We start from the raw sequence: 57,671 nt of genomic DNA on the forward strand, positions 1-57,671 counted from the left end.
AGCCCCCCAACAAACCAAGCCCCCCAATTCCCGCCGCCCCCAACAACACAATTCGGCGTTGGAATGCCCGTTGATCGTTTTTGGGTTTCTTGGGCTTTTTATTCTGTTGGTTTTGATTATTATTCTGATTATTGTTTTGAGTATTGCCTGAATTGCCTGAATTATTAGGCTGATTATTTTGATTATTCTGGCTATTGGAATTATTACTATCGGAATTATTATTTGAACCGTTGTTGGAATTGCCTTGATTGCCCGAATTGTTTTGCCCAGAGTTTTGCCCAGAATTTTGCCCAGCATCCGCCGGTTGAGATTCATTGGGAGCCGCCTGGGCAACGGGCATCGATGCGGAGGATGGCGAAGACGGGCTAGATCTGCGGTTGGGGCCGCTGATGGCCGGTTGAACTTGGAGCAAGGCTTGGGCCACCGTTTCCGCGGCCGCCAGTCCACCGCCGGGGGTGGCCAAACTGCCCAACATCACGATCGCCATGGCCCGGGCTGCGCGATCGCGGGTGCGGGATTTGGCTCCTGTCCAACTAGCTCGCTTCATAAACAACCGATCGAAAGGGGGGCGCGAAATTTGCAGAAAACTTGCGGAAAACGCCTGGAACAGACGCTTGCAAGAGCCTAAAGGCCAAGGCTCCTATTCATCATTCCCTGAGATGCCACAAGCAAGACAATCGTAGGCCAGGAGTTTCAGATTCTTTGCTGATTTCCTGAATGCACCCATCCAAACAGGTTTGCATCTTCTAGACCAATGGGAGCGGATCCGTTTGCCGATCCGTTGGCTGACGTTGGCTTGCGGCCGCGATCGATACGTCTAGCAATACATCTCCTGTCGAGACTTCCGTTGATATCTCCATTGTGGCATTGGTGCTTGTGGCATTGGTGCTCGCTCTCCATCCCCCTAGGGTCGCGGTGTGCCGGTGGGGCTGGGATTGCTTTGGGCGGGCGCTGCATTAGGTTTACGTGGCTCCGTGGGCGACATCAGTTGAATTGAGTCAAAAAAAGCCTGCACCTGGGGAACCTTGAGTTTGCCGTCTTCGGCCGCCACAATGGCCCGATACCAAATTCCGTTGGCATAGAAAATTCGCACCCGGGCCGCGAAACCGCCCGATCGCGACAATTCCAGATCGCGCCCTTGAAAACCACTTTGTTGCAAGGGTTTTTCGGAAACCACCTTGGCGGAAATGCCCTTGGCGATGCTGTCGCGACTGGCATCCAGAGCCTTGGCCACATCCACCCCCGTGCCCGCCGGAACCGGAAAGCGATTGTGAGCAAACAGATAAAACCGCTTGGCCGGTCGGTCTTGGTAACGGAGCATAATCACTTCCGCCGGGCCCACTTCGGTGGGGACGCGGCTGGTTTCTTCCTGGGGCTTGGCGGGAAACGCCACGGAAAAGCCGGCCTGGGGTGATTGGTAGCGTGGCCAGGTTTTCAGTAATCCGGCGATCGTGTTGGGGGTGGCGGAAGGGCTGGGCAACAGGGCCGCCGGGGCCATGTCTGGCAGTGCGATGCCTCCCGGTTGGGCGGCGGGCTGGGAGGTGGTGACTTGGTTGGTGCAGCCGATCGAGAGGCTACCCAGACCCAAACTGAGCAGGATCGGCCCGATCGGGCGAAACCAGTGAACGGACAACGGAAGAATGCGATCGAGCATGGAACGCCGACAGTGAAACAGCAAAAAGGCTTGGGCCCGAAACGCCCTCCATTATGCGTTGCTGATTGCCCTGCTGCTAATTGGATCGGTTTAGATCGGCTTAGATCGGTCTGATCGCCAACGAATTAGGGACTGCAAGGCTTCGTGATCACCGAATAAGCTCGATCGCCCTGGATTGGCCGGCTTTGAATTGACTGGCTCCGGGTTGGCTGGCCCATTTCGCCCATCCCGCAGCAGCACCACAAAGGAACCGGCCCCCAAGCCTTCCTGGGGAAACATCCGATAGCAGGGAAAAGCCCCGTGGGTCGATCGCCAAGGCTCCAGGGCCGGGACGGGTTGCGGTTCCAGGTGGGAAAAGCGATCGAGCAGCCATTGGGTGGCCCCTTCGTTTTCCTCGATCGCGTAGGTGCAGGTCATGTAAGCCAGCCAACCGCCGGGAGCCACCAGGGCCGCCGCGTTGGCCAAAATCCGTTTTTGGCGATTGGCATTTTTCCCGATCGTCAGGGGATGGAAACAGCCGGGATTTTTCTCCCCCTTCGCCAGCAGGGATTGGCCCGAGCAGGGCGCATCCACAATCACCAAATCCGCCCAGCCGGGAATTGCCTGGGCCAAGGTTTCCGGGTCGGCGCAGGTGGCGATCGCCGGGCTGAGGCCACAGCGCTTCAGGTTGCTGACCAACATGCCGATCCGTTTGCCGATCGCCTCATTGGCCACCAGCAGCGACGGTTGCAGCGCCCGCCAAGCAAAGACACTCTTGCCCCCCGGCGCGGCACAGAGATCCACCAGCCGATCGACCCGATCGGGAATCGCCAGCAGGGCCGAAGCCGCAAACACCGAGGAAAAATCCAGACAATAGAACGCCCCCGCCTCATGCAGGGGATGCTTGCCGGGTCGCCGATTGGCCGGTTGGTCGGCGGTCAAATCGAGCCGATCGACCCAGGCCGGTTGCATCGCCAAGGGGGGCAGAGCCGCGAAGGGAAACGGATCGGGGCGATCGGCCAGCCACAACAAACAGGGCGCAAACCGCTGGGCCTGGCCGAGGCTGTGGACAAAGGCCGCGCGATCGGCCGTCTCCCCAAACAGGCGATCGGCTAGCTTCAGCAACAGACGCGACGGCTCCAGTGCGATCGCTTCCGAGTCCGCTGGTTTAGCCGATCGTTTCTTCGATTTGCCCATCTCCACTCGCCCCCAAAGATGAGTAGACAAGGGACTTAAGCCCCTTGCCCCCAGGATCACAGCCCGGATCAGCGCTCCAATGGTTCCTTAAACCGCCGCGCGATTCAGATCCAACACCGCTTGCAGGCGATCGAGCACCAGTTGCCGATCCAAATAGGACAGCAGCGGCCCCGCCTTCGGGCCCCGTTCCTTGTTCAAAAACGCCAGATAAATCGCCGAAAAGGCCACCGGCATTTTCAAATCCAGCTCCCGCGTTGTGGCAAACAGCGCCGTTTGCAGGGATTCGCCGTCCCAGCTTTCCACCGTTGCCAGCGTTTTCAGCAAAGCTTCCACATAGCCGATTTGTTCCGGCGAAAGTTGATTCGCCCGCTCCGGAATTGTATCCAGATAAAGCACCAACTTTTCTTCTTCATCGGCGTAGTCATTCAGCCACTTTTGGGCGGCCGAAATCCGTTCGCGAGCAATTTGCCAATCGTAATCGCTCAAAGGTTCAGCCGATCGCGCTGCCACTTCCTTTTCCACATCCAAATGGGGCACTTGCAACAGGGAAATGGCCGTGCTCAATTCAAAGGGTTGGTAGGGCTGAATTTCCCCATCCAACTGGGCATAAAACAGCGCCATCCAGTCTTCATTCAGTTCTGGCGGGTTGCCCCCATTGGCGATCGTTTCCCGGCGATATTTGTCGATTAAATTGTCGTAATCCCGGAACACGCGCGTAATGCTTTCGTAGTTGGGCGCAAAGTTAATCGCCGTTCGGGGCGGCGTGCGCAACATCAAAAAGCGCAACAACTGTGGCGGCAATAGATCAGCAATTTCGCGGGCACTGGAGCCGATCCCCTTGGAAGAACTCATTTTCGTGCCATTGACCAAAATGAATTCGTAGGGCGAGTGGAAGGGCGGTTGTTGACCCAAAACCTTGCGAGAAATGGCGTTGGCCACGTCGCGGGAGCCGCCCTTTTGGGAGTGGTCTTTACCGGCTAGCTCGATCGTCACGCCCAGCAATTCCCACTTGGCCACCCACTCGACTTTCCAGGGCAGTTTGCCGTTGCCATCGAAGGGCGAAACCCAACCGGAATGGCCACAACCTTGGGTGTAGTCCGTGGCGTTGGGATCGCAGGTGTAGAACACCTTGCCATCTTGATAATCGGTGACTTGGGTGGTGGCGATTTTGCCGCAATGTTCGCAAATCACCTGGAAGGGATACCAGTTGCTGGGGCGATCGGCCTTGCTAACTTCTTTGTAGGCTTCGCGCACCAACTGGGCGTTTTTCAAGAAGCGATCGATTGCGGGATTCAGCTTGCCCGATCGATACAAATCGCGCAGGTAATAAATCTCGGGCCGCACCCCCAAATACTCAAACACATCCAGAAATTCACCCATGAAATACTTGGCGTAATCACTGGCGCGATCGCCCGGTGCGGTGTCATCGGGCGAGGGCACATTGCAGAGGGGCCAGCCCAAATAGCGCTCAAATTTTTCCCGATCCAAATAGCGCGGCACGGTGTCCAGCGCGTCGTAATCATCCACGCCGTAGATGAATTTCACGGGCTTGCCGGCCTGTTTCAGAGCGCGATAGATCGTGTCGTGAATCACGACTCCCCGCAAGGAGCCAACGTGAACACGCCCCGATGGCGTTTTGGAATCGTTAACGATCTGTGAACCCTGTGCGTCGGCGGCGATTTTATCTGCCCAGAAACTCATGGCGGTGGGGCGGTGATGACGAGGTAATGGTTACAGAAAAAGATGGGTGCAGAATGCCAAGGTTGCAAAATGCCTATTCATTTTAGGGACTTGGGGCCTTTTACGCGCGATCGCCCCGAAAGGATGCTGAAAAAGCTTCATTTAGAAATTGATCAGATTGAACCAGTTAACCCCGCCCCTTCAATACCCCCAGTCCAAACCAGCCGATCGGCCATTGGCATAATGAGACCAATCGCAATCTTGAGGAAAAACCGATGGTTGCTCAAATTCCCCCCAGTGAGCCGGGAAAAGTCCAGCCCAAGCCGATCGAATATCCCGACAGTGACGGCCAGCCGATGGCAGACAACACAAAGCAATTTCACTGGATCCAAACTATTCAAAGCAACCTCGCCACCATTTTCAGTGACGATCCGCAGGTGTTTGTGGCCGGTGATTTGCTTTGGTATCCCCTGGAAGGCAGCAACACCATTCGCCAAGCGCCCGATGTGATGGTTGTTTTTGGGGTTCCCAAGGGCGATCGGGGTTCCTATATGCAGTGGCGCGAACACAACATCGCCCCTCAAGTGGTGTTTGAAATTTGGTCGCCGGGCAATCGCTTTGGGGAAATGCTGAAAAAGCAGATGTTCTATAACCGCTATGGCGTTGAGGAATATTACATCTATGACCCCGATCGCAATGAATTGAACATTTTGACGCGGGGAGACAGGGGCGATCTGGAACCCGTTGAGAATCCCCAAAACTGGGTCAGTCCTCGGCTGGGCATTCGCTGCCAACTGGATGAAGAAACTCTCACCCTGTTTGGGCCCGATGGCCGGCCCTTTTCCACCTTGCTGGAAGAGCGGCAACGGGCCGATCAGGAACGGGAGCGGGCCGATCGGCTGGCGGCCCGGTTGCGGGAACTGGGTTTGGATCCCGATGCGATCGCTCCCTAGGGCCTTGAGTGACCGCCCGAGTAACCACCATCAGCGATCGCAGCCATCGGGATTGTGGCCAATATCACCCCTACAGCATCACCCCTACAGCAGCCCAGAAACCTCGTAGAGCTGGCGCGTGCGGGACAAAATCTTATCACCATAGTTCAGATCCGCCTCCCAACGCCCACTCAGCAGCGCCACCGTGGGAGCCACGCCGCGCGGCACAAAGCTAAACCGAGGATCCACCACCGCATTCGCCAAGGGTTCTGTGCTGGCGTAGGCCTTGAGGTGTTGGATGTGGGCCCGCACCCCCAGCCGCGCACTGGCAAAGGAAGCTCCCTCGGGATTGCCCCCCAAGGCCCCCAGCCCCCCAAAGTTGTTTTGGCTGGATTTGGTGGGGCCCGGAAATTGCAGAAAGTCCGTTTCCACACACATTTGGGCAAAGGCTAGATCAAAATTGACCCCCTCGGCGATCGCCTCTTCGCGGTAAAGACGCGGTAAATCGGGAAATTGGCTACCCGCATTGGGATTAAAGGCCCTCAGAAAGGTCAGCATTTGGGCATCAACGGTGCTGCCCAGTCCCATAATTTGCCCCTTCAGGGTGTTGGAAACCAAGAGGTTGGTGCGGAGGGTGACGGCGCGGGTTTGGCTGTTCCAACCCACAGAGATGTTGTATTGCCGCAGGTCGATCGCCTTGAAGTAAACGATGTTTTGGTAGCGCACCCGGACGATTTGCGGGTTGGTGGCCACTTTGATGCCCAGACGATCGGCCAGGTCGATCGGGATGTAGGAATTGCCATTGATCAGCACGCCCCGCTCGGGATAGCGCTGATTATTCACCTCGATTTGAATGCTGCTGTAGGGCTGGGCGGGGAATTCCAGCAAAATTTGTTGCAGGCCATCGCTGAGGCCGGTGGCAATGCCCCAACCTTGATCTTTGAGAATCGCGCGATCGGTCTCGTTGGTTAAAAAGCCCACTTCCACCAACAGCGAAGGAACCGTGAGTTGACGACAAAACAGCCGATTCCCCAACCCCGTGGCCGTGTCGGGCAATGCCCCCCGCGAAAGGAGTTGGGGAACCCGCGCCAGGGTCGATCGCAACAGAATTTCTGCCTGGGTTTGGCGCACCTGATTATTCGCAATGAAATAGACCGTCGTGCCTCGGGTGGCGGGGTTGCTGGAACCATCCAGGTGAATTTCCAAGGCCACATCCCCGGCGCGTCCTCGGGCATTGATCCAAGCGATCGTCTGTTGCAGGCTCAAGTCATCGGGAACCGTCAGCACTTCAATGCCCTGTCGTTGCAGGGTTTGGGCCGTGGCTTCCCGCAGCCAAATCATTTCCCGGGCTTCGGTGGTTCCTGCCGCCATAATGCCAGGATCCAAAACCCCGTTTTCATAGCCCCCATGGCCCGCTGAAAGGAGAACCCGCCCCATGAATTACTCTCGATCGAACTTCGACCAATGCTAGATCACCCGATTCCAAAAAATCACTAGGATGCGGTGCTGTTCAGAATCATCCCGAGGGCGATCGCGCGGCTGATTCGCGCAAGAGGTCTATGGGGTGACCGACTTGGGATTTGGGTTGCGATTTGAGTTGTGATTTGAGTTGGAATTTGGGATTGTCCGCCCCGTGCTCGAAATTTGCCGTTTTGGAGCCGCAAGCAACGGAGCCGGCGGCCGTCCGGTACACTGCATAGATCCGTTGTCGGGTCGATCGCCCGGTTTGCTGATCATGGTTGAAGCTGCTGCATTTTCTGAGCACCCACATCCTGAAGAATTAGAGAATTTAGAAAGTTTAGAGAATTTAGAAAGTTTAGAAACCCTTGCAGAAGAAAACCTGGAAGCCTTAGAAGATTTGCCAGAGCCGGAGGAATTACCCGATCGGCCGGTGGCCCACGGCGATGACTTGCCCGATGATTTGGTGTCGGCCTTGGCGATGCCCTTGCGGGGAGCCAAATTGCCCTCCACATCCGCAACCACCCAGCAGCCGGCCGAACAGCCTTCAACTGCGCCTGACCCGGCTGAATCGCCCACCGAACCCAGCTCGGAAACCGGCAGCGAAGTTCCCGTGGCCGAGTTGCCGCCCCTGTCGCCGGAAGCGGCCAAGCTGGCGCGGGAATTGCTGACGGGAGCCGATCGCCCCGTGGCGGATCTGACCGGGGAACGGGGGCCCCAAGTGCGCCTTTGGATTCCGGGCTGGGCTGAATTGACTGGATCTACTGGATCTATTGGATCTCTCGAATCTGCTGAATCTGCGGAGACAGAACCCGCGACGGGTCGGGAATCATCGCCAGAATCCCCAGTCGAATCCCAGCCAGAAGCGGCGGCTCCTGAGGCTGTCGAACCTATCCCGGCTGCCGAGATCAATCCTTCTGCCCAAAAGCCCTCCGAGGTCAAACCCTCCGAGATTAAAACCAGCAACACCAAAGACAGCAAAGAAAGCGCCGATCAAACCCAACCGGTGCGCCTGGTGCTGCCGCCGGACTTTGTGGCCGACCAGCCTGATCGGGGCTTGGCCTGGACTGATTTGTGGCAACAACTGATGCATCGGCTGTATGGGGGGGAGCGGGGCTGGACACCCGACGGGCCCGTCACGCTGCAAGCGATCGATCGCACCTTGGAAGCCAGGCAACTGAAGGCGATCGCCGATGCCCTTCAGGAGGTGCAATTGCGGCTGACCCGGGTGGAAACCAACCATCCCGCCACCGCAGCCCTGGCGATCGAAATGGGCTATGCCCTTCAGTTCACACCGCCCGAACCCACCCAGGAACCGATCGCGGCCGATCCTGACCTCGACCTTGCGCCCGATTGCTTGTATTTAGACAAAACCTTGCGATCGGGGGTGGAAATTCGTTATCCGGGCACGGTGGTGATTCGCGGCGATGCCAACCCCGGCAGCGCGATCGTGGCCGGGGGCGACATTCTCGTTTGGGGGCGGCTCTGTGGCGTGGCCCACGCGGGCATTAATGGCAACGAAAACGCCATCATCATGGCCCTGAACCTGGCGACCAATCAGGTGCGCATTGCCAGCCGCACGGCCCGGGTTCCCGAGTCCAAGCTCGATGTGCCCTGTCCGGAAGTGGCTTACATTTCCGGAAAAGGGATCCGAATCTCACCGGCCGCCGACTTTGCCAAAAATGAAGTGCGATCGCGCCTGGGTGAACCACCCGCCTAAACGCTTACCTTCACCCCCGACAGATAGTCAAATCGCCCTTCGATCGCCATGCTAAATTGAGGTGTCTTTTCGGGTTCCGCCCGATCGCACCGTCCTTGGCCGTTCTGAATCCACCCTTCTCGATCGACCCTTCAGCCGTTGTCAACTATCAGGCAATCCCATGAGCCGCATCATCGTAATCACCTCCGGCAAAGGTGGCGTAGGCAAAACCACCTGCACCGCCAACTTGGGCATGGCCCTGGCGCAACTGGGGCGAAAAGTGGCGCTAGTGGATGCCGACTTTGGCCTGCGTAACCTAGACCTGTTGTTGGGTCTGGAAAATCGCGTGGTCTACACCGCCGTGGAATACCTGGCCGGTGAGTGCCGCCTGGAGCAGGCCCTCGTGCGCGACAAACGACAGCCCCGATTGGTGCTGATGCCCGCCGCCCAAAACCGCACCAAAGAATCGGTCACCCCCGACCAAATGAAAGCGTTGGTTTTGACCCTGGCCAAAAGTTTTGACTATGTGTTGGTGGACTGTCCAGCGGGCATTGAAATGGGCTTCCGCAACGCGATCGCCGCCGCCCGTGAAGCCATCATCGTCACCACTCCCGAAATTGCCGCCGTGCGCGATGCCGATCGGGTGGTGGGTCTGCTGGAGGCCGAGGGCATCAAAAACGTTCGGTTGGTGGTGAACCGACTGCGGCCGCAAATGGTGCAAGCCAACGACATGATGTCCGTGGACGATGTGCGCGAAATTTTAGCGATTCCGTTGGTGGGAATTTTGCCCGACGATGAACGGGTAATCACCTCCACCAACCGAGGGGAACCGCTGGTGCTGTCGGAGCAAGTCTCCGTGCCCAAGATGGCGTTTAGTAACATTGCGCGCCGTCTGGAGGGTCAAAACGTGGAATTTTTAGATCTCACCGCCAGCCACGATTCCTTGCTGAAGCGGCTGAAGCGCTGGCTGAAGGGTAGCCCTCGCGGTTAGCCTGGATGGGCGAGCCGCTCCCGATCGGCTGCTGGAAGCTCCCTGACCGCTGGCTCAACCTTGGCCAAGCTGGTCTCATCCCTTGGGTGGTGTGTCTTGACTGCAAGGGCTGTTGCGATCGCCCGGGGCCCATGACCGGCACAAAACCAAGCAACCGGGCGGTTTTGGCTCCGTTGGCAACCAGCCCTCAACCCACAACTCGTTTTTTCCCTCAGATCGCCCTTCGATCCAGCGCGCTGCGTTATCTGCGTCATGTTAAGCGAACTTCTCGATAAACTTTTTGCCCGCGATCCCGACAGCCGCAGCGTGGTGAAACAGCGGTTGCAATTGCTGTTAGCCCATGACCGAACTGATCTTTCGCCGCAGTCGCTCGATCGAATGCGCCAAGAGATTTTGGATGTGATTTCTCGCTATGTGGAAATTGATAGCGAGGGATTGCAATTCATGCTGGAAAACGACCTGCGCACCACGGCGTTGATTGCCAATGTGCCCATTCGGCGGGTGCGCCCGGACAACGAACCCTCGGAGGAAGCGGCCGCAGCCATGGAAACCCCGATCGAGAGTGTGATCTCGGAAGCCCCTTCCGAAACGGACGAAATCATCGATTTGGAATCCTTGCCCCTTGATGGGCCCACGGAAATTACCCCCTAGCAAGGTGGATCAGTCAGTGTTGGGTAGTGGCGATGCGGCAGACCCCCTGAAACCGCAGGAGGGCAGTCAGTTCCAATCGGGGGAGCCATTGGACAAGGGGGAAACAACGACCTTGGCAACGGTGCGATCGCGCTGGGTGCAGCGGCTGCGGCACGATCGCGCGATCGCCGTGATTCGATCGCACAACTGGCTTCAGGGGCTGGCCATGGCCCAGGCGGCCGCCGAAGGGGGCCTGCGACTCATTGAAATTACTTGGAACAGTGTTCGGCCGGCGGAATTGGTGGCCGAACTGCGCGATCGCCTGCCCCACTGTCAAATTGGGGCAGGCACGCTGCTGGATGCGGCCATGGTGCGGGAAGCGGTGGCGGCGGGGGCCCAATTTGGTTTTGCGCCCTTTGGCGACTCGGGGGCGATCGCGGCGGCGGTGGCGGCCGGCATCCCGATCGTGCCGGGAGCCTTGACCCCCACGGAAATTGCCCAGGCTTGGCGGGCCGGAGCCAGCAGCGTCAAGGTGTTTCCCATTTCGGCGGTCGGCGGAGCAGCCTACGTGCGATCGCTCGTGCCCGTGTTGCCCATGCCGCTGATTCCTACCGGGGGGGTCACTTTGGCCAATGCGGCGGAATTTTTGGCGGCCGGGGCGATCGCGATCGGCCTGTCGGGGGAACTGTTTCCAGCGGAAGCTGTGGCCGCTGGTCGTTGGGATCAAGTGCGCGATCGGGCCCGTCGCTTGGCTGAACAAGTGGCCCCCCACTGTCTTCCAGAGACAACCCCGCCGCTCGAAGATCTCCGCCCCTAGACCAACCGCCCGGCAACATTCTGGCCAATCAACCGGATACAGCAGAAAATCAACTGGGAAACCGATCATCTTTCAAGCACTTCGTGGCCCCAATCATTGGCCCCACGAAAATTGCCCGGTTAAAATGCGAAACAATCTGCCTGCTCGATCGCTGTGCTGCGAACTTGGCAGATTTTTTTGCAGACTTGGCAGATTTTGCAAATTTTTTTTAGGAACCTCCATGACAGGGCTGCTGGCAAAACTCGATGACACCCGCGATCGAGTGGTCGATCGCACCCGAGAACTCAGACAACGGCCGCCCCAGTGGTTGCGTCGGCCCAAGTTTTTGATTGCGGGGGCACTGGTGACCTTTGCCGCCTCCTGGGCCGGGGCCCAATCCAGTGCCGCTCACTACTACTTCGATCAGTGGGAGCGGGCGCAACTGACCAAAACCCTGGCCGTTTTGAACCAGCCCACGCCCGACCAACAACCCCGCTGGGCCGCCATCACCGATCAACGCTGGAGCTTTTTGGAGCGATCGACCCGGGCCATGGCCCAAGCCGCCAGCACCGGCCTGGTGAACTTCAAGGAACTGCCCTTCAATCCCAAGGCATCGATGGCGATTCTGAAGCGGCTGGATCATGTTCGTTGGCTCCAAGTCGATATTGGCAACCAACGCTTAACCGCCTGGGAAGGAAATCGCCAAGTCCGCACGGATGCGGTTTCCACCGGCAAAGCCCGCACACCCACCCTGCCCGGCACTTGGACGATTTACACCAAGCTGCGATCAACCCGGATGCGTGGCCCCGGCTATGACGTGCCCAATGTGCCCTACACGATGTATTACGACGGGGGCTATGGCATCCATGGAGCCTACTGGCACAACAACTTCGGCACACCCATGAGCCACGGTTGCACCAATCTCCCGGTGTCCACCTCCCGCTGGTATTTCAACTGGGCAGAGGTGGGCACGCCCGTGGTGGCCCATCGCTAGGGCCGATCGGGGCTGGTTGGCTCTGGATCCCGCACCCACAGGGCCAAGCCACCACTGCGCCCCCGAGCCGCCAGCCCCGACTCACCGGCCCAGCAGAACGCAAAAAAGGGCAAATAGCCGATCGCCCGGCGGTTAAATGGCTCCTGGGTTAGGGCCTTTGTGGCCGGCCGCTCGCCCCGAACCGGGCCGCGATAAACCACCCGATCGCCAATCCCGATCGCCAGTTCCAAAAAATCAAAAGCCAGCAAATTCCGCTGGCCCACCCACCGGGCCGGGCCCGAAAACTCCATAAAAATTGGCCCCACCTGCACTCGGTTCTTGATCCGGGCGATCGCCCCCGTGGCTTCGTTGGCCAAAAAGGTCAGATAGGCCGGGGCAAAAGCCGGAAAATAAAACCCCCGATCGCGCTGGGCCGACTTTTTGGGCGACACCACCCCCAAACGCCAGCGACCCACCAGCGACCCTTCCGAGAGCTGCACCCGATCGCGGCGGGTTTGGGTTTCCACGGTTTTCAGCGCGGTCACCACGGCGGCCGGCCGCGGACGCTCAGGCTCGGTCTGGGGATTTTGGATCGATCGCGCCGTCTGTTCCAGCAGTTGCGCAGCGGCCGGTTGCATTGCGATTTCGGTTGCCATGATGGAGGCAGTCATAGTCAATAGCCATAGTCAATAATAGTTCTGCTCTTCGGGATTCCAACGGCTCCCGGCCACCCCTCCTCGATCGGCTATTCCTTCTCGATCCGCCATGCATATCTCGCCATGAATATTTTGATTAGCAACGATGACGGGATTTTTGCCCTGGGCATTCGCGCCCTTGCCAATGCCTGCGCTGAAGCGGGTCACCAAGTGACGATCGTTTGTCCCGATCGGGAACGTTCCGCCACGGGGCACGGCCTGACGCTTCAGGATCCAATTCGCACCGAACTGGTTCCTAACCTGTTTCACCCCAGCGTCACCGCTTGGGCCTGCTCCGGAACGCCCGCCGATTGCGTCAAGCTGGCCCTGGGGGCCCTGCTCGATCGCAAGCCCGATGTGGTGCTGTCGGGCATTAACCACGGCCCCAACCTGGGAACCGATGTGCTCTACTCGGGAACTGTTTCGGCGGCCATGGAAGGCCTGCTGGAGGATATTCCCAGCTTTGCCTTCAGCCTGGCCAAGTTTGGTCATCTTGACTTCAGCGCCGCCGCCGAGTTTGCCGTGCAAGCGGTGGCCCAACTCATTGCCCAGCCGCCCGCCCGGCCAATGCTGCTGAATGTGAATATCCCAGCGCCCGACGGACCGATCGCGGGTGTGCAGCTCACCAAACTCGGCTTCCGGCGCTATCACGACCTGTTTGAAAAGCGGGTGGATCCCCGTGGCCGCACCTACTATTGGCTGTCGGGAGAAGTGCTTGAAGAAATTGACCCGGAAACCATGCCCGGAGGCCAAACTTCGCCCCTGATCACCGATGTGCAAGGAATTCGGCAAAACTACATCACCCTCACTCCTTTGCATTTCAACTTGACCGATTGGGCGGAGATGACCCCCTGGCAACCTTGGATCGATCGACTGGCCGAGAGCTATGGGCCAGCCCCCAATCCCGCAGCCTAAGCCAATGTCAGTTCGGAATAGGGGAAGCAGCAGAAAGACGGGACTGGTTAAGCTGAGGTGTTAATCCAAACCAGCCTTAGCCTAACCCCGTCGTGCTCAGGTTAGAAGCTCTGTTCTGCAAAATCGACGACTTCTGCCAAGGTTTTGAAACGTGATGGATGCGACGCTTGCTCAAGGATGGTTTCAAGCAACACCAGCGTGAGCACTCCATGAGTTTCAGTCTCAAGAACCGTTACCAGATTGAACACTCTCGTCACTGCAGTCCGGTCAATTGTTGTGTGTATCTGCCCAGTGAACTGATTGCCTACTGTCATCAACCCCAGAAACCGTCCCTCGATTTGGCTGTGTTGGGAATTGAGCTACACGATTAACCCGCACTGACGTGTACTGAATTCGGCAAGGCAAAAGCTGTAGATTTTCCTTGAATTTGCGCGATCGCCTCCCCTCATAACTCAGCCGTATGCGATGATCGCCACACCAGCTCATTTGCTCAAACAGATTTCGTTTGAGCAACAACTTATGCTCTTAAAAGTATTGCTAGCAGGTTGACCGAGAGCTTAGTAGGTCTAATCCCATCACTCAGAATTAGATTCTTCTCGTCAGTGTCTTTAACCAGTTCAGTAACAAATTCTAAAGTCTCTAGCTGAGCCTTTGCCCCGTCAGTGTAGTCGCGCAACAATTTCTGGACTGACTTGATGTTCTTCCAGGTGTTTAACTTTCTGAGCGTGTCTTTCACCGTTTTGCGATCGAGTCCATCGGGAAGGCTATCTAACGTACTAATTCTCTGCTGAATTTTATTGAGCCGCTCTGATGTGACGGTGACATTCTCAATCGTCTCCATCTGGCTTAGTTCCTTTGCTCGCAGGTTCTTTAATGCAACTAATTGGGTATAGGCTGTTTGAGCCATTGAACGAAGATAGCGAGCAGAAAAGACATCGCCCGCCTCCGGTGTTTTGAAGGCAGTTGAGATGGCGATACCATAGGCATCCCGCTCAACCGTCTGATCATTCCAGAAAACTAGCTCTTGACGGTCTGGAATGGGTTCGCCGTTGGGGCCAAAATACTGAATTGACAGAGCAGCTAACCCGATCGGCTCGTCTTTTTCGCCTGTTCGCCTGCCTAGAGCAATCGGATTTGCCTGATAGTCATCTCCTAAAGCCTTGAGCCGTTGGCTAATATCCTCAGAGAAGAGAATTTCTTGCTGGGTGTAGAGGTCTCGCGAGGTTTCCTGCTGACGGTACTGTTTTTCCTGAAAATTCTCCTGGGTTTGCCGCCTAGTCACAACCAGGTCACGAATAAAGTCTACATACCCTGGCAAAATTGTGTCGTCAAAGAGAGTGTCACCATAGATTGAAGCACCCAAATCATTAATGTTTGGAACATCTTGCAGGGTTCCATCTTGATTAACGACATCTGCTCCAATTAGCTTTTTGTTGAGGTTGGAAAGACGGCTGGCCTGACGCAGCAACTGACTTTCACTGTTGGCATAATAGATATAAATATTTTCAGCCTTGTGCTGCTTGGGTCGGTCAATTCGTCCAATACGCTGCTCTAGCGTCATTGGGTTCCAGGGCAAATCGATATTGATTAAATAGTCGGCATCTTGGAGATTTTGACCCACAGATAAGGTTTCTGAACCAATCAGCACTTTAACTTCGTCCTCTGCGCTGGGGCGATCTCCTGGATTACGACAGCTTGCAATCGGGGCAAACAACCGAAAAAGCTCTAAACGCTTAATACCTGTACGTTGCCGCCCTGCTTTCACGGCATTATGAGGAGCAAATTGAATAGCATGACTGTCAGAATCAGGGAAGTAGCGTTTAGCTCCACCGATCGCCATGCCAATACCCTGACCCACAATGGTTGAGTCTTGAGCCATGTAGCGGTAATAGTCGAGAACCGTATCTGAAAAGGTGGAAATGAGCAGCACCTTACGCCCCTGGCTCACCAGTTCTCGCACCTTAGCTGTTACCTGTTCCCGTTTGTGGTCTCTGATGAATTCATCTGCCAACAGATCTTGAATGTCTTGCAATTGCATCAAGTCGTTGTCACAGGCTGACCATAGCAATGCATAGATGCGGCGGGCTTCGTTTGGATCAGACTGCAAACGCTCAATGGCAAGATCAATGGTGCGACGAAGCTGCTGCCGTTTTTCTTGCTGCTCGGCGACCGTATCTTCATCATCGTCGTCTTCCTCTTCATAGTCCTCATCGTAGGCTTCTCGATCGTCCAGAAAATCGAAGTCTAATTGTTCCGGCTGCCCTGACTCAAACCCGTAGTGGAGCAAGAGAAACTGCTTTAATCCGCCGGCATCCGCTGTCACTTCGCCCAATCGTGACTGCATCTGCTCAATCCGGCCCCGAAAGTTAACGATCGTGCGTTTCAGGGCATACATACTGGATTCTGCCCGTTGCAGGAAGAATCGGCGCTGGTTTTGCAGCAGGGCGCGTTGTTCCACACTGCCTGTCAGATAACGAATGGGGTCAGCAAAGGGGATGTAGAGTTGGGTTTCAAACTGGGTGAAGATCTGCTCTAGCGCCTGCTCAGTACTATTTTCAAACTGCACAGGGAGCCATTCTGCCTGCCGTTTGGCATAAACGTTGAGGTCGGGCATGGCATCGCGGAGCATCTGGCGGGTGCGTTGCAAAAACAGTTCCCGGTAGGTACGACGAAATAAGGCTGAATCGTCAGTGAATTGCTCCACTCCCGTTTCTCGGTTTTGGAACCACTGAGCAAGTTCCGGTGGAAAACCAGAATCAGTGAAGCCTTCTGGTCGAGTCAGAAATGGCTGAAGGATGTTGTAGATGTCCTCACGACGGTTGTTCCAGGGCGTTGCCGTCAGCAAGAGGAAGTTACGCTGTCGTCCAGAGGCGCGATCGCGGTCTCGAATTTGCAAACAGAGCTTGTGAACCCGGTTCTTATAGTTGCGGATACCTTCGTGGGCCTCGTCAATAATCACCAGGTCGGGGCCGCCATAGCGGTTGAAGTCATCAATAAAGCCTGTTCCCTTTCGGCTCATCAGGTTTTTGTTGTATAGCTCGTAGTCACTATCCCGAAAACCGAGTTCACCCATCTCGCGCTTCCAGTTGTCGTGCAGTTTTTTGGCAGCGATGATCGCAACTTTGGCTTGCCCGCCCTGTTCAATTTCAAAGCGTTGGCGGGAAAGCCGAGCAACAGCAGCCGCAAGGCGAGTTTTACCCAAACCCACAGCATCGGCACAGACTGCCACTCCAAAATCTTGCATGACCCGTAGGCAGTGTTGCGCTCCTGATTTCTGGTGTTCAAACAGCGTTCCTTGGTTTACGAGTTCATCCAGTAGATCGCTTTGCTCAACCCGAAATTGCCGAGGGCGTTGTTGGGCCAGCCAGTAGAGGAAGTCATTGGGGGTTCCATTTTTTCCAGCCAGAATGAGTTCTACTGCTTGCTGGAAGCCTTCAATTTCATCAAAATTGGGTAGTTCTTCAACTTGGGGAACTTTGGGAGGATTCTGCGGCTGAACGTTATATTCGCTTCCCGCGCTGTCCTTGACCCGAAAATTAGGAATCCGTTGGGGTGGGTGATCGGGCGATACGGTGACATTCGCTGCGATTTCCTCTGGGGTCTGTGCGGTGATGTTGACTTCAACCAGTGGGTTATCGGGGATGGTAATCGTATCAACTTGATCCAGGTTGTCGCCTGTAATTTTGACTTCGGTTGTCTCGCCGGGAGGAAGTTCGTCAGGAGTAATTTGCTCGATTCGAGGTTGCCGTTGCTGGCTCCGGCGATCGCACTCTTGCAACACCTGCTGGAGAAATTCTTGAGTTAGGTTGCAGGCAAGGTCTTGCCGATGCCACTCGCTATCAAATTCCTGGATGCTTTGCTCAATCGTTTCTTGATCTTCTTGCGAACCCCATGACCAGAGGAAGGTAACACTTTCAGCGTTGCGTGAGTGGGCAGCAAGGGTGAAGTTGTCGGAGCCTTCGTGCAGGATGTGGTTATTGAGGCGATCGCTATAAATGCCTGTCTTTTTGTGGTAGAGCGATCTGTCCTGGCTCATCTTGATTAGCTTGATTTCCAAGAAACCAAGCCGCACCAGCTCCGCCATGATTTGAGTGCCATTGAACGCACTCTCTTCAAGTCCTTCAAGAAATTCCCGCAATGTGCGCTGGATGAATTGGGCGCGGTAGTCAGAATTGTGCAGCCTTTCCAGTTCTGCCACGTCAGCGCGTTTAGTGAACCCTTGCCAATCCATGAGCAGCCGGATTTGCCCTTCGGTCTGGACAATGGTTTGCAGGGGTTCTTCGTAGAGTTTGAGAACGCCACTATCAAAATAAGCAGTGGAGCGGCGATAAATACTGCTCCGTTCCAGCATTTGAGCCGTTACCTTGTTGTAGGTATCAAGTTGGATAGGTAGGTTGTAGCGGCGCTTGATACCTTTGATTTCTCGGAAACTGCCACTGAGCAGCGCGGGTTCTTTGGTGGTTCGCTCTAGAACAAAGAACTGCTCAATAATTTTGAGATTGCCTGTGCGGAGCAGTGCAGGAGAAGGGAGATCGCCAGGGGTGCGGGGATTGTAGGTGTAAACTTTGGCGGCACTGGGATCAATCCGAATTACCTTATGGGAAACTGCTTTATCTTTAAAACCTAGTAAGGAAACGATGTTTTTTAGGAAGTTTCCCCCGCTCGCCAAATGTTGTTCAGCGTCTCGATGCCGAAAAACCAGCCAGTATTGACCACCAACTCCTTTAACCGAATTGCCTTGAAGTAGGTAATAGGGGCGTTGTTGGCGGATCTGATCTTGGATGACGGCTTCAAGCATAGAGGTTAGGGTTCAAGAATTCTGACAAGAATTCGCAGCAGGTCTTCCAAATCGGCAGGAACACGGTAGAGATTCAGGTCTTGGGTCACTCCACGAGTTTGGCGATCAAATTGCCCAAACTGCCAAATATTTCCGGTTGAAATTGCCCCTTGCAGGACGGTCTGCTCTGACTCGATCCATTGATCCAGTGCAATCAGTTCGATCGCCAGTTGCACGAAGCCTCGTTCCAAGTCTTCGTTTTTGGCTTCGATCACCAAAAAGGCTTGACCATTTTGCAGCAGATAATCGAGAGAGCCTTTGAGTTGATTGCTGACGGCAACGGGATACTCAACATTGAGGGTGGCTTGGGTGTAGTGCAACACGTCTGTTAGCACTGGGGCGATCAAAAATTCGCGGCGTGCCATTTCGCTGGTGAGGCTGAGGCGGGGCAGGCTTTCTTCAATGCGAGTTTTGAGATCGGTGAGGCGATCGAGGCTACCGGAATAGCGAGGCAGGTTTAAGGAGCGGCGTTGGAGGGAAACGTTGAAGTACGTCAGAATGTCTTGCGGGGCAAAGTTGAGTTTGAAGTAGTCGGCAAAGGTGTAGGACTGATCGGGCTGAATAATGGCGGCTCTGGGCATTGTATGAATCCTCTCTGTTGGGGTTACTCAAGGGGAAAAGCAGGGATGGCTTCGTCAATTTTCTGCATCAACTGGATAGTTTCTTGCAGGGCTACGATGATGCGCTGGTAATGGGTAATGTCTTCTGGGCTGAGAGTGCGACCTTTGCGGTCTTTGAGCCATTTTTGACAGACTTGGTAGCCACCTACATAAAAACTCCAGACTTCTTCAGGTACGGCCGTAAAGCCATCACCTTTTTTGTTAATCACAACTTTTCCCTTTACATACTTGGGATGTCCGGCATCAACAACAGGGTTGAGATTACCCTCAAATTCAGTGACAAATGCATCAAGTTTGGGCGACTGCATCAGGTGCAGGGATACCAACTCTTCACCGTAGGCCGCGAGTTTCTGGAAAAGATTAAGGTTGCGGGTGAGGGGGACACGGGGGAAATCGATTTTCAGAAATTCGGCGTAGCGGTGGCGATAGGTGGGAGAGTGAAAAACGGCGTATATGTAGTAAAAGATGGCTTCGGGGGCGGGGGTGGTATCGAGTTTAGCTGTGAGGTCTTTGAGAAATTCAGGGGAAAAGTTGACGCGACGGTCTTGAGTGATTTCAGTGCGATCGGGATAGAGATAGAGGGGAGCGCAATTAGCATTATCAGCAGAAGATAAGATTGTTTTATCTATTAATTGGTTGGCCACCCAGAAATTAGAAAAAATATTTTCTCGGCTTCTGCGAATAAAGCATAAAGCCGGATTATTAAAATACAACAGGTGTCTCATTACTTCTGATCGTGGCATGCAGATTAAACCACGGGAGTTGCCAGTATAAAAAGTAAAACGCTTATCAAAAGGTCGATATGATATCTCCTTGAAGTTTGACTGTTCTAAACCTGTTTTTTGAATGTCTTTCTGAGCAAGGTTCACGTGCCAATCACGTGAATCTTTACCTAGATGAAACTGATCTCGTGCTTCTTCTATCGGTAGAGAAATAAATTCAGCCAATATTTTCTCTAACTCCTTCTCACTCCATTGAATAGCTAAGTGATCTCTTGCCGTGTACAAACCCACTGAATTTACAGGCATGACATCCGTAATCTTCCAGCCCTGCTCATACTCACCCAGCAAGTCCGTATTTTGAGGAACCAATAAATAAAACGGTGCTTGGGGTTTCAGTTCTTGCCAATTCGTTGACAGCACATCATGGTTTTGCAACCAGTCATACTTACTGTCACGAGTGCCGTAGAGATGGGCGTGGTAGATTTGCGTCATGGTTCAAGACAAGGTTTGAATTGCTGGATAACCAATGATTTTCAGATCTACTGTGACCAAGGGACAGTTATAGACCTGCGCGGTTGCCACAATCATTTGGTCAGCAGGATCGCGATGAAACCCAGTTAACTGAGTTGAAGTAACCACAATTTCAGGAGTTAGTTCTAATAATATTATGCCGGGATAAGCCAGGGCTTGATTCAGCCAGTCCAACACCCCACAGGGTAGCTTGAGTCGTTGATATTCAACCAGTTTTGCCACTTCCCAACAGGAAATTACACTAATACCCAAACCGGTAGATTCATGGGATTGAATAATTTGATTGGCTGATTGGCTAAGTTTTGGATCTCCATGTACCCACCATATCCAAATATGCGTGTCTAAAATAATCATGACAAAATATCCCAATCGTCAGTGGCAACAGGATCAGTGGGATTAATATATTCCACTGGCAAGCCTCGTAGGGGATAGGAAGAATCAATCTTGCGAGAAAAGCGCGTTTTCCTATGGTTAATAAACATTAGGAAATCCAAGAACTCTTGGAGTAAATCATCTGGAGTTTCTTGGATTTTTTGAATCAACTGTGCTCGTAGATAATTCATCGTGGTTATTCTTCTGCTTCCTGTGTCTTTAAGAATAAACAAACTGAAACGCCCTGTTGAATATCAAATACATTTTGATCTTTAGATCCATCTGGTGACACCTCTTTTTTCTTTGTATTACCGTGTAAATCCATCACATAAATTTGCTCAAAGCTTTTCTCTAGGCTGCGGCGCATTCCCCGAAAGGTGGGATTGTCTAAATAGCCATGATTAGTAATAAATGACAGAATCCCCTGCTTTGTTTGGTCGATCCGCCACTGTCCAAACCGGATAAATTTCACGTAATCATCAAGTAACATTTTAGGATTTTGCTCTTTCATTTCATCTTTAGGATAATACGCATCACGAACTAGCGTTGTCACCCATTCACTTTTATTGGCAGAGTTGACTGAATAGGGGGGATTACCTACCACCACCATCACAGGTTTATATCGCTTAATTTCTGCTGCCTGATCCGATTCTTCCGCAATAAATTCTTCAAACAAAGATTCTGATTTTTGTAACGCTTCATCCAAGGTATTTGTCAAATAAACTCCCAGCCGCTTACCGCTGTTGAACTCATAGCCTGCTTCCTCCAAAAATAATCCTAATTTGAGATGGGCGATCGCATAGGGAGCCATCAGCAACTCAAACCCAAAAACTCGGGGCAACAACCGATCTTTCACATAGCCTGACCACGATCGATCCTCTAGCCCCTCAGTCAAAGCATCAGGATTCTCCTGAAACCGTTGGTGGATGAGTTGGAAAATCCACAGCAAAAAGGTTCCAGTCCCACAAGCTGGATCAAGAATCATCACCTCTGGATCCGCCAAACCCAACGGCTTGTTGAACTTTTCCTTCAGCAAAATATCGACAGAGCGCACCATGTAAGACACCACTGGCTCTGGCGTATAGTAAACCCCTCGCCTCTCCCGCATCTTGGGCTTATACGCAGCCAAAAAGTCTTCATAGAACCGAATCACGATGTCCTCGCGGTTCATCTTGGCTCGGAAATCCTCCAAGATGGCATCCATCTTCGCCGCCCGCAGAATACTAACCACCTCGGAAATTGCATCAATCAACTCATCGGCAATCACAGGTGATTCATCTGATTTTTCTGACCGTAGGGCAGTAGCCGCTTCCCTGTCATATTCACCCACCGCCTTTGACACATCCCGAAACAACCGACGCAAAAACGGGTTCGTCTCTGGCAGCAGTTCCCAAGCATCTTCTCGGTTAAAGTCAGTTTCCTTGCGGGCTGGATCTACCTCGTCTCGTCTCCGCCGCTCGTCAATCGTGTAGCTGAACACCCTGGCGGTAAATAGCCCATAGGCGATCGTCTGGGCATAAATATCCGCAAAGCTGTAGTCCTTCTCGTTTTCAGGCTCTAGCTTCAGGGTTGGCAGCAACTCCTTCTGAAAACTCCGCAGCAACCCTTTTAAATAACCATCGTTTGGCTCCGCTCTGTAGACATCAGGAATCACCCGCTCGATCCGGCGGGACACCTCAGCCAACTTCTGAGCCAGTTCCTTTGCAGTGGTGATCGGCTTGTAAAACACCCACTCCACAAGCGGGATGACAGACAAAGCCGTATCCTTCACCCGGTTCGTTCGAGCCAGCGTGTCTTGTCTGAGTCGATTCAACCGTGCCTGTAAATCCTGATCTGACCAAGAAAAAGTCTGAATCTGCCGTTGCCGTAGCTTTCCATCCGTGGGGAGAATCATTGCCACTCGCCCGCCCTCACCCCCAGCCCTTCTCTCAAGCTGGGAAAGGGGAGATTCCGGCAACAGCAGGTACATCACAGGCTGATTCGGAATAATGCGCCCGGTATAGTGCCCGTAGATCTCGCGCTGCTGCTCCTCTGCCGTTAAGAACTTCTTGATCCCAGCATCTGTCTGTTCGCTCAGTTCAGCATAGAAGCCAACGGCGATCGGGCAGGTCTCTTCTGCTTCGCCTTCATCCGCACCAGGACGCAAAAACCAGAATCGGGAGCCGCCTGGGTCACGCTGCTTCAGTGGGTAGCCAAGAATTTGCCGCAATGCCTCAACTCGGCTTGCTTGAGTTCCAGCAATAACGGCTTGTAAATCCACAGAGGACATAAAGGACTGGCCCAGGTAACGAGCTCCCTATCAGGATAGATTATGATCTGGCTTTTAGACCAAATCAACAATGGATAGAGATGGAACCATGGGCACTATCCTTACCTCATGAATCCTGAAGACCCAGGCTAAATGTCCAGATCGGTGAGGTTCAGCTTGGCCCCGTAGGTTTCGATAAATTCCCGGCGGGGAGCCACCCGATCGCCCATCAAGATTGTGAAAATGCGATCGGCCTCGGCCGCATCATCAATTTCCACCCGTTTCATGGTGCGGGTTTCCGGGTTCATGGTGGTGTCCCAAAGCTGATCGGGCATCATTTCACCCAAACCTTTGAACCGCTGAATGTTGTAGTTGGCATTGGCCGGGAAGCCCGCCAAAATCTGCTGCAATTCCCGATCGCTGTAGCAATATTGATGATTCCGGCCGCGCTCTACTTTGTATAGGGGCGGGCAGGCAATATAGATGTGACCTTGCTCCACCAATTCCCGTTGATAGCGATAGAAAAAGGTGAGCAGCAGGGTGCGAATGTGGGCCCCGTCCACGTCCGCATCGGTCATTAACACCACCCGGTGATAGCGCAGTTGAGAAACATCAAATTCCTCGCCTTTGATGCCTAGTCCCAGGGCAGAAATTAGCGACTGAATTTCGGTGTTTTTATAGATCTTGGCATCGTCGGTTTTTTCGATGTTTAGGATCTTCCCACGCAGGGGCAAAATGGCTTGGAATCGACGGTTTCTTCCTTGCTTGGCGGAACCGCCTGCCGAGTCTCCTTCCACAATAAAAATTTCTGATTCGGACGGATCCTTCGAGCTGCAATCGGCTAATTTACCCGGCAAGGGCGACGATTCCAACACCGATTTGCGGCGCACCAATTCCCGGGCCCGGCGGGCCGCTTCGGCCGCATTAAAAGCCTGAATCGCCTTTTCCAAAATGGAGTCCGCCACGCCGGGCCGGAACTCCAAATATTCCGTGAAGACTTCCCCCACCAGGGAATCCACAATGCCGCGTACCTCGGGGTTGCCGAGTTTGGTTTTGGTTTGTCCTTCAAATTCTGGATCGGGCACTTTCACGGAAATAATCGCCGTCAAGCCTTCCCGAATATGTTCGCCGCCCAGGTTGGCATCGCCATCTTTGAGTTTGTTGCGCTTGCGGGCGATCGCGTTCATGGTGCGGGTCAAAACGGCCTTCAACCCTTCCAGGTGGGTTCCGCCATCCACGGTACGAATGTTGTTGGCAAACCCGAATAGGTTGTCCGTGTAGGCATCGATCGACCATTGCATGGCCACTTCCACATGCACCCCGTCGCGCTCCCCTTGCACGTAGAGAATTTCCTCGTGGAGGGGCAGGCGATCGCGGTTGATATAGGCTACATATTCCCGAATGCCGCCTTCATAGCAGTAGGTTTCAACCTTGGGTTGCTCGGTGCGCAACAGCTCCAGCCGGTGATCGCTGAAGGTGATTTTCACGCCCGCATTCAGATAGGCCAGCTCCCGCAGCCGACTGGCGAGGGTGGCGTAGTCAAATTCTGTGCCGGTGATGAAAATTTCGCGATCGGGCAAAAAGGTGACCCGCGTGCCCGTTTGGGAATCGTCGCTGGGTTCGCTGGTCAGGGGCCCTTGGGGGATGCCTCGGCTGTAGCGTTGAACGTGCCGTTGGCTCAGGCGCTTGACTTCAACAATCACTTCTTCCGAGAGGGCATTCACCACGGACACGCCCACGCCATGGAGACCGCCGGATACTTTGTAGCCACCGCCGCCGAATTTGCCGCCCGCGTGCAGCACGGTCATCACGGTTTCGAGGGCGGATTTGCCGGTTTGGGGGTGAATGTCCACGGGGATGCCGCGGCCGTCGTCGGTGACGGTGACGGAGCCGTTGGCATTCAGATCCACTTCAATGTGGGTGCAATAACCAGCAAGGGCTTCATCGATCGAGTTGTCCACCACCTCGTAAACTAGATGATGGAGACCGCGCGGCCCAGTGGAGCCGATGTACATTCCCGGTCGCTTGCGGACAGGTTCAAGCCCTTCAAGAACCTGAATTTGATCTGCCCCATAGTTGCTGGTCATGCTCACTCCGCTCCAGATTGGACATCTTAGGCAGGTTAAATTTGCCTAAAGCCCTATAACTTCAAAACATTCCAAGATTTTAGCACAAACGGGTTCTAGGAGTTGCCAGGGTACGCTTGTTATGAATTTGGGCTTGGGATTGATTGACCTTGAAAAATGCCTGGAAAGGTCACTAACAGCCCTAGAAATTTGCCTTCCTAAGGTTGCAGCGGGGAGCCATTTCCCCCTTAGGCTCCTGGGGGAATGGCCGATCGCAGGGCGGCCATGAGTTGAGCTAAATGTTCGGGCTGGTGGGTGGCCATCAGGGTCAGGCGCAGGCGGCTGGTGGGCACGGTGGGCGGTCGAATGGCTCCGACCCACAGGCCGGCTTCCGTGAGCGATCGCCCCAATTGGCTGACGGTGGCTGGGTTGGGCACTTGCAAACAGAGAATAGGCGATTCGCTGGGCAGTAGGCGATAGGCGCGATCGCCCTGGGTGAGTTCGGTGGGCTGGGTGGCTAACCAATCCTGAAGGGCTTGACGGAGCGATCGGGTGTTGTGCCAAAGGGCGGCCCGTCGATCGGGTTCTTGGTTCACAACCCGAATGGCAGCCAGGGCGGCGGCCGTGTCAGCGGGTGACAGGCCCGTGGTGTAAATCCAACTGGCGGCGCGGTTGCGCAAAAAATCGACGAGGGTGGCCGAGCCGGCCACATAGCCCCCCAAGCTGCCCAGGGCCTTGCTGAGGGTTCCCATCTGAATCAGCGATCGCCCGCTGCACCCCAGGGCCTCCACGCAGCCGGCCCCCGTGGCCCCGAAAACCCCCGTCCCGTGGGCCTCATCCACCAACACCATGGCGGAAAAGGCCTCCGCCAAGTCCAGAATTTCCGGCAGGGGAGCCAAGTCCCCATCCATACTAAACACCGTGTCCGTGAGGATCAGGCAGCGGCGATAGTGGGAGCGGTGGCTTTGGAGCCGATCGCCCAAATCCTGCAAGTCGCCATGCCGATAGTCCACCACCGTGGCTCCACTGAGTTTGGCTCCGGCTAGCAGGCTGGAATGGTTATAGGCATCGTTCAAAATCAAATCTCGCGGGCCCACCAAGGCGGCGATCGTGCCCAGATTGGCTAAATACCCGGAACTGAAGACGATCGCGTCTTCGGTCTGTTTTAGTTGGGCGATCGCCTGTTCTAACTCTCGGTGCAACGCTCGCTGGCCAGTAATCAGCCGTGAGCCAGTGCTGCCGGTTCCATTGGTTTGAATCGCCTCGATCGCGGCGGCCATTAACCGGTCATCGCCCGCCAACCCCAAGTAGTCATTACTGGCGAAGTTAATCAGGGTGCGGCCGTCGCGCTCCACCACGGCCCCCGGCCGACCGCTCAGGATCTGGGGCGATCGATGCCAATGGGCCCGGTGAATCGTCTGGAGGGACTGGGCCATCCAGTCGTAGGGGGATTCGGTTGAGGAAGGACTGGGAGCGGTCTTAGGAATGGGCATCGGTGGCGCGATCGACGGCATGGCCAGCCCCAGAACGGGCCGGATGGGTAGGGGTCTGCCCATTATGATCGATCGAATTCAAATCCTTGGGATCATCCTCTGAATCAGAATTCCCGCGTGGACTGTCCCCAGTTTGCTGATCACCGGTATGACCATCGCCCTCATCCGAGCGATCGGGGTCAGCATGACCCGGATTCGAGGTACTCAAATTATTCAAATCACTCAAATTGTTCAGAGCATACAGACTACTGATTCTTGGGTCACCAGTGCTTTCACCAGCTCGTTGGGCAAAATCGGGATCCGGCGCTGGCGGTCGCTCGCCCACCAGCCAATAGGTGAGCATTTCCCCGCGTCCTCGCACTTGCCAGGGGCCACGCGGCTCTAGAACAAATTGATCGCCCAACAGGGCCGCCGTGGAAGCCGTCACCTGAATTTTGGCCGCTTCCCCCTGGGACTCCATCCGGCTAGCAATATTCACCGTGTCGCCCCAGAGATCATAGATAAACTTGCGAATGCCAATGACCCCCGCCACCAAGGGGCCCGTATTCAGCCCAATTCGCAACTGAAAGGTTTGCCCATTTTTGCGTTGAAACTGCCCGATCGCCTGCTGCATTTCTAACGCCATCCGCGCCGTGTTGATGGCATGGTTAGGATGCGCCGAAGGCACGCCCCCCACGGCCATGTAGGCATCCCCGATCGTCTTGATTTTTTCAACCCCATAGCGTTCAGCAATGCGATCGAACTCCGAAAAAATGTCATTCAAACAGGACACCAACTCTGCCGCTTGAATTTGGGAAGCCCATTCCGTAAACCCCACAATGTCCGCAAACAGCACCGTTGCCGACTCGAAGCGATCGGCCATGGCCGTCTGTTGCATTTTCAGGCGCTGGGCAATTTTCTGGGGCAAAATATTCAGCAATAATTGCTCCGATTGTTGCCGTTGTTGTCGCAATTCCAGCTCTGTTTTGCGACGTTCGGTAATCTCTTGCACCATGCCTTCAAAGTAAAGAAACTTGCCCCCAGCGTCATAAACACTGCGAACGGTTTCAGAAATCCAAATTCGCCGGCCATCTTTCCGGTAAACTTCCGACTCAAAATTGGATACTTCTCCGTATTGAGCCATGTAGGCCAAAAACTCTTCGCGCCGGTGCGATCGCACGTAAAGCTGCTGACCCACATTGGTGATTAATTCCATCATTTCCTGAGGAGATTCATAGCCACAAATGCGGGCCAAGGTCGGATTCACACTCATAAATCGCCCTTCCCAAGTGGCTTGAAAGATCCCTTCTAGGGCATTTTCAAAAATACTGCGATAGTTTTCCTCCGCCTGTTGCAGGGCATCGGCCGCCAACTTGCGATCAGTGATGTCATCCAAAACCCCTAAAACCCCAATCACTTGCCCCGCTTCGTCGTGAATCGGTACGCGGTAGCAATCTAGCCAGATGGGCTGCCCCCCTTCAGCGTGACGATATTTGCGTAATAGTTGATGGGAAATGGGTTGATTAGTTTCAATCACGCGGCGATCTTGGGCCCGAAATTGTTCGGCAATGGCTGGATCTTCAATTAAGTCCTGATCGGTTTTGCCAATCACACTTTCGGGATCCCCTAAACCGGATGCTTCTGCCCAACTTCGATTGCAGCCCAAGAAAACCAAGTCAGCGTTTTTCCAAAAAATTTGCTGAGGAATGTTGTCTAAAATAATGCGTAAATATTGCTTTTGTTCTTGCAGAATGGCGGCGGTTTTTTCATGTTCCGCCACTTCCGCGATTAGCCGCTGGTTTTGTTCGGCAACCAGCTTGGCAGCTCGCTGAATTTTCAGGTGTGTATTGACTCGAACCAAAACTTCTTCAAGGGCAAAGGGCTTGATTAAATAGTCAACGCCACCCACCTTGAAGGCTTGAATTTTATCTAAGCTGCCATTGGAGCCGCCATCAGAGCTGCCAGTAAAAATAATCGGAATATCGGCAGTTTTTGGGTTGGCTTTCAGCTCCTCGCAAAGGGCAAAGCCACTGCGATCGGGCAGATACACATCCAACAGGATGAGGTCAAAGGTATGGTGCTTCAGTTGCTGCCAAGCCTGATGGGCATTATCCGCCAGCAGGATGTGATAGCCCTCATGCGCTAGAAGTCGATGCAAAAGAGTGCGATCGTCCGTTCGATCGTCCACGATCAACAGACTGGAGCGGGCCACCGACCAATCAGGACGCAGAACGGGTCTCTCTGCACCGTCGGGCAAACTCTCGGCAGACGGGTCGATCGAGAAAGTCACAAGGCTCTCCTCAAAAGCTGAGGCGCAAACGAAGCCGCATCACGGCAAACTACCAATATCTTATCGCTGACCCAGCTTCTGGCGAGGAAGCATTCTTGGATCATTTTCCGCATAATCACGGTTATGGTTTGGCTGATTATGCTTGCCCCTAGTCGCTATTCTTGCGAAGAATAGATATTTTCGGGTCTAATATGACCAAATTGCAACGCAAAGAGCGCTCCACAGCATCTTCAGACCCCAAAGTCAGCCAGGTAGCAATTAATACGGTGCTTTGAAAATACTCGATCGACTGTGAGCGAAGCGTGAACATTGGCCCTGGTCTGGGTAGCAGTTTTGGGCGGGTTCGGGGTGGCTTGCCGGTCCTTGCTGGCTGATTTTCGGGGGCTGACAAATTTCAGGGGTTGGTTTATGGCAGGAGTTTGTTTTAGGTTGCCCATTTGTTTTAGGTTGTTGGTCTTGGTTGGTTTGATTTGGTTGACTGATTCTGTTTGTCTTTAACGCGGCGGTGAATGGGCATGACTCAAAATTCCCCAATTCCAGTAGTGGTGGTTGGTGCGGCTGGCAAGATGGGCCGTGAGGTGGTGAAGGCGGTGGCGGCTGCGCCCGATATGACCCTCATTGGGGCGGTCGATCGCGCGCCGGAGCTAGTGGGCCAGGATGTGGGCGAAGTGGTCGGTTGCGGCCCCTTGGAAGTGCCGATTTTGGATCAGCTAGAGGCGACTTTGGCCATGGCGGCCCAAGAGCGACAGTTAGGCGTGATGGTGGATTTCACGCACCCCAGTTCGGTCTATGAAAATGCGCGATCGGCGATCGCCTATGGCATTCGACCCGCGATCGGCACAACGGGGCTGAGTGAGCAACAGGTGCGCGAGTTGGCGGAATTTGCCGACAAGGCCAGCACCGGTTGCGCTATCATTCCCAACTTCTCGATCGGGATGGTGTTGCTTCAGCAGGCTGCGGTTCAAGCCTCCCAATATTTCGATCATGTGGAAATCATTGAGCTGCACCACAACCAAAAGGCCGACGCACCCAGCGGCACGGCCCTGCAAACGGTGCAACTAATGTCTGGATTGGGCAAAACCTTCAATCCGGCACAAGTGGAGGAAAAGGAATTGATTCCCGGTGCGCGGGGCAGCTTGGCCGGCGACAATATCAATGTTCACAGCATTCGCTTGCCGGGTCTCATTGCTCACCAGGAGGTGATCTTTGGTGCGCCGGGCCAAATCTACACGCTGCGCCACGACACGAGCGATCGGGCCTGTTATATGCCCGGTGTGTTGCTGACAATTCGGAAGCTGATTGACCTGAAGTGCTTGGTTTATGGTCTTGAAAAACTGCTGTAGCAGCGCGACAACCTGATGTCGATCGGTCAAGGCCAATGGCCGTTGCCGTTACCCGATCACTAGGCAGCAAGGGGCTTCAGCCCCTTGTGAGGGCGACTGGTGTTGCCCTCCGATGGCTTAACCTTGTCCACTCGCCTCAGTGACTTCCTCAGAAACTTCCTCAGAACCGCCTCCGAACAACCTATGCTGGTTCCGCTGACCCGTGACGCTTTCGATCGACTGATTCCCTCGATCGCCACCTATCCGCAATACCAATTCTATTGGGGGCGGCCGGCGGACTTCATTCGCCGCCTGGCCATTTCCGTGGTGGGCATGGTGGTGACCTGGTTGGGCAGCCTAGCCACGGGCGATGCGACGGGGCCCATTTGGTTTGTGCTGGGCTTTGCGGCAGCGCTCTATTGGTTTTGGGCCCCCATCTATTGGGCCAGCCTCCGCAATGGCAAGGTGCGCAAATTCGGCTATTGCGGTTTTTGGGAAGGTGAAATTCTGGATGTTTATGTGACCGAAGAACTGGTGGGTCAAGAGGAAACGGTGAACCGCCAGGGCGAGTTGGTGATTGTGGAAAACCGGGAGCGTTGCCTCAACTTGGAAGTGGGCGATGAGACGGGATTTGAAACCCGTTTGCAAGCTCCGCTGCGTCGTGAACACAAGGGTATTAAGCCGGGAATGCGAGCCCAAACCCTGATTTTGTCCGATCGCCCCGATTTGGGACGAGTGGCCCAAGTGGCTGATTTTTATATCCCCGATCGCCAAGTTTGGATCAGTGACTATCCCCTGTTGCAACGGGAAGCCTTTGAGGAGGTGAGCCGGGAGCTGAGCGACCCACCGCCAAATCGTCGATCGCGTCGGCCCAGCCGTCCGGCCCCAAGCCAGGAGACCGGCTTAGCCCGCCGCCCGGATCCGCGCGATCGGGCCCTGGCCCGTTATGATCGGCGTGATGCCTCCGAGGGGCGCGGGCGGTTTGATGATCTTGAAGATGACTTTGAGAACAGCGATTTCGAGAACTTTGAGGACGATCGCCGCGATCGCCCCCGTCGCCGCCGCTAGAACCTGAAAACGGCCCCAACAACACAAAAAAGCCCCAACCGTCGATCAAAGTCGATCAAAACAGACCCTACTGCCCAGAATGCTCGCTAAATCCCAGGAACTGCTGACAGTTGGGTCAATTTGTCGGCTAGGGAATTGACGGAATGGGTTGAGCTTGGTATTCCTGATGTCAACATGAGCGTGCTTGACTGACCCTAACGATCCCCGATCGCCCCTTGTCACCCGAAACCGCTCGATCGCCTAACCTCGCTGAATTCCGTCTTTTGGATCCCTATCGCGCGTTAGCTCGTCGATCAGCCTGTGGAACCCCTATCCTTTTCCGATCCGTTTAATGGTGCATCGTCGCCCGGGGTGACCCTATTTGGGCCGCCACATCTTGCGCCCGGGGCAATTGGGGGAGCGGATTGGTTGCCCCCAGTGCCCCCAGAGGAGATGGTTAGCGAAGTAACCGTCATGCCCGAGCATTCTGCGGACTGGTTGTTGCAGCAGTGGTTGGATCTGGGGCTTCAGCAGCTCGAAGCCAGCAATTATCCTGGGGCGATCGAAGCCTTTGAACGGGCCCTCGATATCCAATCTGACTTAACCGTTGCTCGCCACGGCCGGGCGATCGCCCTTGTGGGGGCCCAGGCCTATGCCGAAGCTCTCCCGGAACTGGAGGCACTCCTGCAACGAATTCCGCACCAAATGGATCTTTGGGGGAACTATGGCCATGCCCTCGCTGCCATGGAGCGCCACGAGGAAGCCCTCGCCGCCTATCGCCACATCCTGGCCATTGATCCCAACGTTGTCAATGCCTGGCTCGATTGTGGACGGTTGCTGCAAACCCTAGACCGCTGGGGCGAGGCTGCCGCCGCCTATGAACGGGCTTTGGAGTTGCAACCCACCGCCAGCACGGCCTGGTTCGCCCGGGGAATGCTTCAGAAAAAGCTCGGTCAACGGGCCCAAGCCCTGGAGTCCTTTGAACGCACCCTGTCGATCGATCCCCATTGCAAGGAAGCCTGGAACTATCGTGGCAACTTGCTCGAAGATTTGGGCCGCACCCAGGAAGCCCGCGAGGCCTATCAACGGGCGATCGACCTGGATCCTCAATATGCCGAAGCTTGGAATAACCTAGGCATTGCCCTCGATAGCCAACAGGCCCACCAGGAAGCCCTGGAAGCCTTTCACCAGTCTTTGGCCAGCGATCCGAATAATCCCGATGTGTGGAATAACTGTGGCCTCACCTTGGACAGTCTGGGGCAATTAGGCGAGGCGGTGACCGCGTTCGATCGCGCCTTGGCACTCACCCAAAACAGTCACTGGAAATCTTGGGCAAATCGGGGCTGTGTCCTTTGGCGGCTCCACGGCTATGCGGCCGCCCTCAAAAACTGGAATCAGGGCATCGACTCCCTCGATCGTCAAGCCCCAGACTATGCCCTCGGTTGCGGCATTTTGCACTATCACAAGGGTCGGGCCCATGTGGATGAAGGCCAGCGCCACTCCGATGCCTTCCCCTACTTGCAAGAGGCGCGGCTCTGTTTTGAGCAAGCCCTCAATTTCCTCACGCCCGATCGCCATCCAGATTGGTATTTAGAAGCGGCCCAAGGGGCGATCGACACGTATCGGGCCCTGGGTAATGCAGACCAAGCTCAAGCCCTGATGTATAGCGCCACGGAACTGCTGCGCCGCCGAATGCGCGAAACGGACTGCACCAGCCAAAAAATGGCCCTCGCGAACAAGCTGGCTAGCTTCTACCAAAACGGGCGATCGTAGCGATTGGTCGTTGGAATGATGAATCCCTTAGTCAATAATTATTATTTGTAGTTACAGCCTTTACCTAGAACGATTGGTACGTCATATTACAGATGCCATAAAGCAATTATGAGGTGGGCACTGCCCACCCTACTAGCTGTTGCTGTTACCAGATCGTTAGACAGCAAGGGGCTTAATCCCCTTATTACTGTGACTGAGGTTTTCAACAAAAAAACTGCGATCGCCCGATCGCAGTTCGTCAAAAAGGTGAGGATAAAAGAACGAAAAAATCATTCAAAAATTGGGCAACGATGATTCCATGAATGATTGGGAATTTGGACAAAATCACGGGTCGTGAGTCGATCGAGCCACTGGATATTTAGCAACCGCCATTGATCCGGCTTCAGCCGATTTCAGCAGTTTCCACAACACCAATCACCTCAATCGCTTCTCTCCCGTAATTTGGGTCATCATCCGGTTTGTGCTCAAGTTTTGTGCTCAAGTTTAACGATCGAACCATTCGCCCTAATTGATCGTTCAAACCCTGATTTTGGGTCAGGAGCACCAGGAACCTAGAAACTGAACTCGGTGCGCACCACGCCCAAGATGGCCGTGTTGTTGTCGTTGCCCGTGTCCGCATTGAACACCGCAATCACCCCCGGAGTGATCGAAATGAAGTCGTTCACGGCCCAGCGGTAGAGCGCTTCCACGTGGATCGGCGTTTCATCGTCCTCTTCCACGCCATCCGCACTGATCACCGTCGGCGGCTGACCCACCAACAAGGATCCCAGGTTGCCTTCTTTGCCCAAGTCGGGGAAGACCAAACCCACAGCCCAGTTCAGCACGTCGATGCTGTCGTCGCTTTGGGCATCTTCCGCCTTGGTGTAACCAACCCAACCGTTCAAGCCCACCTTGGGCGAGAACAGATAGTTAGCTTGCAGGCCAACACTGTTGCTGATCGCGGAATGGTCGCCAAAGGGGTTGATTGTGCGGCGCGTGCCGGTGCGACCCAACAGGCCCAAGTCTTCGTCGGCGTATTGGTAATCGTCGTTGGAGTAGTAGCTGTGGGCAAAGAACAGGCCGGCGCTGAAGCGGCTGTCACTGCTCTTGTAGTTCAAGCTGGCGCTGGCGCTGTAGCTACCGCCAAAAAGACCGCTGCCATCGCTGGGGCTGGCGGCGTTGCCGGCCATGTAGGCGGCCCCGATCGACCATTGATCGCTGGGACTCCAAACAAAGCCCACCCCAGCATCGGCCGGTTGACGCAACACGGGCGGCCGATCGCCAAATCGCGACAGGGCCCCGGAACCATCGCCATAGAGGAAGGGGTTGTGGGTGTCGTGGATGTCATCCAAATCCAACCCGGTAGTTCCCACCAGGGCTTCCACTTTTTCCCCGATCGGGAAGCGATAGCCCAAATAGGTCAGGCTGATTTGGTTGCTGTTGCCGTCGCCGTAGCTCAGGGAACCCAAGCCCGTCACATCGTTCAGCGGATTCTGAACATTGTTGGTTTCCAAACGGGTGGTCAGGGTGTCTTGGCCCGTGAAGCTGGTGTTGAACACCAGTCGCACCCGATTGCTGAAGGTGACGTTTTCGGCGTTGCTGTCGTCGTCATCGCCCGTGAGGGTTCCCCCTTGCAAACCAAGGATGGCGTTCCCGGTCAACTTGGTGGTGGTGGAGAATTGGGTTTTCTCCAGGTAAGAGATCCGACCTTCCAGGGTGTCTACGCGACCCCGCAGGGCGGCCAGCTCGGTCTTGAACATGTCCTGCAATTTCTTCAGGACTTCTAGATCGGCCTTGGTGGCGTAGTCGGCCACGTTGGTCACGAGCAATTCTTGGATTCGATCGAGGCAAGCATTCAAACCGGCCGCGAACTCGTAGCGGGTCATGGCCCGGTTGCCCTTGTAGGTTCCGTCGGGATAACCGGCAATGCAACCGTAGCGCTCAACCAGCGATTGCAGGGCTTGGAAGGCCCAATCGGTGGGTTGCACGTCCGACAGTTGCGAGACGGAGGTGACCTGATCGGCGCTGCTGGCGCGGCGGTTGCGTCCCTCTTGGCCGTATTGGTTGAGGTCGTTGATCAGCTCGCTGGTGTCGGCCACGGCCCCGATCGAGTCGGGATTGGCCAAGTCAGGGCTAGTGGAATTAACGGATTGGGCTAAGGCCGGTGCAGCGGGAGCCGCCGCCAACAGGGCCAGGGCAGCGATCGGGGTTAAGCGCGATCGCCAATGGAACCGAGACATATGCAAACCTCACACGAAAAATCTGAGTCCATTGCAAACTGAATTCATCCCCAGCCTTTAACCATCAAAAGCTGGCAGCAATTTCTCAAAATCACTGCCCTTCCAGGGTCACCAGCCCACAGCCAAATCCCTTCGCATCCATCAAAAAGATAATGATTCTCAATCTGATTTATGAAAAGATAATTAAGCGGCGATGAATCAGTTTTGATCGTCATTCTAGCGAATTCTAGATCGATCTAAGGCAGAACAAAGACAAAATATTATTGATTTTAGATCTCAATAGGGTGATGTAAATTCTACGTGAAATTACTGGGATCAAACGTTCAAAATTACAAAACAACCCCCGCAACAGCCAGTCCCCAGCCGACAGGTGCAGTAGGTTCAAGGGCATGAATTTTGATTGGATATGGAGCCGATCGAGCCGTTTCAAGCGATCGACTCCTTCGCGCCGCTCAACCCGATCCAGCCCATCAGCGATTTTGGCCCCAGGGCAACGGCGCGATTGGCCCTAAGAATTCTCGAGATTGTGGGCAGCAGCGCGATCGAACCAACGGAGCAGCACGCGGGCTAACTTGCCCGAGTGGTGGCGAATCAGGCCCGTGTGGGGATCTTCGTCAATGACGTTGGCAATCACGATCCGGCGACCCAGACGCGCCACCGCTTCCCGATCGAGCTGAATGGGGTGGCTATGTTCGCGGGCATAGCGATCGAGGGTTTTGGGGGATGGGGGATTTTTTTGCACCAACACCGCATCAAACAATTTGTGACCACAGGCCTGGTCGATCGCCCGGATGTGATCCGAAACGGTGTAGCCCTCCGTTTCTCCCGGTTGGCTCATCACGTTGCACACATAGATTCGAGGAGCCGGACAACGGGCGATCGCCTCAGTAATTTCTGGAACCAACAGATTGGGGATCACGCTGGTGTAGAGGCTGCCGGGGCCAATGATGATGTAGTCCGCCGACTCGATCGCCTCGATCGCCCGGGGCACGGCCCGGGGATTAGACGGCGTGCAACCAATGCGGGCAATTTGCCCATGGGCCTCGCTGATGTTCGACTCGCCCTCCACGTAACGGCCATCGGTTAGCTCAGCCCAGAGCACCACATCCTCCAGCGTGGCCGGCAACACCCGCCCCTGCACCGCCAGGACTTGGGAACTGGCATCGATCGCCTGTTCCAAGTCTCCCGTGATGTCGCTCATGGCCGTCAAAAACAAGTTGCCAAAGCTGTGGCCCGCCAGCCCGCTGCCGGTGGTGAAGCGATATTGAAACAAAGCCGTCATCAGCCGCTCTTCCGCCGATAGGGCCGCCAAGCAATTGCGAATATCTCCCGGTGGCAGCACCCCAAAATCGCGCCGCAGCCGTCCTGAAGATCCGCCATCATCCGCCACCGTCACAATGGCCGTGATGTTGGCGCTGTATTGCTTGAGGCCTCGCAACAGGGTTGAGAGACCCGTGCCACCCCCGATCGCCACAATGCGCGGCCCCCGATTCAGCCGCCGATGGGTCAAGAGGCGATCGATCAACTCCTCATCCCCATCGGGCATCAGCACTTCCGCGATCGTTCCCAGGGTGCGTGTTTGTCCCCACAACACCAACCCCAACCCCCCCGCCAACACCAGCGGCCCAGAAACATTATTGGGAATTAGAGTGGCCAAGCGCCCCACAAACTCTTGCAAGAACTGAGTGGTGTAAAACACCGGGGTTTGCTTTGTCCAAATGGCCGCCCCAAACCACACCAATACCGCCCCGCTCGCACTGGTCAACAGCCAGCGCTTGACCAACAAACCCGGCGCAAGCCACTTCACCCATTGGTTAACCCGTTTGGGAGCGCGGCGCTGCAAAATGGCTCGCGGTAGGCTGCTGAGCCAGTGAACGGTTGAGTAGGACAGTCGATTCTTCAAGGGAAAGGTGGGGAAAAACGGACAAACGAAGCCAAGGCAAGCAGAATCAACAACAAGCACTGGGGCCACAACGGCGGCAACGGCAGCAGTTACCGGGATGCAGGGGAATTAAACCATTGGTGGGGGATCGGGTTCTGGCCAATGGCTACCGTCTCCTTCAAGCACGTATTCAAGAACATCTTTAAGGACGTAGGCTTAACACCCATGGATCCCCGTTGTTGGCGGTGATTGAGCCGGTGATTAATCCGCTAATCCTGAATCCCGATCGACCCAGCCTGGATCCGCAAACGGGCGGGCTAAAATGGCGAGCAACGGAATTAACCGTTTCCAACCGTCGTAATTTCCATGAGGATAGCGCGTTGCGGATTGGATCCCGGGATGAGTAGCCCGCTCGGTGGGCTGGCATGGCTGGGAATGCTGGCTGCTGGTCAGTCGGTCTGGTTCGTGCGGCGAGACCAGTTCAACCCATCGATCGCAACCCATTGGCCGTCAAATTTGCCGCGAGAGGTTCCCGCAATTCCACAGGGGCTTCCAGTAATTGCAGCGTGGCCCGCTCGGCATCGATCGCGACCGGAATCCCGATCGGGAGGGTGAGCTTGTCGGGCACATGGCCCAGGGCCAACCCCTGCCAACTGGGAATTCCCAAGGGGCGAATCCAATCATCCAGCACGCGGTTGAGGGAAAGGGCCGGCTCCCGATCGCCCGGACTCTCGCAGCGCGTGCATTGGGCAAACACGAACCCCGCCAACTGATCCAGCAAACCCGCCAGCTTCAGTTGCGACAACAGGCGATCGACCCGATAGACCGGCTCGCCCACCTCTTCCACCACCAAAATTTTGCCCGCCCACTGGGGAAGATAGGTGGATCCCACCATGGCCGCCAACACCGACAGATTCGCCACCACCAAGGGGCCCTGGGCTTGGCCGGGGTGAATCACTCGGTGGGTTTGCTGGGGCGGATTTTGGAGGGTGGCCGCTGTCCCTGCCATCAAAACCTGTTGCCAAGCGGCTGTGGAAAACGCATTCCAGCGAGAAGCGATCACGGGGCCATGGAACGTGACCAAGCCCGATCGCTCGTAATAGGCCAACAACAGGGCGCTGATGTCGCTGAAGCCCAGGAGAATTTTGGGGTGTGATCGCGCCAACTCCCAATCCAGCAAGGGCAAAATCCGCGCACAGCCCCACCCACCGCGCGCACAAATAATTGCTGCCACTTGCGGATCGGCAAAGGCCCGGTTTAAATCCGCCGCCCGGTCCCGATCGCGCCCGGCCAAGTAACCATCTCGATCGAATAAATGTCGCCCCGGAACCAGCCGAAATCCTTGCTGAGTCAACCACTGCCAGCCCTGCTGTAGGTCGGCTGCCGCAACGCGCCCCGCCGGAGCCACAATCGCGATCGTGTCGCCGGGCCGGAGCGATCGCGGCCGCAGCAGAGGCCGCACCGGGTTAGCCGTTGGCAATGGCGACAAGGGAGAATCTGCCGCCCTGGCCAGCGATCGGCCGTCGATTTGCGTAGCCAGGGCCAGAGCACCCAAACCCCTCAGCCAAAACCGGCGCGATCGCCCATGGTTGATCATCATTAATCGCTTTTTGAAAAAAGTTATGAATAGAAATGAGAACGGCTCCGCAGCCTGATTAGTAATTCATTTCATAATTCCATGATCATCCATTACCCAGTCCTGGCTTCAGACAATCTTTTGTTAAGCTAGACTGAGAATTAATTGCAATAATGCTAGGCTCATATTTCAATTAAAACGCCGATTATCCGGCCGAGGTGCGATCGCCAGCAGTCATCAGCAATCCTCGATCGACCCACCATCCCAGGCGCTCAGTGCCCTCGGGGCAGGCCCGGGAATGGGGTCACGAAAACAGCCGATCTCCCTGCGCAGACTGACAACCACCCCGAACCGGATTTTCATCAACCCGACATTGCCAGCTTCCATGAGACGTTTGACCCGCCGCGCCTTTTTGGCGACCAGCTCAATGGCCACCGCCGCCGTTGCGATCGCCCAGGGTTGCACCCCATCTTCATCCACTTCCAACAACGCCAACGGCAGTTCCAGCAATGGATCCAGCCAAAAAGTGTTGCGGCTCTATTCCGGCCGTCACTACGACAGCGACAAGGCTGTTTATGAAGGATTTGAACGCAAAACCGGCATCAAAATCGAATATATCTCCGATGATGCCGACAAGCTCATTGAGCGGATCCAAGCAGAGGGCAGCCATAGCGCAGCGGACTTGCTGTTAACGGTGGATGCGGGGCGATTATGGCGGGCTTCGGCAGAAGGCCTGTTGCAACCGGTGACTGCTACCCAGTCCCCCAGCCTTTACAGCGCGGTTCCAGAAAATTTGCGCCACCCGGAAGGCCAGTGGTTTGCCCTGTCGAAGCGGGCCCGCGTGATTATGTACAACAAGGAAAAGGTGCAACCCTCGGAACTCAGCACCTATGAAGCGCTGGCCGATGCCCGGTGGCGCAGCCAAATTTTGGTGCGCACCTCCAGCAACATCTACAACCTGTCCTGGGTGGGGGAAATGATTGCTGTCCATGGCGAGGCCAAGACGGAACAATGGGCCCGCAGCATGGTGGCGAATTTTGCGCGGCCACCGGAAGGCAATGACACGGCACAAATCATGTCCTGTGCAGCGGGCATTGGTTCGATCGCCATTTCCAACACTTACTATTTGGTGCGTTTGGCCAAGTCCACCAAACCGGAAGAGCGCACCGCCTTCCAACGAATTGGAGTCTGTTTCCCAAACCAGGGCGATCGGGGAACCCACATCAACATCAGCGGCGTGGGCTTGGTGAAAAATGCCCACAACCCCGAAGGGGCGATTCAGTTCATGGAATATCTGCTGAGTCCCGAAGCCCAAGAACTCTTTGCCCAGGGCAACAATGAATATCCCGTGCTGAAGGGCGTGGCTTTAGATCCGGAGTTGGCCAAGCTGGGAACCTTCAAGGAATCCACCGTGAGCGCCACCACCTTTGGCCGCAACAACGAGGTGGCGCTCAAACTGCTCGATCGCGCCGGTTGGAAGTAACGTTGCCATGGGCCAGGAACCCGCTCCCCGATCGCTTCCTCTGGTTTTGAGCGCCTTCGAGCCTCAGACCCTGCGGGGGTGGTCATGGGTTCATGGCCATTGCCGCTCGATCACTCAATCAAATTGACTAATTAACTTAACTTATTAAATTGATCCATGAGATCCAGTCATCGGATCAAAAATCCAGCGTCCCTTGTGCAAACTGCCACGAAATCGTTTCAGCAGGTCTTTCAGTAAGTCACTGAATTTTGCTAACTAGTGAGCTATTGTCGATCGCTCAGTTGCAGCTTGCGTTTGCCAAGCCAATTCGTGCTATCTCCGCAGGCGCAATGTAGCTTTTTTAGCCAGGTTGCTGAGGCGGAAACTCATAATCCCTGAAAATTGATTCAAAATTTAAATTTTCAATGTCAAAAAAGTTACAGACTGGTCTCAATTCATGGTTAATCTGTTGATCTCGTCAGGGCAAAATCTTTAGAAAATATTGAAGAAATATTACAATTATCTGAGAAAGCATCTGAAATTCATTCAGAATCATTTCGTTCAATAATGACAGTCATCTCACTTTCTTGATCAAAATCTGAAACGAGACAATGAAGGTTTTTGTTTACAGTCTCGGTCTCTCAAAATGGCAAAAATCTGATCAAGCTAAATGAGAATTGGTTTAGTCAACCCTCATTTTAAAAGCCAGTTTGGTCAGGAGTGAGGGATGGCAAATCAAAATTTTTCTTTATACTAAAGCAGTAACTAGGACAGTGACCTAAACTCAAGTTTCGGGCTTCTGATGAAATTCCCGTAACACTACTTCCCCTGAGTCTGAACCCATGACGAGTGCGCCCGGTTCCACCAACCCAGCGATCGCCCATCTTCCGGCATACCAGATTCTTGAGCTGATGTATGAAGGCACAAGAACACTGGTCTATCGCGCAGTGGAAAAGGCAACCCAGCGGTCGGTCATCATTAAAGTTCTGTCTCAGGAATATCCAAGTTTTGCAGAATTAGTCCAGTTTCGCAATCAATATACGGTCACCAAAAACTTACCCATTGATGGTATTGTTCACCCCCTTAGCCTCATTCCCTACGGCAATGGATATGGGTTGGTGATGGAAGATTTTGGAGCAATTTCCCTTGCTCAATATCTTCAAGACAATACAGTCACTCTCGTTGAAATTCTAGGAATTGCAGTTCGTTTGGTTGAAATTCTCCATGAATTGCATCAATATCGAGTTATTCATAAAGATATTAAACCAACCAATATTCTCATTGACCCCACATCCAAGCAAGTCAAGTTAATTGACTTTGGAATTGCTTCTCTGCTGCCGAAGGAAACGCAATCCCTCCAAAGTCCTAAAAGCCTGGAGGGAACCCTCGCCTATTTGGCTCCAGAACAAACGGGGCGCATGAACCGGGCGATCGATTATCGAGCTGATTTTTACGCCCTAGGAGTCACGCTCTATCAAATGTTGACGGGGGAATTACCGTTTAAGGGTCAAGATCCGCTGGAGCTAATTCATTGCCACATGACGCAAATTCCGCCAGCGGTGGATGTGTTGAACCCTCAGGTTCCTGGCATGGTGGCGGCAATTGTCAACAAGTTGATGGCCAAAAATGCGGAAGATCGCTACCAAAGTGCCTTGGGGTTGAAGCATGACCTGGAGCATTGTCTCAACCAATATGCCCTTCAAGGGCGGGTGGCGGTTTTTTCTTTGGGCGATCGGGACTTAAACGATCGATTCCTGATTCCCGAAAAACTTTATGGTCGCCACACAGAAGTTCAAGCCCTTTTAGATGCGTTCGATCGCGTGGCCCAGGGAGCCTCGGAATTAATGTTAGTGGCGGGATTTTCCGGCATTGGCAAAACTGCCGTAGTTAGTGAAGTCCATAAGCCGATCGTGCGGCAACGGGGCTACTTCATTAAGGGAAAGTTTGATCAATTTAATCGCAATATTCCTTTTTCGGCCTTTGTTCAAGCGTTTCGAGATTTGATGGGGCAGCTTCTCTCGGAATCTGACCAACAACTTGCCCAATGGCGCACGAAAATTTTGACGGCCCTGGGAACCAACGGGCAGGTACTGATTGACGTGATTCCTGAGCTAGAGCGGATTATTGGTTCGCAACCACCGGCTCCGGAGTTATCCGGCGCGGCGGCGCAAAATCGATTTAATTTGCTCTTTCAGAATTTCCTCCAAATCTTTACCCAAGCGACCCATCCCCTGGTTTTATTTTTGGATGATTTGCAGTGGGCTGATTCGGCCTCTTTGCAACTGATTAAGATTTTGATGGATGGTCATCCCTATCTTTTGCTATTGGGAACCTATCGAGACAATGAAGTCTCGTCTGCCCATCCGTTAATGCTGACCATTGAGGAACTGAAAAAAGCAGAGGTCACGCTGCAAACAATCACCCTTGCTCCCCTAGGGTTTCGCGATACTAACCAGTTGGTGGCGGAAACTTTGCATTGCGGCTTGGATCGATCGCGCCTGCTGACGGAGCTAATTTATCTTCGCACTCAAGGAAATCCTTTCTTTACGGCCCAATTTTTGAAGGCTCTCAAAGAAGATGGCTATATTTTGTTTGACCGAGAGCAAGGCGTTTGGGAATGCGATTTAGCACCCATCAGCACCCTGTCTTTAACGGACAATGTGGTGGAATTTATGGCCTTGCAGCTTCAGAAGTTGCCTACGGTTACCCAAGGAGTTTTGAAGCTAGCCGCTTGTATTGGCAACCAGTTTGATTTGAGCACCTTGGCCATTGTTTCTGAACAGTCAGAAACGGAGACCGCCGCAGCCCTCTGGAAAGCGCTGCAAGAGGGATTAATTTTGCCCCAGAGCGAGGTTTATAAATTCTATTTAGGTCAAGAAACCCCAGAGGCAACGGAAACAGAAACCACAGTGAGCGATCGGGCTGTTTATCGCTTTTTGCACGATCGTGTTCAACAGGCAGCCTATGCCTTGATTGATGACGACCAAAAACAGGCAACCCATCTTTGTGTGGGTCGGTTACTGTTGGAGCAACTTTCAGAGCGCGATCGGGAAGAGCGGATCTTTGAAATTGTTAACCACCTCAACGTGGGTCAAGCGCTCATTGCAGCACCCAACCAACAGCGAGAATTAGCCCAATTAAATTTCTTAGCCGGTTGCAAGGCCAAAGCCGCCACCGCCTATGCCGCCGCATTAACCTATATTCGCACGGCGATCGAGTTGTTACCAGAGGCGATCGCCCAAAAGGACTATGACCTCAGTTTTAGGCTCGATAAAGAACGGGCAGAAGTTGAATATTTGAATGGCAACCTGGAAGCAGCAGAAATCTGGATTCAAAGAGCCTTGGGCAAGGCGAAAACTTCCTTAGAAAAAGCCGATGTTTACAATATGTCGATCTTGCAATATACCTTGCAAGCCAAATATCCCGAAGCGATTCAAGCGGGCCGTCAAGGCTTAGCCCTCCTAGATATTGATCTGCCTGTTGATCACTTGGAAGCGGCCCTAGCCCAGGAATTAGGCCAAGCAAAAACATTGGCCAATCATAATTCCTTTGAGGTGCTGACTCAGTTGCCGATCATGACTGAGCCGGAGCAAAAAATGGCGATCAAGCTGTTAATTAGCATGGGGCCGCCCACCTATCGCTCCCATCAACGGCTGTGGTCGGTCATTTGTGCCAAGGCAGTGAATCTTTGTTTGCAGTATGGCAATACACCGGAAATTGGCTATATCTACCCGGCTTTTGGTGGGCTGCGGGGCTATGCCTTGAATAACTATCAAGGCACTGATCAATTACTGGATATTACCCTTCAGCTAATTCAGGCTTTTAATAATAAGTCCGCTGAAAGTGTGGCTTATCTGATGATTGGTAGTTCCTTACGCCATTGGTCAGATCCCCTCAAAATCGCCACGGAAGATTATCTATCTTCCTATCGAGTGGGGCTGGAATCGAGTAATTTGCAATACGCGGCCTATGCTTTTGGTCACAACATGTATTGCCGGTTTTATCAAAGCCTGCCCCTAGATCAACTATTTGATGAAATTACAGAATATTTAAACTTTAGTCGCAAGCATAAAAATCAGTGGGCGATCGATCTGATGTTAGGGGGTCTGTCGGTGGTTGCCAATCTCCTAGACCCGGAGTATGACCCAACGGATTTATCGATCGGCTGGGGCAAAATTCAGTCAGAGCTAGCCTACTTAGAGCAATGCCGGATCCACAAAAACTGGCAAGTTATTTGCATTTTTAATATCCTGCGCACTCAAGTTCTTCTGATTTTTGATCAACTGGAAGAGGCCTATTATTACGGTCAGCAGGCGGAATCAGAAATTATTAATGTGGCTCCTCAAGGACTATTGCCCTATGTTCATCACTGTTTTGTTTATGCACTGCTCTTAGCGGCTCGATATGAGCAAACCCCTGAAGAACAAAAAGCTAGGGATTGGACAACTATTATTCGCTATCGTGATCAGCTCAAAATTTGGGCCGATAACTGTCCCGAAAACTTCTTGCACCTTTACTTTTTGGTGAAGGCGGAAACCGATCGCCTCACCAATCAATATCCTGAGGCGATCGAGTCCTATGATTGGGCGATCGCCAACGCCAAAGGCATGGGCTATCTTCAGGAAGAGGCCCTGGCCAATGAACTGGCTGCGAAGTTTTATATGAGTTGGGGTAAGGAGAAAATTGCCGCCGTTTACCTCCAGGAAGCCTACTATTGCTATGCCCGCTGGGGAGCCAAAGCCAAAATTCGAGATCTGGAAATTCGCTATCCCAAATTGTTGCGACCAATTCTTCAGGCGAGTTCCACCTCGGTTGACTTTCTCAACACGTTGATGACCCTTACTTCGGTTAACCCGACCATCCACAGCAGTACGCGCAAAAGTGCTAGCAGCGCTCGGCTTAATCAAACCTTGGACTTTGCTAGCATTTTGCGAGCGTCACAGGCCCTTTCTAGCACTATTCAATTAGAAGAATTGTTGGGTCAACTCACGCAAATTATTTTGCAAAATTCCGGAGCAGAACGCTGCGTTTTGGTGTTGGCTGATGATCGTGGAAGCTGGCAAGTGCGTGCTACGGCCACACTGAAATCAACCCAACTGGGAAATGATCCTTTAACCGATCACAGTCAAGTGCCGGCCAAGCTCATTCGGTATGTAAAAAATACCCAAGAACTGATTGTTATTGATGATTTGGTTACGGATTTACCAGTAATCGGAAGTTACTTAAATCAACACCAACCGAAGAGCGTCCTCTGTTTGCCTATCCTGAATCAGGGGCAATTATTGGGTTGTTTGTATTTGGAAAATCGGCTAACTGCTGGAGTTTTCACCAATGATCGAGTGATTATTCTCAACTTCCTTTGCACGCAAGCGGCCATTTCTCTCAACAATGCCAAGCTTTATCAGCAGGTACAACAGTCTTTCACGGACTTACAGCAAGCGCAATTAAAGCTAGTTCAAAGTGAAAAAATGTCCGCTTTGGGAAGTTTAGTGGCAGGGGTAGCCCACGAAATTAATAACCCGATCGGCTGCATTATTGGCAACATTGACGCAACCCAAATCTATATTGAGGATCTCCTGGGCTTGCTAGATCTCTATGCTCAAGAGTTGCCGAATCCCAGCGCCCAAATTCAAGCGGAATTGGAAGCAGTGGATTTGGACTATGTGCGCGATGATGCCATGCAACTGATTCGGGCCATGAAGGAAAGTGGCGATCGAATCCGTGCCATCAGCAAGAGTTTGAGAACCTTCTCCCGAGCGGATACGGAAAGCAAGCAATTGTTTGATGTGCGTGAAGGCATTGACAGCACAGTTTTAATCTTGCGCCATCGTCTGAAGGGCAACGATCACCGACCAGCGATTCATGTGGCCACCAATTACGATCCAGTGCCCGAAATTTATTGCTTTCCGGGGCAACTGAACCAGGTGTTTATGAATTTGTTAGCCAATGCGATCGATGCGTTGGATGAGGCCAGTCAAGGGCATAGTTTTGCAGCATTAACCGCCGCTGCTCAGGCAATTTCCATTCGCGTCACGTCCGACCAAGCAACTGTTCAAGTCACGATCGCTGATAACGGGGTGGGAATCCCTGAGGAAATTATCGGCAAGATTTTTGACCAGGCGTTTACGACTAAAGCAGTGGGTCGCGGAACGGGGCTAGGATTGGCGATCGCCCGCCAAATTGTGGTGGATATCCATGGGGGCAGCTTGGAGGCGAAATCAACGGTTGGTCAGGGGACAGAATTTGTGATTGGCTTACCGATCGAGCGTCCCAATTAACCTGTAATCAATTGCGCATCGAATACATGGCTCATCGATCGCCCCCATGAATCGTTTCGCCCCAATGGATAGTTAATGCGATCCAGAATCTTAGCCAAGAAATTGGATGGCCCCTTGGCGCAATACTTCCCAGCCCGTCGGCCCCCAGCGCACCACGGTGGATGGTTCGCCGGAACCCACTTCCGAATCGCCCATGGCGGCCACTTCATCGGGGCTGAGGGTCAACAGTTCGGGAAATTCTCGGTTAATGTCTGCGATCATCCGTAGGGGAGGCTGCCCCGATCGATTCACACTGGTGGTGAGTAGCGGCCCCGTTTGCGCCAAAATCGCCTTGGCTACTTCACAGGCGGGAACTCGCAGCCCGATCGAGCGTGTGGGGCCCAAGATATCGTTCATGGGCGGCAGGCGATCGCTCTGGGCAGGCAACACAATTGTTAAGGCTCCTGGCCAATAGTCTTGGGCGATTGCCTGCCATTGGCCCAGATCGCCAGCCCGATCGTCCACATAGGGCCACAAATCCGCTGGCTGGGCCCCCATCAAAATCAGAGGCTTTTGGAAATCACGCTGCTTGGTGGCATAGACCGCCGGGGCCCGATCGGGCCGAGCCGCCAGGGCCGGAACCGTATCCGTAGGGAAACTGGCGAGGGCGGTTCCTGTCCGCAAGCCGGTGATTAGGGCTGAGAGGGTGACTTGGGGCACGCTGAGAACTCCTGGTGCGATCGCAACAGTTGGCCAAATCGGCGAGAAATGACAAGAAATTGGGAGAGATTAGGAAAAATTAGGGTGCGAGAACTGCGGGCGCTTGGCGCAACCGGGGGCAACCTAGCCACTGCATCAACCCCTAAACCTCATCATCTTCGTCATAGAACCGGGTGGAAAAAACCGGTTCAGACATCTTGCTCGTGGGAATCAGGGGCGGCTGTTCTGCGTCGAGGGAGTCTAGGGCCGGCAAATCAACCACCGTGGGAATGATCGGGGGGTCGGTGGTCACGTCCTTTTCCACATCCACCAGGGCATCCAAGTCCCGATCGGCTACCGTAACGGCAAAGTTATCCCGATCGCCCGCTTCATCTCGATCGAGCGGCTCTTGATCGAGCGGGTCGATCGCCGGGGGATTGAGCACCTCGGGGAGAGTTGGCGGCTGCGGTGGGTTTGGCTCCGAATCGGTCGCTTCGTCGGGATGCGCCGTGGGCCGATCGCTGGCCCGTCGAAACACCAAGTTGGTTTGACCATTCACCTCGATCGCTTCCACCTCGATCGTGTCGCCTTCGGTGAATGCGCCGGCCAGAATTTGATCGGCGATCGGGTTTTCCAATTCCTTTTGGATGGCTCGCTTCAGGGGGCGGGCCCCATACACCGGGTCGTAACCCACATCGGCAATGTAGGTTTTAGCTGATTCAGACAGGGCGATCGCAATTTTTTGATCGGCCAACAATCGCTCAATTCGCTTCATTTGAATGGACACGATTTGGCGCAAATTCCCCTTCGAGAGGGCTTCAAAAATAATCGTTTCATCCACCCGATTCAAAAACTCGGGGCGGAAGTGCGATCGCAAAGCCTTCAACACCCGATCACGCATTTCGTCATAGCCTTCCTCTTCCAGGCTAGATTTCAAAATATGCTCGCTGCCCAGATTACTGGTCATGATCAAAATGGTGTTCCGGAAATCCGCCACACGCCCTTGACCATCCGTTAAGCGCCCATCATCCAGCACTTGCAGCAAGATATTAAAAATATCCGGGTGCGCCTTTTCCACTTCATCAAACAAAATCACGGAATAGGGATGCCGCCGCACCGCATCGGTGAGCTGGCCACCCGCTTCATAGCCCACATATCCCGGCGGCGCACCTACCAACCGCAACACATTTTGCTTCTCCATATATTCGGACATATCAATCCGAATCATGGCATCTTCGCTATCAAAAAGCAGCTCCGCCAAGGCGCGGGCCAATTCCGTTTTGCCGACTCCCGTGGGTCCCAAAAACAGGAAGGAACCGATCGGGCGGCCCGGGTCTTTCATGCCAGCGCGGGCCCGGCGAATGGCGGCGGCCACGGCGGTGATCGCCTCCTGTTGGCCAATCACGCGATCGTGTAAATAGCGCTCCAATTGCAGCAGTTTTTGGCGCTCCGATTCCATCAACCGATTAACCGGAATGCCGGTCCATTTCGCCACCACTTCCGCAATATCCGCTTCCGTGACCTGCTCTCGCAACATGGGCACGGCCATTTGCGTTTGGATGGCCAACAATTGGGATTCCTTGGCGGCTCGTTCCTCTTGAATACGCTCTAGGTCGCCATACTTAAGCTGGGCTGCCAAATTGAGATCATAGTCCCGTTCCGCTTGTTCAACTTGTTTTTGCAGGGTGCTTTCTTGCTCTTTCAAATTGCCAATTTCATCGAGCAATTCTTTTTCACCCCGCCACTGTTGATCCAGCTCCGTTTGTTGACTCTGAAGGGTGCTAATTTCAGCTTCAATGCGCAGCAGTCGATCGCGCGAGGCTGTTTCGCCCTGCAAGGACAACCGCTCCATTTCCAATTGCCGCAGCCGCCGTTCGATCGTCTCCAGCTCCACCGGCTTGGAGGTGATTTCCATTTTTAATTTGGCGGCCGCTTCGTCCACCACATCGATCGCCTTATCGGGTAAGAATCGATCGGGAATATAGCGATTAGACAGTTGGGTGGCCGCCACCAAAGCCGCATCGGAAATCTTCACCCCATGGTGAACTTCGTAGCGCTCCTTCAGGCCACGCAGGATCGAAACCGTCACGTCGATCGTCGGTTCTTCCACCAAAACCTGTTGGAATCGCCGCTCCAGGGCCGGATCCTTTTCCACATGGGTGCGATATTCATCGAGGGTGGTGGCTCCAATGCACCGCAATTCCCCCCGCGCCAACATAGGTTTCAGCAGGCTGCCCGCGTCCATGGCGCTGCTTTGGCCCGATCCCGTGCCGATGATGGTGTGCAGCTCATCGATGAACAGCACCACGGAGCCGCCCGAGTGGGTCACGGCCCGCAAGACCGATCGCAGTCGCTCCTCAAATTCCCCCCGAAATTTGGCTCCGGCGATCAGGCTGCCCATATCCAGCACAATTAACCGCCGATTTTTGAGGGATTCCGGCACATCCCCATTCACAATCCGTTGGGCCAGGCCTTCCACCACGGCGGTTTTGCCCACGCCCGGCTCCCCAATCAACACCGGGTTATTTTTGCTGCGGCGTGAGAGCACCTGAATCACACGGCGAATTTCCTCATCGCGTCCAATCACCGGATCTAATTTGCCGGCCCGGGCTTGTTCGGTCAGGTCACGCCCAAAGCGCTCCAGGGCTTCCAGGGGATCTTCTTCTTTGCTCACGCTGTCGCGGGCGGGGCCAGTGGCTTCGGTCGATCGCTCCTGGGCCTTGATGGCGCTGCGAATTTCTCGAATGGCCGCCTCCACATCTTGAGGATCGACCCGTAGCGATCGCAGAATTTTGCGCCCCACCCGATCGTCATCGGCAAAGGCCAACAGCAGGTGATCAATGCCAATTTCCCGATCGCCCCAGGATTCCCGAGCCACATCCGCCCGATCGAGCAGGGCATCTAACCCCCGCCCCAGATAGAGCTGGTCACCCGCGCCGCCCCGGGGTTGCCGCTGGCCAAAATTTTCCAACTGCCGCGCCACCTGAGCCGGATCCAGTTGGGATCGCTCCAACACCACCGCCGCCGTGTCGTTAATCTCCAGCAGAGCCAAGATCACATGCTCCACCTCCAGGTTCTGCTGGCGCATCCGGCGGGCCACTTCTTGGGAATTAACGATCGCTTCCCAGGCTTTTTCGGTGAATTGATTGGGGTCGGTGGGCTGCATGGATGGCGCTAGGAAAAGTGAGCATGGCCCGATCGTAGTCGATCGGGAGTGCCTACGAGGACGTTGGCTATTTTAGGGGTTAATCAACAGCCTGAAGACAAGTTTGGGCGAGCTGCTCCGCTTGGGCCGGGTCGATCGACTCAGGCGTTGCCAAGACCTGGCCGTTGAGGCCGCTCCCTTGCCAATAGTCCACAAACTCCGGCGCAGCACCGCAGAGGATCCAGCGCGAGGGCGTTGCTTGGCCATAGGCGGTGATGGTTTCGATCGCCAGGGAAAACCCACCGGCCTTGAATTTGGGGTTCAAATCCCCGTCATATTCAAACTTGCTCAACATCAACTGCACGGCCCGCAAGGCTCCGGCATCAAACCCGGGAGCATCGGTCAAGGTACGGGCCCGAAACACCGGCCGCAAGGTTCGGAAAGGAATGCGCACCGTTTGCCAAATGTTGTAGACCGTATCAAAAGAGGCGCAGTAGCCAATGCCGTCCCAGCGGGATTCCGCACGCAAAATGAGCTTGTAGCGTTGGCCATCGCCCTTAATGCGCAATTCCAACCCCTCAAAGGCCGACAGATTAATCGGCTCCTGAAAATTGCGGGTGCGAATGGAGGCGAACCCCCCGGAATTGTCGGTGGAAACATTGCCCGCAAACAGGCCATACCCATTAAACAGACGCAGATCGCTGCTGCTGACTCCGCCCATCACCACATCGTCGATCGCCCCCCAAACTTGGGCCAGTTCGGGGCTGGGTTGCCGAAAATCACAAACCATTTGCGGCGATCGTTGGGGCGCTCGGGTCGATTGAGCCGCGCGATCGACCCAGGCTTCGGGGGCCGCCGCTCCAAAAATCAAAATTGCCGCCGCCTGTTCGATCGGCGCTTCAGCCCATTGCTCAAGGGTCAGCCAATGGAGTTGGGGATCGGCCGGGAGCCGGGCCCGATCGACTCCCAAGGCCCAAACCTGATAGTTCCGTTGCAGGAGCAAGCGCACCACCCGCCGGCCCACATCCCCACAGGCCCCCCACACCAGGGCGATCGGGCGCGCAGTCTGGGCTAAAGACGGTTCCATCCAATCCACCTTGGCCTGTGTCCCCATCAGTTTTTGTACCCAACCAAAATCACCAATCACGGGAAACACCCCAAAATAGCGCAGGGTGCTGACGAATCGATCAAATGCCCAAGTTGCCATTGGTTTGCGTGGGGTGAATCAACGATTTAGGAAAAGACTCGATGCAGTGGACTGATTGATCCTGTGAACTGTATTGATCCTAATGATTTCCACCAATGCTTTGCGGAACCATGGGCCGTGATTTAGCCCAATCGATGGCGCAACCAAAGGGCCATGAGCGGCAAAGCCACCCGATATCCCAAATCGGGCCCGTAAACCAAGCCCTTTTGTTGCAAGCTGGCCAGGGCCCCTTGCAGGCCGCCCCCCCGCGAAAGGCGGTGTTTTTGGACATATTCCCGCGCATGGGGGCGATCGGTCGGATCCAACGCCAAACTTTCCAGCAGCCGCACTTGGGAATCGGGCAGCAACAACAGCAAGGATTCAAACGTGGCCGACAAGTCCTCCACTAACCCGATCGCCGCGCGATCGACCTGCTCCGCCGTAATCGCCACCGGGGTCGCCGTCGATCGGCCCCGTTGCCCCGCCAACACATCGAGCCAAATCCGCCGGGCCAGGGCGATCGACTCGCCAAAATGGCCCCCCGCATTCAGGGCAAACCGTCGAATCGCCTCCGGAGTCCAATGCAACCCCAGCCGATCGCTCCGTTCCCGCAACCAGGGTTCCAACTCCGCCGCCGACAGGGGAGGCAGCAACAAAATTGCCAAATTGTGATCGGTGACCCACTCATCGGCCGTTGTCGCAATCAGGGCATAGCTCACTCGGGTTTGCCGCTGAATTTCGGCCCGCAAATATTGCTCCCAGCGCCCGTCACGATCCCATGACCTAAGGTGGGGTAAGTTGGCCAAAACCATCACCACCCGATAGTTCAGCCCATCGGCTAACTGTTGGGGCAAGGCCAGCAAAGATTGAAAACTCGCCCACTGATCGGCTGTGGGCGGCAACCACAGTTCCGGTCGATGACCCCAGCGGATGGTGGCCCCCATGGTTTCGGCCCAGCGTTGCAGGGTTTGGCGCTCCCGTTCTTGGCGGCAGGCTTGCAAAATACCCGTGGCCAAGCAGTCCACCAATCGCTCCGGACTCACGGCCCGCAAGCAATCAATTTCCATGACTTGGGCCCCCAAGCTGGCGGCCGCATAGGTCAAAAGGGTGCGCCGACCAATGCCCGGCACTCCGGCCAACAGCACGTCGCCATCCGCTTGCAGAATTTGACACAACTGCTCCCGATCGCTCACGCGGCCCACCAAATAGGGCGGAATAAAGGGATTCAGCGGGGGGCGATCGGGAAATGCATTCGCAGCCGCCACGGGCGAAAGGATGACCATTTTCACAACCTCAGCCAAACCAGTGACGGACTTCAATCAAGATCGATTGCGATCCTGATAGCACTATATAATAGTGCCAGCCGATCCCGCTGACTCATCTCGCCTTAGGGGATCGCAATTTTTAGCGACCAACGCGACCAAAGCCCATTTGCAAATTTTCTGATCCCAAACCCCGCGATCGCCCACCATCCCACTAGAGCGATCGGGTTTGGTCACCCACCCCCTCCAGATCTATGACTATTGACTCTCCTGCCCGCACGGCCACCCCCAACGCGGCGGCAGCCAAGCCCGTGGCCTGGCATTCCCTGGATCCACAAGCCGCGATCGAGCAGTTGCAAGCCCGACCCGAAACCGGCCTCAGTTCCGCCGAAGTGCGCGATCGGCTGGCCCAATACGGGCCCAACGAACTTGATGACGGCGGTGGCCGCAGCGTTTGGGAAATTCTGTTGGGTCAGTTTGGCGACATCATGTTGCTGATGCTGATCGGGGTTGCCTTTGTGTCCGCCGGCCTGGATTTGTTTGAAGGTTGGCAAAGCACCCAACAGGCCAACCTCAGCTTGGCGGAAGGCTTCCAACAGGGCAAATTTCCCTTTCCCAAGGATGCCTTGGCCATCTTTGTGATCGTGATTTTGAACGGCACGTTGGGCTATTTGCAGGAGAGTCGGGCCGAAAAAGCCCTATCCGCCCTCAAAAAATTGTCATCCCCCCGAGTTCGGGTGCAGCGAGATCAGCAAATCTTGGAAGTGGATGCCAAGGAACTGGTTCCCGGCGATGTGATGTTGATTGAAGCCGGAAACCAGGTGGCCGCCGATGGCCGAATTTTGGAACTGGCCAATCTGCAAATTCAAGAAGCCGCCTTGACCGGGGAAGCCCATGCGGTGGATAAGCAGGTGAATTTGACCCTGGATCCGGAAACATCCCTGGGCGATCGCCTCAACCTGGTGTTTCAAGGCACGGAAGTGATTCAGGGCCGCGGCAAGGTGCTGGTCACGGAAACCGGAATGCGGACGGAACTGGGCAAAATTGCCACCATGATCCAGTCCGTGGAAGCGGAAGAAACCCCCCTGCAACAACGGATGGAGCAGTTGGGCAAGGCCCTGGTCACTGGCTCCATGGTGTTGGTGGTGCTGGTGGTGGTGGGTGGAACCTTTGCCCTGGGCTGGGAAAACTTCCGCAAGCTGTTGGAAGTGTCCCTCAGTATGGCGGTGGCCGTGGTTCCGGAAGGATTGCCCGCCGTAATTACCGTGACGTTGGCCTTGGGAACGCAGCGGATGGTGCGCCGCCATGCCCTGATTCGCAAGCTACCGGCCGTGGAAACCCTTGGCTCGGTCACCACCATTTGTTCCGACAAAACCGGGACGCTGACCCAAAACAAGATGATTGTGCAGGCCCTAGAACTGTGCGATCGCTCCGTGCGGGTCACGGGCCAAGGGTACGAACCCTTCGGCTCTCTACAACCGGTGGATGCGACGGGCCCAGTGGGTGAGCCGATCGCCGCCGAAACCTTGGCCCAGGAAGCGCCGGACGTATACTTGCTGCTGTCGGCCTGCGTGCTCTGTAACGATGCCATTTTGCAGTGCGACAAAACCGTAACCGATCGGGGCAAGTCGCCTTGGATGATCATTGGTGACCCCACCGAAGGAGGGCTGTTGGCCCTGGCCGGCAAAGGCAACCTGAGCCAAGAAGAGTGGACGAAGCGCTATCCCCGTGCCGCTGAAATTCCGTTTTCGTCCGATCGCAAACGGATGAGCGTGTTTGTGCGCACCGATCAGGCCGGGCCCCTGTCGTTGACAGCCATCACCGGCCCCGCCAAGGTTTTGATGGCCAGCAAGGGATCGCCAGAATTGGTGCTGGAACGGTGCGATCGCGTCCAAAGCGGTGTTGAGGCCCGTCCCCTGACCTCAGCCGATCGAGCCGACATTTTGGAGCGCAATAACCAACTGGCCAGCAAAGGGCTACGGGTCTTGGGCTTGGCCTACAAACCCTTGGATCAACTGCCCCCCGAAGCCAACAATCATTCACCGGAACCGAACGGCTCCGCCACCGACCCCGAACAGAACCTAATTTGGCTCGGATTGGTGGGCATGATGGACGCGCCGCGCCCGGAAGTGAATGAAGCCGTGGCCCGCTGTCGCATGGCTGGCATTCGCCCAATGATGATTACCGGTGACCACCAACTGACCGCCAAAGCGATCGCCCAAGAGTTGGGCATTTCCGCCGAGGGCGATCGGGTCTTGACCGGCACGGAACTGGAAAGGATGACCCAAGGGGAACTGGAAGAAGCCGTGGGCCGCGTTTCTGTCTATGCCCGCGTTTCCCCAGAACACAAGCTGCGGATTGTGAAAGCCCTGCAACACCAAGGCAAAATCGCCGCCATGACCGGCGACGGCGTGAACGACGCGCCCGCCCTCAAACAGGCCAACATCGGCATCGCCATGGGCATCACCGGTACCGATGCCAGCAAAGAAGCCAGTGACATGGTGCTGCTGGATGACAACTTCGCCACGATCGTTGCCGCCACCGAAGAAGGCCGCGTTGTTTATGACAACATCCGCCGCTTCGTGAAATACATCCTCGGCTCCAACATCGGTGAAGTGCTGACGATCGCCAGCGCTCCTCTGATCATCCCCATTTCCCAGGTGGGTGGCGATTTGGTGCCCCTCACGCCCCTGCAAATTCTGTGGATGAACTTGGTCACCGATGGGTTGCCGGCCTTGGCTCTGGCAATGGAACCCGCCTCCCCGGACGTGATGCAGCGGCCACCCCATGCCCCCCACGAAGGCATCTTCGCGCGTGGATTGGGGGCCTACATGGTGCGGATCGGGATTGTGTTTGCGGTGGTCACCATCGTTCTCATGGTTTGGTCCTATAACTATGCCCAAGGCACTGACCACCCCGAAAGCTGGAAAACCATGGTCTTCACGAGCCTTTGCATTGCCCAGATGGGCCACGCTTTGGCCGTGCGATCGGATACAAAGCTGATTGTGGAAATGAATATGTTCTCCAATCCCTATGTGCTCTGGTCGGTGACGCTCACCACGCTGTTGCAACTGGCGTTGGTTTACCTGCCGCCGCTGCAATCTTTCTTTGGCACTTCGGCGTTGGATTTCACGGAGCTGCTGGTTTGTCTTGGCTTCAGCGCCCTGATTGTGGTTTGGATTGAGGGCGAAAAGCTGTTCCTCCGTTGGTTCTGGAACAAGCGCTAGGCGATCGGCATTCAGCCGCAAGCAGTGAAATTACTGAAATCACTGGCATGAGCATGATGGGGGGGCGATCGCTCCCCTTTTTTATGGCTTGTTTTTAATGGCTTTTTGATGGCTGGTGGCGATCGAGGCCCAAAGCGCGATCGCCGCGAACAGAATCGCCTCCCTGAAGACAGCGGCCGGCGATCAAAAAATTGCTAAATGTAACGCGATCGCGCCAGTCTTCAGGTCTGCTGAACTGAAAGTTTAGATTTCTTTATCAATTCATGACCAATCACTGACATTCTTGATCATGATCTCGTCAGCAATCTTGAACACCCAAATGGCTCCATAGCAGGATTTCTGGCAAAAATTGCCCAAAATTCCCATTTTTAATTCTTTACTTACAGCAAAAAAGATTTATGAATAACGCTTTACGAAGTCAGTAGAATAGCAACATCCATAAGGCAGTAAGTATTCTTGCTCACCACCATCATGGCGGATCATTTTCCCTGGCTGACCGCGATCATTCTGTTTCCGCTGATCGCGGCCTTCCTGATTCCCCTCCTCCCCGATCGCAACGGCAAAACCGTCCGCTGGTTCGCACTCAGCGTCGGCGTATTGGACTTTCTATTGATGGTCTATACGTTCTGGACGCACTACGACTCCAGCAACTCCAGCTTCCAACTGGTTGAAAAATATCCCTGGCTGCCGCAAATCGGCTTTAGCTGGGCCGTCTCCGTTGACGGCATCTCGATGCCCCTTGTTCTGTTGGCTGGATTCGTCACCACGTTGGCCATGTGGGCCTCCTGGCAGGTCGATCGCAAGCCCCGGTTGTTCTATTTCCTGATGTTGGTGCTCTATGCAGCCCAAATCGGGGTGTTTGTGGCCCAAGACCTGCTGCTGCTCTTCATTCAGTGGGAATTGGAACTGGTTCCGGTGTATCTACTGGTTTCCATTTGGGGCGGTCAAAAGCGCCGCTACGCCGCCACCAAGTTTCTGATTTACACCGCTGCCGCTTCGATCTTTATCTTGGTTGCTGGTTTGGCCTTGGCCCTGTCCGGCGACGGCCCCGTCACCTTTGACATCGCAGACTTGGCCCTCAAGAACTATTCCTTGGGCTTGGAACTGTTGCTCTATGCGGGTTTGTTGATTGCATTTGGGGTCAAGCTAGCCATTTTCCCCATGCACACTTGGTTGCCGGATGCCCACGGGGAAGCTTCTGCGCCCGTGTCCATGATTCTGGCGGGTGTGCTGTTGAAAATGGGCGGCTATGGGTTGATTCGCCTGAATCTGGAATTGCTGTCCGATGCCCACATCTACTTCGCACCGGTACTGGCCATTCTGGGGGTGGTGAACATCATTTATGGTGCTTTTGCTTCCTTTGCCCAAACGAATATGAAGCGCCGCTTGGCCTATTCGTCCGTGTCGCACATGGGCTTTGTGTTGCTGGGCATCGCTTCGTTCACCGACTTGGGAGTCAGCGGCGCAATGCTGCAAATGCTGTCCCATGGTCTGATTGCAGCACTGCTGTTCTTCTTGGCGGGTGTGACCTATGACCGCACCCACACCCTGGCGATGGATCAAATGCGCGGCATGGGTCAACTGATGCCGAAGGTGTTTGCGCTGTTCACGGCGGGGGCACTGGCTTCCTTGGCACTGCCGGGGATGAGTGGTTTTGCCAGTGAGCTGGCGGTGTTTGTTGGGTTCACCAGCAGCGATATCTATAGCTCCACGTTCTGCACGGTGACGGTGTTCTTGGCCGCGGTGGGCGTGATTCTCACGCCGATTTATCTGCTGTCGATGCTGCGTCAGGTGTTTTACGGCACGAGTGCGGATCTGGCTTGCGAGGTGGGCAATGCGGGCCTGCAAAACCAGGAT

Annotated in this window: 35 protein-coding genes and 3 pseudogenes (1 of these 38 running past the window's edge); 16 read left to right on the top strand and 22 right to left on the bottom strand. The window is 54.7% G+C overall.

All coding sequences use genetic code 11. From position 1 onward, the window contains the following. The 4 genes and pseudogenes from AMR42_RS11275 to lysS form a co-directional block, all read right to left on the bottom strand. Positions 1 to 547 (bottom strand): annotated as a pseudogene (locus AMR42_RS11275) (hypothetical protein); the annotation flags it as partial. 357 nt (positions 548 to 904) lie between these two features. Further along, positions 905 to 1,654 (bottom strand): hypothetical protein, encoded by a 750-nt coding sequence (locus AMR42_RS11280; protein WP_143473038.1) that lies wholly within the window; start codon positions 1,652 to 1,654, stop codon positions 905 to 907. A 90-nt stretch (positions 1,655 to 1,744) separates the two neighbouring features. Further along, positions 1,745 to 2,830 (bottom strand): RsmB/NOP family class I SAM-dependent RNA methyltransferase, encoded by a 1,086-nt coding sequence (locus AMR42_RS11285; protein WP_199858162.1) that lies wholly within the window; start codon positions 2,828 to 2,830, stop codon positions 1,745 to 1,747. Between the two features lie 87 nt (positions 2,831 to 2,917). Beyond that, the gene (gene lysS / locus AMR42_RS11290) at positions 2,918 to 4,531 is read right to left on the bottom strand and encodes a lysine--tRNA ligase (protein WP_099533562.1); all 1,614 of its coding nucleotides are present in this window, start codon (positions 4,529 to 4,531) and stop codon (positions 2,918 to 2,920) included. Positions 4,532 to 4,785: 254 nt separating this feature from the next. On the opposite strand from lysS, the gene AMR42_RS11295 reads away from it, so the two are divergent. Next, positions 4,786 to 5,463: a Uma2 family endonuclease gene (locus tag AMR42_RS11295; RefSeq protein WP_099533563.1), complete on the top strand. Its 678-nt coding sequence runs from the start codon at positions 4,786 to 4,788 to the stop codon at positions 5,461 to 5,463. Positions 5,464 to 5,547: 84 nt separating this feature from the next. On the opposite strand, the gene AMR42_RS11300 is transcribed toward AMR42_RS11295, so the two are convergent. Continuing rightward, positions 5,548 to 6,879: an N-acetylmuramoyl-L-alanine amidase gene (locus AMR42_RS11300; protein WP_099533564.1), complete on the bottom strand. Its 1,332-nt coding sequence runs from the start codon at positions 6,877 to 6,879 to the stop codon at positions 5,548 to 5,550. A gap of 196 nt (positions 6,880 to 7,075) precedes the next feature. On the opposite strand from AMR42_RS11300, the gene AMR42_RS11305 reads away from it, so the two are divergent. The 5 genes and pseudogenes from AMR42_RS11305 to AMR42_RS21600 all read left to right on the top strand — a co-directional run. Beyond that, positions 7,076 to 8,620, top strand: a complete 1,545-nt coding sequence (locus AMR42_RS11305; protein ID WP_143473039.1) for a septum site-determining protein MinC — start codon at positions 7,076 to 7,078, stop codon at positions 8,618 to 8,620. A 160-nt stretch (positions 8,621 to 8,780) separates the two neighbouring features. Beyond that, complete coding sequence (minD, locus tag AMR42_RS11310; RefSeq protein WP_099533566.1) at positions 8,781 to 9,590, top strand: septum site-determining protein MinD; 810 nt, start codon at positions 8,781 to 8,783, stop codon at positions 9,588 to 9,590. 252 nt (positions 9,591 to 9,842) lie between these two features. Next, complete coding sequence (gene minE, locus AMR42_RS11320; RefSeq protein ID WP_099533568.1) at positions 9,843 to 10,241, top strand: cell division topological specificity factor MinE; 399 nt, start codon at positions 9,843 to 9,845, stop codon at positions 10,239 to 10,241. Next, complete coding sequence (locus AMR42_RS11325) at positions 10,216 to 11,037, top strand: bifunctional 4-hydroxy-2-oxoglutarate aldolase/2-dehydro-3-deoxy-phosphogluconate aldolase (RefSeq protein ID WP_099533569.1); 822 nt, start codon at positions 10,216 to 10,218, stop codon at positions 11,035 to 11,037. The genes minE and AMR42_RS11325 overlap by 26 nt, the downstream gene beginning before the upstream one ends. Positions 11,038 to 11,662: 625 nt before the next feature. Beyond that, positions 11,663 to 12,010: pseudogene (locus tag AMR42_RS21600) on the top strand (L,D-transpeptidase); the annotation flags it as partial. Here AMR42_RS21600 and AMR42_RS11335 read toward each other — a convergent pair. Beyond that, entirely contained in the window at positions 12,007 to 12,645 is a 639-nt protein-coding gene (locus tag AMR42_RS11335; protein ID WP_099533570.1) for a hypothetical protein, read from the bottom strand. The pseudogene AMR42_RS21600 and the gene AMR42_RS11335 sit on opposite strands and share 4 nt — an antisense overlap. A 123-nt stretch (positions 12,646 to 12,768) precedes the next feature. Between AMR42_RS11335 and surE the strand changes: the two genes are divergently transcribed. After that, entirely contained in the window at positions 12,769 to 13,599 is an 831-nt protein-coding gene (gene surE / locus AMR42_RS11340) for a 5'/3'-nucleotidase SurE (RefSeq protein WP_099533571.1), read from the top strand. 101 nt (positions 13,600 to 13,700) lie between these two features. Here the strand turns inward: surE and AMR42_RS20460 are convergent, their stop codons facing one another. Beyond that, positions 13,701 to 13,847: a hypothetical protein gene (locus AMR42_RS20460; RefSeq protein ID WP_158234454.1), complete on the bottom strand. Its 147-nt coding sequence runs from the start codon at positions 13,845 to 13,847 to the stop codon at positions 13,701 to 13,703. Here AMR42_RS20460 and AMR42_RS21175 point away from each other — a divergent pair. Then, positions 13,821 to 13,970, top strand: a pseudogene (locus AMR42_RS21175) (IS982 family transposase); the annotation flags it as partial. The gene AMR42_RS20460 and the pseudogene AMR42_RS21175 sit on opposite strands and share 27 nt — an antisense overlap. 146 nt (positions 13,971 to 14,116) lie before the next feature. Here AMR42_RS21175 and AMR42_RS11350 read toward each other — a convergent pair. The 8 genes from AMR42_RS11350 to AMR42_RS11390 all read right to left on the bottom strand — a co-directional run bounded on the left by AMR42_RS11350 (position 14,117) and on the right by AMR42_RS11390 (position 28,757). Continuing rightward, a complete protein-coding gene (locus AMR42_RS11350) occupies positions 14,117 to 18,397 on the bottom strand; it encodes a helicase-related protein (protein ID WP_099533573.1) in 4,281 nt (1,426 codons plus the stop codon). 5 nt (positions 18,398 to 18,402) lie between these two features. Next, positions 18,403 to 19,017 (bottom strand): hypothetical protein, encoded by a 615-nt coding sequence (locus tag AMR42_RS11355; protein WP_099533574.1) that lies wholly within the window; start codon positions 19,015 to 19,017, stop codon positions 18,403 to 18,405. 23 nt (positions 19,018 to 19,040) lie between these two features. After that, positions 19,041 to 20,270: a type ISP restriction/modification enzyme gene (locus AMR42_RS11360; RefSeq protein ID WP_099533575.1), complete on the bottom strand. Its 1,230-nt coding sequence runs from the start codon at positions 20,268 to 20,270 to the stop codon at positions 19,041 to 19,043. A 3-nt stretch (positions 20,271 to 20,273) separates the two neighbouring features. After that, positions 20,274 to 20,663 carry a type II toxin-antitoxin system VapC family toxin gene (locus AMR42_RS11365; RefSeq protein WP_099533576.1) on the bottom strand — a complete coding sequence of 130 codons (390 nt, stop codon included), beginning with the start codon at positions 20,661 to 20,663 and terminating at the stop codon, positions 20,274 to 20,276. Positions 20,664 to 20,877: 214 nt separating this feature from the next. Beyond that, complete coding sequence (locus AMR42_RS11375) at positions 20,878 to 22,950, bottom strand: N-6 DNA methylase (protein WP_099533578.1); 2,073 nt, start codon at positions 22,948 to 22,950, stop codon at positions 20,878 to 20,880. A gap of 128 nt (positions 22,951 to 23,078) precedes the next feature. Next, entirely contained in the window at positions 23,079 to 25,016 is a 1,938-nt protein-coding gene (gene gyrB / locus AMR42_RS11380; protein WP_099533579.1) for a DNA topoisomerase (ATP-hydrolyzing) subunit B, read from the bottom strand. Between the two features lie 227 nt (positions 25,017 to 25,243). After that, complete coding sequence (gene bioF / locus AMR42_RS11385; protein WP_099533580.1) at positions 25,244 to 26,488, bottom strand: 8-amino-7-oxononanoate synthase; 1,245 nt, start codon at positions 26,486 to 26,488, stop codon at positions 25,244 to 25,246. Further along, entirely contained in the window at positions 26,475 to 28,757 is a 2,283-nt protein-coding gene (locus tag AMR42_RS11390) for an adenylate/guanylate cyclase domain-containing protein (protein ID WP_099533581.1), read from the bottom strand. The genes bioF and AMR42_RS11390 overlap by 14 nt, the downstream gene beginning before the upstream one ends. 515 nt (positions 28,758 to 29,272) lie before the next feature. On the opposite strand from AMR42_RS11390, the gene dapB reads away from it, so the two are divergent. From dapB to AMR42_RS11410, 3 genes are all read left to right on the top strand, one after another. Beyond that, positions 29,273 to 30,100, top strand: a complete 828-nt coding sequence (dapB, locus tag AMR42_RS11400) for a 4-hydroxy-tetrahydrodipicolinate reductase (protein WP_099533583.1) — start codon at positions 29,273 to 29,275, stop codon at positions 30,098 to 30,100. 99 nt (positions 30,101 to 30,199) lie between these two features. Next, positions 30,200 to 31,147 (top strand): phosphate ABC transporter permease, encoded by a 948-nt coding sequence (locus tag AMR42_RS11405; RefSeq protein WP_199858161.1) that lies wholly within the window; start codon positions 30,200 to 30,202, stop codon positions 31,145 to 31,147. Positions 31,148 to 31,447: 300 nt separating this feature from the next. Next, complete coding sequence (locus AMR42_RS11410; protein ID WP_099533584.1) at positions 31,448 to 32,899, top strand: tetratricopeptide repeat protein; 1,452 nt, start codon at positions 31,448 to 31,450, stop codon at positions 32,897 to 32,899. A gap of 551 nt (positions 32,900 to 33,450) precedes the next feature. Here the strand turns inward: AMR42_RS11410 and AMR42_RS11415 are convergent. Both AMR42_RS11415 and yvcK read right to left on the bottom strand, forming a co-directional pair. Further along, positions 33,451 to 35,118: an iron uptake porin gene (locus AMR42_RS11415; RefSeq protein WP_099533585.1), complete on the bottom strand. Its 1,668-nt coding sequence runs from the start codon at positions 35,116 to 35,118 to the stop codon at positions 33,451 to 33,453. A 508-nt stretch (positions 35,119 to 35,626) separates the two neighbouring features. Further along, a complete protein-coding gene (gene yvcK, locus AMR42_RS11420) occupies positions 35,627 to 36,964 on the bottom strand; it encodes a gluconeogenesis factor YvcK family protein (RefSeq protein WP_234406959.1) in 1,338 nt (445 codons plus the stop codon). 281 nt (positions 36,965 to 37,245) lie between these two features. Between yvcK and AMR42_RS20465 the strand changes: the two genes are divergently transcribed. Beyond that, positions 37,246 to 37,407, top strand: coding sequence for a hypothetical protein (locus AMR42_RS20465; RefSeq protein WP_158234455.1), 162 nt, complete (start codon positions 37,246 to 37,248; stop codon positions 37,405 to 37,407). A 74-nt stretch (positions 37,408 to 37,481) separates the two neighbouring features. Here AMR42_RS20465 and AMR42_RS11425 read toward each other — a convergent pair whose 3' ends face one another. Further along, complete coding sequence (locus tag AMR42_RS11425; protein ID WP_099533586.1) at positions 37,482 to 38,600, bottom strand: LD-carboxypeptidase; 1,119 nt, start codon at positions 38,598 to 38,600, stop codon at positions 37,482 to 37,484. A gap of 361 nt (positions 38,601 to 38,961) precedes the next feature. Here AMR42_RS11425 and AMR42_RS11430 point away from each other — a divergent pair, with 361 nt between their 5' ends. Then, positions 38,962 to 40,059, top strand: a complete 1,098-nt coding sequence (locus AMR42_RS11430; RefSeq protein WP_099533587.1) for a Fe(3+) ABC transporter substrate-binding protein — start codon at positions 38,962 to 38,964, stop codon at positions 40,057 to 40,059. A gap of 821 nt (positions 40,060 to 40,880) precedes the next feature. Beyond that, positions 40,881 to 46,316, top strand: a complete 5,436-nt coding sequence (locus AMR42_RS11435) for an ATP-binding sensor histidine kinase (protein ID WP_099533588.1) — start codon at positions 40,881 to 40,883, stop codon at positions 46,314 to 46,316. Positions 46,317 to 46,406: 90 nt separating this feature from the next. On the opposite strand, the gene AMR42_RS11440 is transcribed toward AMR42_RS11435, so the two are convergent. From AMR42_RS11440 to AMR42_RS11455, 4 genes are all read right to left on the bottom strand, one after another. Beyond that, positions 46,407 to 47,015, bottom strand: a complete 609-nt coding sequence (locus AMR42_RS11440) for an L-threonylcarbamoyladenylate synthase (RefSeq protein WP_099533589.1) — start codon at positions 47,013 to 47,015, stop codon at positions 46,407 to 46,409. A 142-nt stretch (positions 47,016 to 47,157) separates the two neighbouring features. After that, on the bottom strand, positions 47,158 to 50,160 hold the full coding sequence (locus tag AMR42_RS11445; RefSeq protein WP_099533590.1) for an ATP-dependent Clp protease ATP-binding subunit: 3,003 nt from the start codon (positions 50,158 to 50,160) through the stop codon (positions 47,158 to 47,160). 79 nt (positions 50,161 to 50,239) lie between these two features. Then, complete coding sequence (locus AMR42_RS21185; protein WP_234406958.1) at positions 50,240 to 51,346, bottom strand: CIA30 family protein; 1,107 nt, start codon at positions 51,344 to 51,346, stop codon at positions 50,240 to 50,242. A 122-nt stretch (positions 51,347 to 51,468) separates the two neighbouring features. Beyond that, a complete protein-coding gene (locus AMR42_RS11455) occupies positions 51,469 to 52,608 on the bottom strand; it encodes a hypothetical protein (RefSeq protein ID WP_099533613.1) in 1,140 nt (379 codons plus the stop codon). Positions 52,609 to 52,841: 233 nt separating this feature from the next. On the opposite strand from AMR42_RS11455, the gene AMR42_RS11460 reads away from it, so the two are divergent. Together AMR42_RS11460 and AMR42_RS11465 are read left to right on the top strand one after the other, a co-directional pair. Beyond that, positions 52,842 to 55,814, top strand: coding sequence for a cation-translocating P-type ATPase (locus tag AMR42_RS11460; RefSeq protein ID WP_099533591.1), 2,973 nt, complete (start codon positions 52,842 to 52,844; stop codon positions 55,812 to 55,814). Between the two features lie 468 nt (positions 55,815 to 56,282). Beyond that, positions 56,283 to 57,671, top strand: partial view of an NAD(P)H-quinone oxidoreductase subunit 4 gene (locus AMR42_RS11465; protein WP_099533614.1) — the 5' portion only. The gene runs 294 nt beyond the window's last position; only the first 1,389 of its 1,683 coding nucleotides appear in the window; its start codon is at positions 56,283 to 56,285; its stop codon lies off the right edge, out of view.

Source organism: Limnothrix sp. PR1529 (assembly GCF_002742025.1).
In the GTDB taxonomy this organism is placed as follows: Bacteria; Cyanobacteriota; Cyanobacteriia; order CACIAM-69d; family CACIAM-69d; genus CACIAM-69d.

What these genes read in the sequence shown, in the direction of transcription:
- AMR42_RS11280 (WP_143473038.1), bottom strand. Translation starts at nt 1,654, where the DNA reads ATGCTCGATCGCATTCTTCCGTTGTCCGTTCACTGGTTTCGCCCGATC.
- AMR42_RS11285 (WP_199858162.1), bottom strand. Translation starts at nt 2,830, where the DNA reads ATGGGCAAATCGAAGAAACGATCGGCTAAACCAGCGGACTCGGAAGCG.
- lysS (WP_099533562.1), bottom strand. Translation starts at nt 4,531, where the DNA reads ATGAGTTTCTGGGCAGATAAAATCGCCGCCGACGCACAGGGTTCACAG.
- AMR42_RS11295 (WP_099533563.1), top strand. Translation starts at nt 4,786, where the DNA reads ATGGTTGCTCAAATTCCCCCCAGTGAGCCGGGAAAAGTCCAGCCCAAG.
- AMR42_RS11300 (WP_099533564.1), bottom strand. Translation starts at nt 6,879, where the DNA reads ATGGGGCGGGTTCTCCTTTCAGCGGGCCATGGGGGCTATGAAAACGGG.
- minD (WP_099533566.1), top strand. Translation starts at nt 8,781, where the DNA reads ATGAGCCGCATCATCGTAATCACCTCCGGCAAAGGTGGCGTAGGCAAA.
- minE (WP_099533568.1), top strand. Translation starts at nt 9,843, where the DNA reads ATGTTAAGCGAACTTCTCGATAAACTTTTTGCCCGCGATCCCGACAGC.
- AMR42_RS11325 (WP_099533569.1), top strand. Translation starts at nt 10,216, where the DNA reads ATGGGCCCACGGAAATTACCCCCTAGCAAGGTGGATCAGTCAGTGTTG.
- AMR42_RS11335 (WP_099533570.1), bottom strand. Translation starts at nt 12,645, where the DNA reads ATGGCAACCGAAATCGCAATGCAACCGGCCGCTGCGCAACTGCTGGAA.
- surE (WP_099533571.1), top strand. Translation starts at nt 12,769, where the DNA reads ATGAATATTTTGATTAGCAACGATGACGGGATTTTTGCCCTGGGCATT.
- AMR42_RS11350 (WP_099533573.1), bottom strand. Translation starts at nt 18,397, where the DNA reads ATGCTTGAAGCCGTCATCCAAGATCAGATCCGCCAACAACGCCCCTAT.
- AMR42_RS11355 (WP_099533574.1), bottom strand. Translation starts at nt 19,017, where the DNA reads ATGCCCAGAGCCGCCATTATTCAGCCCGATCAGTCCTACACCTTTGCC.
- AMR42_RS11360 (WP_099533575.1), bottom strand. Translation starts at nt 20,270, where the DNA reads ATGACGCAAATCTACCACGCCCATCTCTACGGCACTCGTGACAGTAAG.
- AMR42_RS11365 (WP_099533576.1), bottom strand. Translation starts at nt 20,663, where the DNA reads ATGATTATTTTAGACACGCATATTTGGATATGGTGGGTACATGGAGAT.
- AMR42_RS11375 (WP_099533578.1), bottom strand. Translation starts at nt 22,950, where the DNA reads ATGTCCTCTGTGGATTTACAAGCCGTTATTGCTGGAACTCAAGCAAGC.
- gyrB (WP_099533579.1), bottom strand. Translation starts at nt 25,016, where the DNA reads ATGACCAGCAACTATGGGGCAGATCAAATTCAGGTTCTTGAAGGGCTT.
- bioF (WP_099533580.1), bottom strand. Translation starts at nt 26,488, where the DNA reads ATGCCCATTCCTAAGACCGCTCCCAGTCCTTCCTCAACCGAATCCCCC.
- dapB (WP_099533583.1), top strand. Translation starts at nt 29,273, where the DNA reads ATGACTCAAAATTCCCCAATTCCAGTAGTGGTGGTTGGTGCGGCTGGC.
- AMR42_RS11415 (WP_099533585.1), bottom strand. Translation starts at nt 35,118, where the DNA reads ATGTCTCGGTTCCATTGGCGATCGCGCTTAACCCCGATCGCTGCCCTG.
- AMR42_RS11425 (WP_099533586.1), bottom strand. Translation starts at nt 38,600, where the DNA reads ATGATGATCAACCATGGGCGATCGCGCCGGTTTTGGCTGAGGGGTTTG.
- AMR42_RS11430 (WP_099533587.1), top strand. Translation starts at nt 38,962, where the DNA reads ATGAGACGTTTGACCCGCCGCGCCTTTTTGGCGACCAGCTCAATGGCC.
- AMR42_RS11435 (WP_099533588.1), top strand. Translation starts at nt 40,881, where the DNA reads ATGACGAGTGCGCCCGGTTCCACCAACCCAGCGATCGCCCATCTTCCG.
- AMR42_RS11445 (WP_099533590.1), bottom strand. Translation starts at nt 50,160, where the DNA reads ATGCAGCCCACCGACCCCAATCAATTCACCGAAAAAGCCTGGGAAGCG.
- AMR42_RS21185 (WP_234406958.1), bottom strand. Translation starts at nt 51,346, where the DNA reads ATGGCAACTTGGGCATTTGATCGATTCGTCAGCACCCTGCGCTATTTT.
- AMR42_RS11455 (WP_099533613.1), bottom strand. Translation starts at nt 52,608, where the DNA reads ATGGTCATCCTTTCGCCCGTGGCGGCTGCGAATGCATTTCCCGATCGC.
- AMR42_RS11460 (WP_099533591.1), top strand. Translation starts at nt 52,842, where the DNA reads ATGACTATTGACTCTCCTGCCCGCACGGCCACCCCCAACGCGGCGGCA.